Here is a 55,212-nt window from a genome sequence, read left to right on the forward strand (position 1 = left end):
TCCGGGTCCTGCGGCAGCGGCAGGGGCGACATCTCGACACCGGGCCGGCCCAACTGCTGCACGAACCACTGCATGCGCTGGTCCTCCGGGACGTCGGAGAACCGCTCGACCGGGAGCGACCCCCGGTCGGCATCGCTGAAGTCCGTGCCCGGCTCGTTGAGCGCCAGGCTGGCGACCCGGTCCGGATGACGGGCGGCGTAGGCCAGGGCGATCGCGGCGCCGATCGAGTGACCGACGAGGTGGAACCGGTCGAACCCGTGGTCCGTCGCGAAACGATCGAGTCCGTCGACCTCCAGGTGGAGCCCGTAGTGCTGCGGTGGCCGGTCAGCGGCGTAGACCTCCAGTTCCTTGGTCACGACCGGCGAGGAGTGCGCGAGCTCCGCCATCAGCGGCGGGTAGTCGATGCGCGCGGGGGCTCCGATCCCGGGAAGGAGGATCACTGCGGTCATCGCTGCTCCTCGCGGCGGTCGCCGCCCCTGCTGCCCTTCTCGAGCTCCGCGGCACGGGTCGACACGGCTCACCTCGCTCCGTCGGGCTCGAGCGTGCGTGCAGGTCGTCGAGCGTCCGGAGCGAGCCGACGCGGAAGTGTGACGCAGGACACTGCGTGCGTCAACGTGCGCCCCTGACCGGACGCCCGCCCCGGCCCACGGGACAGCTGCCGGCGGCACCGAGAACGTCCCGCTCGGCACCCGGCTCGCCGACGCGTTCGCCGTCGTCCACGACCGGCGGCGGGGGCGCGGCGACAGCGGGGACGTCGCGCCGGACGCGGTGCAGCGCGGGGTCGAGGACCTGGCGGCCGTCGTCGGCAGCAACCCCGGTCCGACGTCCACGACGACGGTCACGTCGGTCGGTTCGACGCTGGGGACGTCGGCAGGCTGAGGGTGAAGCGTGCTCCTCGTCCGGGGGCGCCGTCCGCGGTGACGGTGCCGTGGTGGTTGTGGGCGATCTCGCGAACCAGTGCGAGACCGAGTCCGAACCGCCGTGCCGTGCCGTGGTCGCCGTGCCGGGAGCGATCGAACAGCTCGTCGGCCCGCCCGGGGTCGATCCCGATCCCGTCGTCGGCGACGGTCAGCGCGACGGACCCCGCGGTCGCGGTGACGGTGATCCGGACGTGGCCGCCGTCGGGGGTGTGGCCGATCGCGTTGTCGACGAGGGCGAGGATCGCACGGCGCAGAGCGACGGCGTGCCCGTTCACCGGGTGCGGCCCGCCGGGGTCGGGTTCGTGGGTGAGGGTGATGCCGCGGGACGCGGCGTGGGCGGAGGTGCCGGCGACGACGGCGTCGGCGAGGTCGTCGAGGTCGACGACGTGGTCGCGGTCGGGCCGGCGGTCGAGCTCGGCGGCGACGAGGAGGTCGTCGACGACCTCGCCCAGCGCCCGGGTGTCGGTCACGAGGCCGTGCAGACCCGCGGCCAGGTCGGGATCGGCCGACGCCGCGGGACGGGCGGCGAGCATCTGGGCGCGGGTGTAGAGCACGGTGAGCGGTGCGCGCAGCTCGTGGGAGGCGTCGGCGACGAACCGGCGCTGCAGCTCCAGCGCCTCGGCCAGGGGCCGGACGGATCGCCGGGAGAGCAGCGCCGCGGCGGCGAGGGCGGCGGCGAGTCCGGTGGCCTCGGCGAGCAGGACGGCCTGCAGGATCCGGCGCTGGTCGGTGCGCAGGGCGGCGAGGTCGTTCGCGATCACCCATCGGCCGGTCCGGCGGTCACTGGTCCCCAGCCGGAAGGTGCCCTCCGGGGTGTCGACGTCGCGGCGGTCGACGGTGCCGTTCGCAGCGGCGGTGAGTACGGCGACGACACCGGGTGGGGCAGCCGGGGTCACCTCGACGGTCCCGTCGGGCCCGGCGCGGGCGAGGTAGGACCCCGGCGGCGGGTCGGCGACGTCGTCGGCCCGGGCCAGGACCGCGGCGAGCTGGGCGTCGAGGTTCTCGGACTGGTGGTCGTTGACCAGCAGCAGCGCGACCCCGCCGGTCAGCAGCAGCACGGCCGTGGTGCCCGCGGCGATCTGCACCACGCTGCGCCACCACGCCCGGCGCAGCACGGCCCGGTCGTCGCGGGTCACGTCGAGCCCAGCCGGTACCCGAGCCCGTGCACCGTGCTGATCGCCTCGCGGCCCAGCTTGCGCCGCAGGTAGCTGACGTAGGTGTCGACGGCGCCCGGCGTCTCGGCGTCGAACACCCGGTCCAGCAGCTCGTCGCGGGTGAACACCCGTCCCGGACGCGCGGCGAGGACCTCCAGCAGGGCGCACTCCCGCGCGGTCAGCTCGACGGGGTCCGCGGGCCCGTCGTCGTCGAGGACGCGGCGGGCGGCGACATCGAGCCGCCGACGCCCGAGTGGCAGCGAGTCGGCCCGGTCGGCGTGGCGGCGCAGCAGGGCCCGCACCCGGGCGAGCAGCTCGGGCACCTCGAACGGCTTGACCAGGTAGTCCTCGGCACCCGCGTCGAGCCCCTCCACCCGGTCGCGCAGCGTCCCCCGCGCGGTGAGCACCAGCACCGGGACCCCCACCCCGCGCGACCGCAGCCGGCCCACCAGGTCGACGCCCTCGATCCCGGGCAGCCCGCGATCGATCACCAGCACGTCGAAGCGGCGGGTGAGCGCCGCGTGCAGCCCGGCCTGCCCGTCGTGGGCCAGCTCGACGGCGAACCCCTGGGCCGTCAGCAGCTGGTCGAGCAGACCCGCCAGCGTGCGGTCGTCCTCGACGAGGAGAACCCGCGGTGTCGTGTCCACGGCACCAGTCTCCACCGCCACTCCCAGAACCCTCACAGAACCGGTCGACAGGCTCGGTCACGACGAGGGGCCCGGTCCGGGCCCCTGCTCCCGACCGGAAGAGGAACCCCGTGAACCGTCCTGCCACCACCGACCGCCCGCGCACCGCATCGACCCTCACCGCGGTCGCGGGGGCGGCGCTCGCCCTCGCCGTCACCGTCGTCCACGTGCTCGACCAGGGCGGGCCGACCGCGCTGAAGGACCCCGCGTACCTCGGCTACGGCTACTGGCTCCTCGAGCTCGCCGGCCTCGCCTGCGCGGTCCTGATCCTGGCCCGCTCCCGGGCGGGGTGGCTGCTCGCGATCGGCGTCGCCGCCGGTCCGCTGCTCGGCATCGTCGTCAGCCGCAGCGTCGGCCTGCCCGACGCCACCGACGACATCGGCAACTGGGCCGAGCCCCTCGGCGTGCTCTCCATGCTGGTCGAGGCGGCGCTGCTCGTCCTCGCCGTCGCGGTCCTGAGCCGGGCACCGCACCGTCGCCGAGCCCACTCGGGCTCGACCCGGACGACCCCGTGATCACCGCGTTCACCGCGAACCCCGTGGACCCACCCCGTCAGCCGGACATGCCCGGGCGTGCGAGGGGTGCTTGACTCGCCCCCATGAGGATCTTCTTCACCGGCGGCAGCGGCAAGGCCGGGCACCACGTCGCGCCCTACCTCGCCTCCCACGGCCACCAGGTCACCAACGCCGACCTCACCCCGCTCGGTCACGGCGACGTCACCGACCTGCGGGTGGACCTCACCGACGCGGGCGAGGTCTACTCGGCGCTGGCCGGCGTCCCGACCCAGGACGACTTCGACGACCCCCGCCCCGAGCCCTACGGCGGATCGGCCTACGACGCGGTCGTCCACTTCGCCGCGGTCCCCCGCCCGCTGCTGACCTCCGACCAGGCCACCTACGCCACCAACGTCCTCGCGCACTACAACGTCCTGGAGGCCGCCACCGCCCTGGGCGTCCGCAAGATCGTGTTCGCCTCCTCGGAGACCACCTACGGCGTCTGCTTCGGGCGCGGCGACCGCAAGCCCCTCTACGTCCCGGTCGACGAGGAGCACCCGGTCGTCCCCGAGGACTCCTACGCCATGTCGAAGGTCGCGGGCGAGGTGACCGCGCGGTCCTTCCACGCCCGCACCGGCGCCGACGTCTACGGCCTGCGCATCAACAACGTCATCGAGCCCCACGAGTACACCGAGCTCTTCCCGGCCTTCCTCGACGACCCCGCGCTGCGCAGGCGCAACCTGTTCGCCTACATCGACACCCGCGACCTGGGGCAGCTGACGCTGCGCTGCCTGGAGACCGACGGGCTCGGCTACGAGGTCTTCAACGTCGCGAACGCCGACATGTCGGTCGCCGCCACCACCGGAGAGATCATCGAGCGCTTCTACGACGGGGTCGAGGTGCGCCGCCCGATGGGCCGCGACGAGACCTTCTACTCCATCGACAAGGCCCGCCGGCTGCTCGGCTACGAGCCGCAGCACTCCTGGCGCGACGTGCTGCCCGACCCGGGAGCCTGACGGCACCCACGGTCCCGGGTCAGCCCGTCCGGCCCGCACCGGGGTCGGTGTCGGTCGCCGACTCCGCCGTGACCATCCACAGGTGCCCGTCGGGATCGGCGAACACGGCCGCGTACCCCCACGCCTGCGCCGCCGGGGCGGTGACGACCGCCGCACCGGCCCGCTGTGCGGCACCGACCAGCTCGTCGACGCCCGCCTCGGTCGCGGCGCTCAGGGAGAGCAGGCACTCACCGCCCCCCTCGTGGACCGCCCGACCACCGATGACCCAGCCGAACCCGCCCGTCGGGACGAGCATGAGCCGCAGTCCCTCGTTGAGGACGAACTGGAGCGGCTCCGGTACGCCGTCGTCGGCCGGCTCCCCGACGGGCTCGAGACCCAGGCCGTGCCGGTAGAAGTCGAACGACCGCCGTCGGTCGGCGGTCGGGAGAGCCACGACGACGGAGGAGGTGACGGGCATGGGGTGCCCCTTTCGACGGAGGACCGGACCCCCGTAGGACGTCCGCCGGGCTGCGGAGTGATCGGTACCGGCGGGGCCGCCCGGGATCAGACGGCGGCGAGCCGGTGCACCAGCAGGTCGACCCTGCGCCCGGCGTCTCCCGGCAGCAACCGCCCCGCCCGGGTCAGGGTGGCCAGCCCGTGCAGGGACGCCCAGAACACCTCGGTGAACAGTCCGGGTGGGACGCCGTCCCCCGCCACTCCCCCCAGGCCGTCCAGCAGCACCGCGAAGGCGTTCTTCAGCGGCTCCGGGGAGTCGTCGTCCGCGAACGTCAGGCCACCGTCGAGGTGGAACATGGCGTCGTAGACCGCCGGGTTGCGCTCGGCGAAGTCGAGGTAGGTGCGGGCGAGGGCGGCGACCCGGGCGCGGGGGTCGTCCACGGCCGAGGTCGCGGCCCGCAGCGCCGCGGCCATCTCCGTCGCCCCCTCCAGGGCGACCGCGCCGATGATCTCGCGCTTGCCGCGGAAGTGGCTGTAGAGGACGGGCTGGCTGTACTCGATGCGCTCGGCCAGCCGTCGCGTGGTGACCGCGTCCCAGCCCTGCTGCTCGGCGAGCTCACGAGCCGTCGCCACGATGAGGCGCTCGCGGTCCGCCTGCTCGCGCTGCTTGCGCTCCTGCACCGACACGCCCCGACTCTAGCACTGCTAGACAACCGGTCAGCACTAGAGCTAGCGTTGGCACGTCACCTAGCAGTGCTAGTTCCTGGAGGTAGCCGTGCTCGACGCGCTCGAGGTCGTCACCGTCGTGGTCGTCGGCCTGATGGTGGGAGTGGAGCTCTCCGTCGCCGTCGTCGTCAACCCGATCCTCGACGGACTCCCCGACGACAGCGCCCAGCTCGGGCGCGCCCACGGGGGCCGGATGCTCGGCGCCCTCATGCCGTTCTGGTACGTCGGCTCGCTCGTCCTGAGCACCGCGTGGGCCGTCGCCGCGTGGCAGGTGCCCGGCACCCACCTCGTCGTGGTGGCCGTCGCACTGCTGATCGTGAGCGTGATCATGTCGCTCGTGCTGCTGGTCCCGATCAACGACCGGGGCCGGACGTGGACGGCCGAGACCCGGCCGGCGGACTGGAAGGAGCAGATGAACCGCTGGGACCGCTACCACCACGTCCGCGTCGGTGTCATCACGGCCGCCTTCGCCCTGCTGGCCACCGCCCTCGCCTGACGCCGTCGACGACATCACGCCGGGTGCATCCAGGACGGGTCGACGGGCGGTAGTCCCGTGTGCAAGCTCCCCTCCGCCGATCCAGAGGACCATCCATGCGCAAGCTCACGCTCGCCGCCTGCGGGGTCGCCGCCGCCGTGGCGACGACCCTGGCCGTGGCTCCCGCCGCGTCCGCCCAGGACACCGGCACCGTCTACGTCGTCCACGGCATCCCGGACACGCCCGTGGACGTCTACGTCGACGGCACCCGCGCCCTCGACGACTTCCAGCCCGGCACGAACGCCGGCCCGGTGGACCTGCCCGCGGGCAGCCGCGAGGTGGCGGTCTTCCCGGCCGACGCCGCCGACGGCTCCGGCGAGCCGCTGCTGTCGGCGACCGCGGACCTGCCCGCAGGCGGGAACGTCACGCTCGTCGCCCACCTGTCCGAGAGCGGCGACCCGACCGTCACCCCGTTCGTCAACGACGTCTCCTCGGTGCCCGCCGGGCAGGCCCGCCTGGTCGTGCGGCACACCGCCGCCGCGCCCGCCGTGGACGTGCTCGCCGGCGGCTCGCCGGTCGTGTCCGGGCTCACCAACCCGGACCAGGAGGCGCTGGAGGTCCCCGCGGGCACCGTGTCCGCCGCGGTGGCCGCCGCCGGGACCACCGACCCCGTGATCGGCCCGGCCGATCTCGACCTCGCCGAGGGCACCGCGACCTTCGTGCACGCCATCGGCTCGCTGGAGGCCGGGAACCTCGACCTCGTCGTGTTCACCGTCGACGGGCTGCACAGCGCGCCGTCCGGCGTGCCGTCCGGTGCGCCGTCGGGCGCCCCGTCCGGGTCCGGCCTGCCCGCGTGGGCGCTGCTGCTGGGCATCGGCGGCGCGGCCGTCGTGGGCGTGGGCGCCCGCGTCGCCGCGGCACGGCGCTGACCCCGCCCGATCCGCGCCGCGGTCGCGGCCCGCGGCGACCGGCGCTGCTGCCGGTCGTCGCGGTCGTGCTGGCCCTGGCCGGGTGCGGCGGCGCGCCCGGCCCCGTCGCGACCCCGGTCGCGGACCGGCCGCCCCCGTCGTCGGCGGTGGCGTCCGAGCCCGGTGATCGTGTCGCGGGCCCGTCCCGGGTGCGGTTGGCTTCCCTCGACGTGGACGCCGAGGTCGTCGACGTCGGCGTGGACGACCGGGGCGAGATGGAGGTGCCGCAGGACGTGTCGACCGTCGGCTGGTACCGCTTCGGGCCGGGACCGGGTGCGTCGTCCGGCTCCGCCGTGCTGTCCGGGCACGTCGACGACCGGGTTCAGGGCCGGGGGGCGTTCTACCGCCTCGGCGAGCTCTCCCCCGGCGACCCCGTGCAGGTCGAGCTGACCGACGGCACCGTCACCGCGTACGTCGTCGACCGGGTCCGGCGCATCGCCAAGGAGGAGCTGCCCGTCGAGGAGCTGTTCGCCCGCGACGGCGCGCCGGTGCTCACGCTGGTGACCTGCGGCGGCGACTTCGACCGCGAGGCCCGCTCGTACCGCGAGAACGTGGTGGTCACCGCGACACCCTCGGGTGACGGCGCGGCATGACCGACGAGCCCGACCGGGCCCTGGCCAGGAGGTTCCTGGCCGGGGACCCGGCCGCGCTCCGCGAACTGTGGGACCTCCACGGCCGCACGGTGTACGGCTTCGCGCTGCGCTGCCTGCGCAGCCACCACGACGCCGAGGACGTCACCCAGCAGGTGTTCGTCCGCGCCTGGCGCAGCCGCAGCACCTACGATCCGGGGCTGGGCCGACCGGGTGCCTGGCTGATGGGCATCACCCGCCGCCAGGTGGCCGACCGGCTCACGGCCCGGACCCGCGACCACGAGGTCATGAACCGGGCCGCCAGGGCCGGCGTCGACCTCGCCGGCTCCCACGGACACCCCCGGGGTGTTCCGGACCGGGTGGTGGAGGCGGTGGTGGTGGCCGACGAACTGAACCGGTTGCCCCCGAAGCAGCGAACGGTGGTGCGACTGGCCTTCTTCGACGACCTGACGCACCAGCAGATCGCGACGCTGACCGGGCTCCCGCTCGGCACGGTCAAGAGCCATCTCCGGCGCGGGCTGGAACGGTTGCGACAACGGTGGGAGGTCGACGGTGTGGCACCCCGATCCTGACCAGCTCGCGCTCGCCGCGCTGCCCGCCGAGCCCCGTGACGACGCCGTCGAGCAGCACCTCGACGCGTGCTCGCTGTGCCGCGGCCACGTGGAGTCGCTGCGCCGCACCGTCGACCTCGCCGTGGCGGGCGCCGCCGACGGCAGCGAGTACGGCGACCCGCCCGAGCACGTCTGGGCCGCGATCACCGGCGAGCTGCACGTCCCCGCCGGCCCGGTCCCGGCGCCGCCGCGCGTGCCGTTCCTGCGCCGGGCGGCCCTGCCCGCCGCCGCCGCGCTGGTGGCACTGGTCGTGGGCCTCGGCCTGGGCTGGACGACCGGGTCCGCACCGCCGCAGCCGGCGCGGCTCGCCGCGCTCGGCCCCGTGGACGCGGCCGAGCCGGGGGCCGCCGGCACGGTCGGCATCGCCGACGACCGCGGGCTGCGCGTGGTCGTCGTCCGCGTCGAGGACACCGCGCTCCCGGCGGGGAGCGACTACCTCGAGGCCTGGCTGATGGACGCCTCGGGCGGCGGGCTGGTGTCGCTGGGGGCCCTGTCCCCCGACGGCGCCGGCTTCCGCGGGGAGTTCAGCGTCCCGCCGGACCTGCCGACCGCCGCGTTCTCGACGGTCGACGTGTCCGCGGAGCGATGGGACGGCGACGAGCGGCACTCCCGGGTCAGCCTGCTGCGCGGCGAGCTGGGCTGAGCTCGGGCGCGCCCCAGCGCGTGCCCGAGCAGACGGATCAGGAGTGCAGCGCCCCGCGCCGGGCCAGCGCGCCGATCACCGCCGCACCGACGAGCGGGACGGCGGCCAGCACGAGCCAGGCCGTCACCGCGGGGGCGACCGCGTCGTCGAGGAGGGTGCCGACCGCCGTGCTGCCGACGAGCACGGCGAGCCCGCCCGCCGACGACAGCACCCCGAAGTACGCCCCGAGCCGCCGCTCGGCCGCGAGGACCGGCACCAGCGCCTGGGCGACGGGACCGGCCAGCATCTGCCCGGCGGTCAGCAGCACGACGAACCCGACGGCCGGCCACGGCCCGGCCGGCGCGGCCGGCAGAGCGGCCGCGACGAGCAGGAAGGCGGCCGACATCAGGCCGAAGCCGAGCAGGATCGGCGTCCCGACGCGGCGGCGGCGGGCCCACCGGGTGGTGGGCACCTGTCCGAGGATCACCATCACCGCGGCCAGCGCGAAGAGCCACCCCAGCGCGCCCTGCCCGCCGGTGCCCCGCTCCAGCTCGACCGGCAGGGCCAGGTAGAGCTGGTTGTAGCAGAGCAGGTAGGCCGAGTAGCCGGCCGCGAAGACGAGGAAGCGCCGGTTGCGCACCACCTCCGCCCATCCGGCGAACACCGGCTCGTCGGCGTGCGCGGCGGGGCGGGGCGGCAGCCACCGCAGGTGGGCGAGCCCGATCAGCACGAACGCCGCGGCGGCCACCGCGCAGGCCAGCCCGAAGTCGACGAGGAGCAGGCCGGCGCCCACCAGCGGCCCGACGACCGTGCCGACCTGACCGCTGACGGCGAACATCGCGAACACGTCGGCCCGCGTCGGGCCGCCGGGCGGCAGCTCCCCGGCCTCCCGCGCCAGCGCGGACTCCACGGCCGGGGAGAACAGCGCCGCGGCGAAGCCGGTGAGCAGCGCTCCGGCCAGCACCCCCGGCAGGGAGGTCGCCACGCCGAGCAGCACGAACCCGACCACCCGCAGCGCGCACCCGGCGAGGATCACCGGCTTCGCCCCCCACCTGTCGGCCAGGGTCCCGCCGACCACGAACAGGCCCTGCTGGCTGAAGGTGCGCAGCCCGAGGACGAGCCCGACCAGCCCGCCGGCGAGCGCGAGGTCGGTCGCGAGGTGCACCGCGAGGTAGGGCACCACCATGAAGAAGCCGACGTTGAACGCCAGCTGCGTGCCCACCAGCAGGCGCATCACGGGCGGCAGCGCACCGAACGCCGTCCCCGGACGGTCTCCCTCGCCGACCACAGTCACCACTCATTCGCATCTACGCATCTCTGCGACAACCTGTCGTGTGCTGGTGCAGAGTAGGTCGCACAAGCGTTGACACCCGGTCCGGCGTGATCACACAATCCGCCGACCCCGATCCGCCGCACCCGACGGCATCCGCGAGAGGCAGGCCCCGTGCACCCCGCACCGACCCGATCCCGGGCAGTCGTACTGGCCCTCCTGGCCTGCCTGGTGACCGCCTGCGGAGCCGGGACGGCCCCGCAGGCGGGCGTTGCCGTCCCGGACGGCGTGGTGACGATCGGCCTGCAGTTCGCGCCGCGCTCCGGTTTCGCCGTCGACACCGACGACGCGTTCGTCCTCACCCAGCTCGGCGCCGTCGAGACGCTCGTGGCCGTCGACGGCGAGCGCCGCCCGCAGCCCGGTCTCGCGACGGAGTGGACCCAGGTCGAGCCCACCACCTGGCGCTTCACGCTGCGGCCGGGGGTGACCTTCCACGACGGGACCCCGCTGACCGCGGACGCCGTGGTGGGCGCGCTGCGCTACGTCGCCGGGGTCGCCGCGCCGCCGCGGGCGATCGCGGGCGCGGCGCTGACCGCCGAGGCCGACGGCGACGCCGTGCTGGTGCGGACCGCGGCCCCCGACCCGATCCTGCCGCTGCGGCTGAGCGCACCGGGCACCGCGATCCTCGCGCCGTCCGCCTACGCGGGCGACGGGCCGCCCTCGGTCGTCGGCACGGGCACCGGGCTGCTGCGGATCACCGAGGCGGACGCGGCGCAGGGCGTCACCCTCGAGCGCTTCGACGGGTACTGGGGCGAGCGGGCCGGGGTGGCCTCGGTCGTCGCGCGCTTCCTCCCCGACCCGACGGCCCGGGCGCTGGCGTTCCGCGCCGGCGACGTCGACGTCGTGCTCGGCCTCCCCGAGCCCGCCGTGCTGGAGCTGCAGTCCACCCCGGACGTCGAGGTGCAGACGGTCCCGACCCCGCGGACCGCGAGCCTGTACCTCAACGCGTCCGCGCCGCCGTTCGCCGACGTCCGCGTCCGGCGGGCCGTGGCGCTCGCCGTCGACCGCACCGCGCTCGCCGAGCAGGCGCTCGCCGGGTCCGGGCTGCCCGCCTCGGAGGTGTTCGGTCCGGCGGTGCCGTGGGGCGGCACCGGCCCGGTCCCGGCCGCCGACCCGGCCGCGGCCGCCGACCTCCTCGCCCAGGCCGGCTACGGACCGGACAACCCGCTGACGGTGCGGCTGTGGACCTACGCGAACCGGCCGGAGCTCCCGACGCTGGCCACGGCCGTGCAGGCGATGCTGGCCGGGGCCGGGATCACCGCGGAGATCCGGATCGGCGAGTACGCGGCCCAGGAACCCGAGCTGCTGGCCGGCCGCTACGACATGATGGTGCTGTCCCGCAACCTGCTCACCGACCTGCCGGACGCCGCGGGCGTGCTGACCAGCGACTACACGTGCTCGGGCTCCTACAACCTCAACCGGTACTGCTCCCCGGAGTTCGACGCGCTGGTCGCCGGTCTGGTGGACCTGCCCGATCCCGCGGCCCGTCAGGACGTGTTCGCCCGGGCGGCGCAGCTGCTCGAGGCCGACACGGCCGGCGTCCCGCTGGTCCACACCGTGGACACCTCGGCGACCCGGGGGGTCACCGGGTTCGTGCCCGACCCGGCCAACCGGGTGCTGGTCACCTCGGAGCTGGCCCGAACGGGCTGAGGATGCCGGGAACGCTCGGCAGGCGACTGCTCCCGCTGCCCCTGGTCCTCCTGGGCGCGTCGGCTCTGGTGTTCCTGCTGCCGCGCGCCTCCGGGCTCGACACCACCCGCACCGTCCTGCGCTCACGGATCGCCGACTCGGCCCCCGACCCGGCCGCCGCGGAGCGAGTGAGCAGGGAGCTCGGCCTCGACGGCCCGCTGTGGCAGCAGTACCTGCTCTGGCTGGGCTCCGCCCTGCGCGGGGACCTCGGCCTGTCCTTCTCCACCCGCACCGCCGTGGTCCCGCAGCTCGTCGCGGCGCTGGGCGTGTCGACCCTGCTCACGGCGTCCGCCCTGCTCCTGGCCGGCCTCGTCGGCATCCCGGCCGGTGTCACCGCGGCCCGGCGGCCGGGGGGCCCGGTCGACCGGGCCGTGACCACGCTCTCGGTGCTCGGTGCGGCGGTGCCCGAGTTCATCCTCGCCCCGCTGCTGGTGCTGGTGTTCGCCGTCGCGCTCCCGCTCCTGCCCGCCGCGGGGTGGGGCGGCCCGGCGGCGGCGGTGCTCCCCGTCGTCACGCTCGCGCTGTTCCCCGCGGCGCTGGCCGCCCAGCTGACCCGCGCCGAGACCGCCGACGTGCTGGGCACCCTGCACATCGCCGCGGCCCGGGCCAGGGGCCTGTCCGAGCGGCGGCTGCTCTGGGTGCACGCCGCCCGCCGCTCCCTGACCTCGGTGACGGCGCTGTCGGGCATGTTCTTCGCCGGCCTGCTCGGGGGGTCGGTCGTCGTGGAGGTGGTCTTCGCGGTGCCCGGGCTCGGCCGGCTGCTCTACGACGCCGTGCTCGCCCAGGACCTGCCGGTGGTGCAGGGCGGGCTGCTCGCGCTGGTCACGATCGCGGTCCTCACGACGGTCGGCGCCGAGGTCGTCCAGTTCGCGCTCGACCCCCTCGCCCGCCGGGCCGCCCGGTGACCCGCGACCGCCTGCCCGCGGTGGCGCTGGGGACCCTCGCCGTCGTGCTGCTGGTGGCGGCGCTGCTGCCGCTCGACGCGGTGGGCAACGACCTCGCGAACCGGTTCGCCCCGCCGTCGCCCGCCCACCCGCTGGGCACCGACCAGCTCGGCCGCGACGTGCTGGCCCGGCTGGCCGCAGGCACCCGCCTGTCCGTGGGGTTCACCGTGGTGGCCGTGGCGCTGTGCGCCGGGATCGGCACGGCGCTCGGCATGCTGGCCGGGTTCCGCGGCGGCATCGCGGCGCAGACGCTGACCCGCGTCGTCGACGTGCTGGTCGCCGTGCCGTCGATCCTGCTCGCACTCGTGCTCACCGCGCTGCTCTCCCCCGGCACGACGACCCTGCTGATCGCCGTCACGCTGACCGGCTGGACCCCGTTCGCCAGGCTCGCGCTCGGCCTCACCGTCCGCGAGGCGGGCACCGACTACGTGCGCAGCGCGACCGCGCTGGGCGCCGGGTCCGGGCGCATCGTGTTCCGGCACATCCTGCCGAACGCCGTGCGGCCCCTCGCCGCGCACGCGTTCCTGCGGTTCGCCGCGACCCTGCTGACCGTCGCGGGCCTGTCGTTCCTCGGGCTGGGGCCGCAGCCGCCGACGGCGGAGTGGGGGGCGATGCTCGACGACGCCCGCCCCTACCTGTTCGTGCGGCCGGGCCTGGTCCTGGCCCCCGCCGCGGCGATCGTGGGCGTCGCGTTCGTCGTCACGCTGGCCGGCCGGGCCCTCGAGCGCCGCTGGGGCGAACCGGACGTCTTCCGTCGGCCCCGCAACTCCCCATAGTCTGCATGTGCAGATGATGGGCAACAACGCGATGGAGGCGTCATGGCGACGACCGACGAGCAGGGCCGCAGGCGCGGCACCGTCCGACCCGAGCTCAAGGAGCTGCTGGCCCCGCTCGGCGTGACCCCGGCCCGGGTCGACGACGCCGACGCCCGCGCCGTGCTCGAGCGGGACGGGGCCGTCGTCCTCCGCGATCGCGGGAGCGACCCGGAGGAGCTGGTCACCGCAGCCGCCCGGCTGCTCGGCGGCCGGCTGCGGGAGCTGTTCGGGATCCGGCGGCAGCACGGCGTCGACTCCCCCGCGCTGACGCTGCACAGCGACGGGGCCACCGTCACCGTCGACGTCCACGGCCGTGCGGTCCGGCTGCGCGACCCCGACGAGGACTACCTGCTCATGCTCTGCACCCGCCCTGCCCCGCGGGGCGGCGACTCCGTGCTCATCGACGGCTACGCGCTGGTCGACGTGCTGCGCGAGGCCCGGCCGGAGCTGCACGAGTTCCTCACCACCTGCGACGTCGACTTCTTCGGCGGCTGGACGGACCGGCCGCACTCCGTGCCGCTCACCCCGCTGGTCCGCGGCCTGGTGGAGCACACCCGGCGCGGCAGGCGCGCGGTCCGGGCAGGCGACTTCGCCCTGCCCGTCCCGCGCGAGCCGCGGTGGGACGCCCACCTCGCCCACCTCGACGAGTACGCCGACGTGCTCGCCACCGCGCAGGAGTGCGCCGCGCGGTTCCGGCTCGAGGCGGGCGAGCTGCTCGTGCTGGACAACTACCGCTTCGTGCACGGCCGCGACGCGTTCGCGGGCGAGCGCACGATGCACGTCATGACGGTCCGGACCACCGGCGCCTTCTGAACCGGTCACCGGTAGCGCCGCGGGACCGTCCACGGGCGGCCGAACTCCTCGTCGAACGACTCGGGGTCGAACGGGCTGTCACCCCCGGCGGGGAAGCTGGTCAGCTCGCCGAAGACCACCCGACCGTCGACGTCGTAGAGGTCCACGCGCACGAAGTCGGTGCCCGCGCCGAGCCGCTCGGCCACCTCGATCATCTCGGTCAGGCAGGCGGGCTCCGCGGGTTCCGCCCGGGGCGGCCCGCCGCTCAGCGGCAGGTGCCGCCAGTCGGGCCGGAAGAAGTCCTGGGTGCGGCGGCCGAACCGCCCGGCGTCGACCTGCACGAACGCGCACCGGCCGTGGAAGACGAAGAACTTGCAGTCGTCGGGGATCGCCCCGTCCGCGCGGGCGAGCAGCTCCTCGACGATGATCCGCCGCGGCACCCGGCCGTAGACCCACTCGTGGTTGGGCCCCCGCCCGTAGAGCTGGGCCACCCAGCCCCGCGCGATCCGGACGACCTCCTCGCGCGGCGCGGCCCCGGGCCGGACGTGCCGGTAGACCCAGCTGCCCTCCTCCGTCGGCAGGCGCGCGTCGGCGGGTGCGCGGTCGGACACGACGATCGCCGCACCGCTGCCGTGCGTCGGCTTGACGACGTGGGCGTCCGGCAGGTCCAGGTCGCGCAGCTCCGCGGGGTCGTCGACGATCGCGTACGCGCGCGGCAGGTACCGCTCCCCCACCACCGCGGCGACGTGGTCGCGGACCGCGGCCTTGTCGGCGAAGGTCACGACGAGCTCGCGGTGGTCGCGCAGCATCTTGTAGCGCACCTTCTCGCGGAACGTGCGGGGGCGGCGCGTGCGCCACAGGCGCACCGCCCGCACGAGCCTGCTCCGCACGCGCAGGCGGACGCGTACCGCCGGCACCCGCGGCCCCCTCAGCGCACGAGGTCGGCGAGCGCCACCATCTCCGCCTCCGGATCGACGACGGGCTGGATGACGATCTCGTCGATCCCGGCCGCCTCCATGCCCGCGATCCGCGCGAGCAGCTCCTCGCGCGTGCCGATCAGGCCCAGCTTGTCGACCAGCGACGGCACGACGAGCTCGCGGTCGTCGGCGTCGATGCGCCCGAGGTAGTTGCGGTAGAGGACGGCGTGGCGGTCGGGCGCGGTGGAGGTGGTGCCGCGCTTGGCCAGCAGCCGCTGCACGGCGGCCGCCTCGTCGGGTTCGAGCGTGTCGAGGAAGCCCTTGTTGTCGGCGGCGAAGGTGAGCAGCGCCATCGCGATGTGGCCCATGGTGTCGCGGGCGAGGTCGCCGTGGCGGTCCTCGCCGTCGTCCAGCACGCGCAGCGAGGTCATCACGTAGGAGTCGACGTCGTCGGCCACGCCCGCCTCCTGCGCGGCCGCGCGGCGGGCCCCGTCGAACGCCGTCCACGCACCGGGATCGAGCAGGCCGAACGAGATCACCCCGGCCCCGAGCCGGCCAGCGATGGCGGCGGCCTTGAGACCGAACGCGGCGACCACGAACTCCACCGGGGACGTCGTGTCCACGTAGGGGCCGACGTGCAGGAACCGCACCGGGCGGACCCGGTCGCCCTCGCGGTAGTCGGTAGACCGACCCGCGGTGAGGTCCTGCACGGCCGCGGTGAACGACTCGAGCTCGGCCATCGTCGTCGGCAGCATGCCGAGGGTCCGCCGGGCGGTGTTGCCGGTGCCGACGCCGCAGATGATCCGCCCGGGCGCGATCGCGTTGAGGCTGGCGACCGCCGCGGCCGCCGCGGGCGCGGAGCGCAGTGCCGGTGAGGTGACCCCGATGCCCAGCTTGATCCGGTCTGTGGCCTTCGCGCAGAGCGCCAGCGAGACGAACGGGTCCCCGTTCACCATCGGCGTGTCGTACACCCAGAAGCTGTGGAACCCGAGCTCCTCGGCCCGTACGGCCAGGTCCTCGACCCCGGGTCGGGCCGTCATCACGATCCCCGTGCGCATGCGGTGGTCCCCTCGTCGTCGAGTGCGACCGGCCCATGGTCACACGCCGCGCCGGTGCGGGACACCGCCTCCGGTGCGGTCAGCGGCGCGCCAGGTAGACCGTGTTCGACGACCGCCCTCCGGTGAGCGGGTTGGGGAAGTCGACGACCTCGGCCCGGTCCTCGGAGAAGACCTCGCCCAGCACCGCGCCGAAGGCGTCGAGCGGCGGGCGGTCCGACCACAGGCCCAGCACGCCGCCCTCGCGCAGCGACGGCAGGAGCCTGCGCAGGCCCGCCGCGGCGTAGAACTCCGCGTGGGCGGGGGCGAGCACGTGGTCCGGGGCGTGGTCGATGTCGACGAGCACGGCGTCGTAGCGGGCCCCGGGCGCCTCGGGGTCGAGGCCGTCGCCGCCCGCCACCCGCGCGAAGAAGTCGGCGCAGCGCAGCACGACCCGGGGGTCGCCGGTCAGCCGTCCCGACACCGGCAGCAGGCCGTCGCGGTGCCAGGCGATCACCTCGGGCAGGGCCTCCACCACGGTCACCGAGCGCACCCGCGGGTCGTCGAGCACGGCGACGGCGGTGTAGCCCAGACCCAGCCCGCCGACGACGACGTCGAGCGCGTCGCCCCCGACGGCGGCGAGGCCGCGGCGCGCGAGCTCGATCTCCGCGACGGTGAACAGGCTGGACATGAGGAACTCGTCGCCGAGCTTCGCCTCGAACACCTCGACGTCGGCGACGGGATCGTGCCTGCGGCGCAGGCTGATCTCGCCGATGGCGGTGTCGGCCCGGTCGAGCACGAGGAGACGCGCACCGGCACCGGTCCCCCGGCGCGCCGAACGCCGACCGGGCCGGACGGGGCCGTCCTCGGGCACGGACACGGTCACGGGCGCGGTCCTCCGATCGCCGGGCACCGGGAGCGGGGCCGTCGGCGTCGCGATCGTGTCACACGGGGTCGCGCGGTGACCTGCTCAGTCCCAGACGGCGATGACCCGGACCTCGATGCTCTCCCGCGGCGGGGAGTCCGGGATCAACGTGACGAGCCCGACCGGCGTCCGCGAGATCGACGCCTTCGCCGGCACCCGGATGTCCGACAGCGTCATCGCCTGGGGTCGAGCGGCGCAGCCGCGGGGGGGCGCCTAGCGGTCAGTCGGCGTCGAGGCCGAACGGGTCGGGGCCGGGGCGCCCGGTCAGCCGCTCCAGGATCGCGCTGAACCCGTTGCGCAGGTGCAGCTCGGTGGCCGCCGCGACCCGGTCGACGTCACCGTCCTCGACCGCCGCGAGGATCTCCAGGTGCTCGCGGTGCGACTGCTCGGCCCGCGGCGCCGCGTCGAGCATCAGGTCCCAGGGGAACGCCTGCCACATGACCGCGATCCGCTCGGTGAGCGCGGGCATGCCGCAGCGCTCGTAGAACAGGAAGTGGAACTCGCGGTTGCGCTCACGCGTGCCGGTCCCGCCGGGTCCGGCGCCGTCGTCGAGGAGCCTGCGCGCCTGGGCGAGGTCGCGGCGCGACAGGCGCAGCGTCGCCCGGCGCATCGCGTAGGTCTCGGTGAGCCGCCGCACCACGTAGGTGGCGGTGACCTGGTCGAGGTCCACCCCCGCGACCCGGACGCCGCGGTGCGGCTCGGAGACGACCAGCCCCTCGGCCTCGAGCTGGCGCATCGCCTCCCGGACCGGCGTGATGCTCGCGCCGAACTGGCGGGCCAGGTCGTCCTGCGGCATCCGCTCACCGCGGGCGAGCTCGCCGGAGAGGATCCGGCGTCGCAGCTCGTCGACGATCTGGTCGCGCTTGGTCGGTTGGACTGCGGTCATCACCACTCCCCGCGCTTCGTGGATCCGGCACGATCCTAGGCCACGGTGCATCCCGGGACCGGGGACCTCGGTCAGCCCTCCTCCAGCCCCCTGCGGATGCGGTCGGTGTCGGCGCCCACGGCCGGGATCGCGCCCATCCGCGGCTCCCGCCCGTCGTACCCGATCGGGGGCAGGAGCGCCCGGATCGGCCCCGCGGGCGAGTCGACCGTCCGCCACCGGTCGCGGGCGGCCAGCTGGGGGTGCTCCAGCACCTCGCCGAGCTCCCGGCGGCGGGCGTGCGCGATGCGGTGCTCGGCGAGGCGGGCCTCGAGCCCGTCACCGGTCACGTCGAGGAGGACCTTGTCGATCTCGGCGTGCAGCTCGGGGCGGTGCGCCACCCGGCGGCTGCCGGTGTCGAACCGCGGATCGACGGCCAGCTCGGGGCGCTGCAGCACGCCGTCGCAGAAGCGCACCCACTCCCGCTCGTTCTGGATCGCGAGCACGACCTCGACCCCGTCGCCCGCGGCGAAGCAGCCGTAGGGCGCGATCGCGGCGTGGCTGGTTCCGGCGCGCACGGGCGGGGTGCCGTAGCCCGCGTAGTAGAGGGGGTAGCCCATCCACTCGGTGAGCGCGTCGAACAGGCTCACCTCCAGCGCGGCGCCCCGGCCCGTGCGCTCCCGCTCGTAGAGCGCCGCGAGGATCCCGCTGAAGGCGTACATCCCCGCGCCGATGTCGGCCGCCGGGATGCCGCTCTTGGCCGGCTGCTCCGGCGTCCCGGTGACCGACAGCAGCCCGGCCTCGGCCTGGATCAGCAGGTCGTAGGCCCGGGCGTCCCGGTACGGGCCGCTGTCGCCGTACCCGGAGATCGAGCAGGTCACCAGGCGGGGGAACCGCGCGCGCAGCTCCTGCGCCCCGAGCCCGAGCCGCTCGGCCGCGCCGGGGGCGAAGTTCTGGACGAACACGTCGGCGTCGGTCAGCAGGCGCCGGAGCACGTCGATCCCGGCCGGGTCCTTCAGGTCCAGCGCGATCGACTCCTTGGACCGGTTGAGCCAGACGAAGTGGCTGGAGAGCCCCTCGACGGTCTCGTCGTAGTCGCGGGCGAAGTCGCCGGACCCCGGCCGCTCGACCTTGATCACCCGGGCCCCGAGGTCGGCCAGGTGCCGGGTGGCCAGCGGCGCGGCGACGGCCTGCTCGCAGGAGACGACGGTGATCCCGTCCAGCGGGAGCGCGGTCATGCCAGCCCCACGACGACGGCCTTGGTCCGCGTGTAGCCGAGCAGCCCCTCGACACCCTTCTCCCGGCCGTACCCGGACCGCTTCGTGCCGCCCAGCGGCAGCTCGATGCCGCCGCCCGCGCCGTAGGTGTTGACGAAGACCTGGCCGGCGTCGAGCTCGGCGGCCAGGCGGTGGGCCCGGCCGACCGACCCCGTCCACAGCGCGGCGACCAGCCCGTACTCGGTGGCGTTGGCCAGCTCGACGGCCTCGTCGTCGGTGCGGAACGTCGTGACGGCCAGCACCGGCCCGAACACCTCCTGCTGCCCGATCTCCGAGCCGACCGGCACGTGGTCGAACAGGGTGGGCGGGAAGAAGAACCCGGCGCCGCCGGGGGCCTCCCCGCCGGTGACGAGCTCGGCGTCGGCCCGAGCGCGCCCGACCATCGCGGCCACCCGGTCGCGCTGCGTCGCGTTGGTCAGCGGCCCGAGGTCGGGGTCGTCCGGCCCGGGACCCGTGCGGACCGCCTCGAACCGCTCCCGGACCCGGGCCACCACCTCGTCGTGCACGGACTGGTGCACCAGCACGCGCGAGCCCGCCGTGCAGGTCTGCCCGGCGTTCTGCACGATCGAGTTGACGATCAGCGGGACCGCCCGGTCGAGGTCGGCGTCGGCGAAGACGATGTTCGGGGACTTGCCTCCCAGCTCCAGCACCACGGGCACGACGTTCGCCGCGGCGGCGGTGGCGACCGCCGTGCCCACCGGGCGCGAGCCGGTGAAGGAGAGGTGGTCGATGCCCGGGTGGGCGGCCAGCGCGGCGCCCGCCTCGACCCCGACGCCCGTGACGACGTTGAACGCGCCGTCGGCGAAGCCCGCCTCGGCGGCCAGGCGGGCGAGCTCGACCGCGGTGACGGGGCTGTCCTCGGCCGGCTTGAGCACGCAGCAGTTGCCCGCGGCCAGCAGCCACGGCCAGGGCCACGAGACGGCGTTCGCACAGCTCGCGTCCGCGGTGCTGCAGGTCCCGATGGAGAAGATCCGGCTGGTGCAGTCCGACACCGCGCTGGTGCCCCGCGGCTCGGGACCATGGGGTCGCGGTCGCTGCAGACCGGCGGCAGCGCGATCCACGGTTCCAGCACCGAGCTGGTCGTGCGCGCCCGCGAGATCGCCGCCCACCTGCTGGAGGCGTCGGCGGAGGACGTGGAGCTGTCCGCGGCCGGATTCGGGGTCAGGGGCGTCACGGGGCCGGTCGTGACCTGGGCCCAGGCAGCGGCGGCCGCCGAGGACGGCACCGGCCGCCCGGACGGCGCGGCCGCCGCCCTGCGCGAGGAGCTGGACTTCGCCCAGGGCCAGTCCAGCTTCCCGTTCGGCTCGCACATCGCCGTCGTCGAGGTCGACCTGGACACCGGCCGGGTCACCCCGCTGCGGCACGTGGCCGTCGACGACTGCGGGCGGATCCTCAACCCGCTGCTGGTCGAGGGCCAGCAGCACGGCGGCATCGCCCAGGGCGTCTCGCAGGCGCTCTACGAGCTGGTCGACTACGACGCCGACGGCAACCCGACCACCGCCAACCTGGTGTCCTACACGATCCCCAGCGCCGCGGACCTGTGCGCGTTCGAGGCGTCCACCACCGAGACCCCGACGCACCTGAACCCGCTGGGCGCCAAGGGCATCGGGGAGTCGGGGACGATCGGCTCCACCCCGGCCGTGCACAACGCCGTGATCGACGCGCTCTCGCACCTCGGGGTGCGCCACATCGACATGCCGCTCACCCCCGAGAAGGTGTGGCGGGCGATCCGGGGAGCGGCCGGGCCGGGCGCGGCGGGCTGACGGCGGGGCGGGCCACCGCACGCCAGCGGTTACCCTCGGGCGAGCCGGAGAACCCCCGGACGGTCACCCGGAGGAGAGCCCGACCATGCCCCCTGTCCCTCGCGGTGGCTCCACCGTCGTCGCGGCGACGTGGGCGGTCGCCGGTGTCGTCCACCTCCTGATCGCGCTCCGCGGCGACGGCGCGGGCGCCGTGCTCGGGTTCGCCCTCGCCGCGGTGGCCCTGGTCGGGGCGGCCGCGCTGCTCGTGGACCCCCGGCCCGAGCTGCTGGTCGTGGCCGCGGTGGCCGGCGTCGTGGGGGTGGCCGCGTTCGCGCTGCCGCTGATCCTGCCGCTGCTGGGGATCGGGGGTCCGGCCACCGATCCCCTCGACGCGTGGCGGATCGGCGCCTTCGTGGTGGACGCGCTGACGGTCCGGCTCGCCGCGTTCACCCTGCGGCGCGCCGGCCGGGCGCGGGCCTGAGCGTCACCGGGACGGCTGGAGACTTCGCGGTCAGCCGCTCGTCGGGCATCCGCACATCGTGCCCTGCCGGACTCGCGCGGGGTCCGTCGAACGGTGGATCTCCACCCGCCCGATCGTCGGACGACCGGGCGGGCCGGCGTGCCTAGCGTCGCTGTCATGACCGCGACCACCGCCACCACCGCACCGCCCCGGCTGCACGGCCTCGACGCGCTGCGGGCCGCCGCGCTCGGGCTGGGGATCGTCCTGCACTCGCTCATCCCGTTCGCCCCGGGGGCGCTGTGGCTGGTCACCGACTCGGTGACCAGCGACGCCGTGAACGTCCCGCTGGTCCTCATCCACCTGTTCCGGATGGTGCTGTTCATGATGCTGGCCGGCTACTTCGGCCGGATGGTGCTGCACCGCCGGGGCACGGGCGCCTACCTGCGGGACCGCGCGCTGCGGATCCTGCTCCCGCTCGTCGCGTTCTGGCCGGTCGCGGTGCTCTCGCTGGGGATCCTCGTCGGGGTGAACGTCGCGCTGCGCGGCGTCGAGCCCCCGCCGACGCCCGCCGCGGACGCCTCCCCGCTGCTCGCCTTCACGCCGGGCCAGCTCTGGTTCCTGCTGGTCCTGATGGAGTGCGTGCTGATCACCGTGGTGGTCCGGGCGGTGGCGCGGCGCCTGGCGGGCCCGGACCGCGTCGCGCGCCTGTCCGGGCGGGCCGGGGCCCTGCTCGCGTCGCCGTGGGGCGTCGGCCTGGCGGCGGTCCCGTACCTGGTCGGGCTGCTGGTCCAGGGCCACACGGCGGGCGGGATCGTCGAACCGTTCACGGTCCTGCCCGAGGTCGCCCCGCTCGTCACCTACCTGGGCGCGTTCGGTGTCGGCTGGTTCCTGCAGGCCCGCCCCGACGCGCTGACCCGCCTCGCCGCGACGTGGCCGGTGCACCTGGGCGCCGCCGTGGTGCTCAGCGCGGTGGTGCTGCTGGGGGCGGCCGCGCTGCCGCTGTGGGCCGCGGCGGCGATCACCGCGCTGGCCGGGTGGACCTGGACCTACGGCCTGGTGGGGGTGTGCAGCCGGTACCTCACCCGCGAGCGACCGGTCGTGCGCTACCTGGCCGACGCCTCGTACTGGATGTACCTGCTGCACCTGCCGCTGCTCGTCGGCATCGAGATCCTGCTCGCCGACCTGGCCTGGCCGATCCCCGTCAAGCTCGTGCTCACCTGGGCGGTCACCGCGGTCGTCCTCCTCCTCGGCTACGACCTGCTGGTGCGCGGCACCTGGCTCGGTGCGTGGCTCAACGGCAGGCGGCGGCCGCGGGCCCTGCGGCGGCGCCGGACCGTCGCGGCCGGCTGAGCGGCCCCGGGTTCAGCGCGCCGGCGCCCCGTCCGCGACGAGCGGGCGGGCGCCGGACCGCGCCGCGCCGGCGCCGGCGGCCACCACGAACCCGATCCCGGCGACGCGGATCGCGCACCGCGCCGGCCGCCTCGACCTGGTCCAGGACGTGCTGCTGCGGGCGTTCGCGGTCGTCGGGCGGGGCCGGGCCGCGCGGCCCCCGCTCGCCCTCGTCGCGGGCCGGCTCACCCGGTGAGGCCTGCGCCGGGACGACCGGGGGTGGCCGACGCGGTCGCCGCTCGGCCCGCGGCGATCCGGTCGAGCCACTCCCCCAGCACGTGCCGCTCGCCCTCGGTGAGCGCGGTGATCCCGTCGAGCCCGGCCCGCAGCGTCGTCGCGGCGGTGACCGGACCGGGTTCCCGCCGGGGCGGAGCGCCGGTCGCGATCGCGGCGAGCACGGTGTCCCGCGCGAGGTCCGACAGCGCCGGGTCCCGGTCGTCGGCGGGGGTCGCGAGCAGCGTGAGGACCGTGCCGCAGGCCGCGGCGTGCACCAGGTCGGCCGCGGTGCGCTCGTCGACGGTCAGCCGGCCCGCCGCGGCGATCGCCCGGACGTGCCGACGCAGGACGGCCCACGACCGCTCCGCGGCGGGGGACGTCCGGCCCGAGGTCGGGTCGCCGTACATGAGCAGGTAGAGCGCGGGGTGGGCGAGCCCGAAGCCGACGTGCACGGCCCACCCCGCGCGCAGGTCCTCGACCGGGTCGTCACCGGGCGGGTCGAGGACCTTCGTCCGTAGGTACGCGGCGAACCCGTGCTCGGCGACGGCGTCGAGCAGGCCGTCCTTGTCGCCGAACAGGCGGTAGAGCGCGGGCGCCTGGGTGCCCGCCGCCGCGGCGACCGCGCGCGTCGACACGGCGTCGCGGCCGCCCTCGGCGAGCAGCCGCGCGGCGGCCTCCACGACGTGGTCGCGCACCTCGCGCCGGGCGTCCATGCATCCGACGCTACCTGATCCGTGGTATCACTGGAAACGCCACTGATCACACGATTCCGGTATCAGTGATAACCGAGGGAGCTGACCATGATCATCGTCACGGGCGCGACGGGGCGGCTGGGCCGCGCCGTCGTGGAGCGGCTGCTGGAGCGCGGCGGCCCCGACGGGCTGGGGGTCAGCGTCCGCGACCCGGGCGCGGCCCGGGACCTCGCCGACCGCGGCGTCCGCGTCCGGCGCGGCGACTTCGACGACCCCGCCGCGCTGGCGCACGCCGTCGAGGGCGCGGACCGGGTCCTGATCGTCTCCGGACCCGCCGACGCGGCCGCCCACCGGCGCGCGGTCGACGCGGCGGCGGCCGCGGGCGCGCGGCGGATCCTCTACACCAGCCACATGGGAGCGCGGCGCGACTCCCCGTTCGCCCCGATGCCCGCCCACGCCGAGACCGAGGACGACCTGCGGCGCAGCGGCGTCGCCTGCACCGCCCTGCGCAACGGGTTCTACGCGGCCACCGCGGTGCAGCTCATGGGGCAGGCGCTCACGACCGGGCAGCTCGTGGCCCCCGAGGACGGACCGGTGTCCTGGACGGCGCACGCCGACCTCGCCGACGCCGCCGCGCTCGCCCTGGACGGGGCCCTCGACGGCGTGACCGCCCCGCTCACCGGACCGCAGGCCCTCGACTTCGGCGACATCGCCGCCCTCGCCTCGGAGCTGACGGGCCGCGACATCACCCGCGTGACCGTCGCCGACGACGAGTGGACCGCGGGGATGGTGGCGCGCGGCGTGCCGGAGGGCGGTGCCCGGATGCTGCTCGGGATGTTCCTCGCGAGCCGCCGGGGGGACTTCGCCGCCGTCGACCCCGCGCTCGGGGAGCTCCTCGGCCGCCCGGCGACGACGTTCGCCGAGGTGCTCGCCGCGTCGACCGGGGGCTGAGGCTCAGCCGGGAGGGTCCAGGTCCCGCCACACCGCGACGTCGCCGACGAACTCCGGCTCCGCCCCGACGAGCGCGGTGGTCTGCTGCACCAGCGCGTCGACGTTGCGGGACGGGCCGAGCACCGCCGAGCACGCCCCCCAGCGGGCGACGTCGGCGCGGAACCGGGCGCGCACCTCGGGGGTGACCTCGCGGACGGCGCCGTCGACGTGCACGTCGTGCAGCAGGCGGCCGGTGTGCGTCGGCTGCCCCCCGACGTACGCGCGGCCGTCGGCGGCCGGTCCGATGAAGTAGCCGCCCGGGATCGCGAAGGACAGCCCGGCGGCCTGCTGCCAGGCCATCGCGTCGACGTCGGGCGCGGCCGGGAAGGGCAGCAGCAGCACGCTGCCGCCGGGGCAGTCCAGGGCCGGGTCCCCCGACGTCAGGAACGCGGGGACCGCCGGCGCGTCCTGCGCCGGGAGGGGGCCGGGCACCAGCGGCAGCAGGGCGACGACCACGGCGAACGCCACCGCGCCGCGCACCGCGACCGCCTCGGCCCGCACCCGCTCCAGGGCCAGCGCGAGTGCCGCCGCCGCGAGGAACGCCGTGAACAGCGGCAGCCGCGTGGCGATGACGTGCTCGAACCCGGGCAGCCCCGCGAGCAGGGCCCAGGGCAGCGGCACGCCCGTCCGCACCCCGTCGACGACGAGCTCCGGGCCCAGCGCCAGCACCGCCGTCGCCGCGGCGACCAGGAGCGCGGTGCGCAGGCGGGCGTCGCGGCGGTAGCGGACCAGCCCGGCGAGGAGCACGACCAGCAGCGGGAACCCGAGCAGGGCCGTGCGCTCCTCGATCCCGCCGGCGAACACCGCGGAGCGCTCGGCCGCGGCGGAGGTGGTGAGCACCTGCAGCGGGGTGCCGACGACGAGGCCGGCGAGGTCGGTCGAGTAGTACGCCGTGGCGAACGGGCTGCCCTCCTGCGGCAGCGGCCCGAGCAGCTGGAACGCCAGGCCCGGCCCGCCCACCAGCGCGAACACGCCCAGGGCGAGCAGGGCCCGGCCCGTGACCCGGCCCGCGCGGCCCCGCACCTCCCGCGGGTGCGACGCCACGAGCACCACCAGCAGCAGGGCGACGACGAGGCCGGAGAGGAACAGGATCTCCTCGCCCACGTACACCTGCAGCCCCGCGGCCAGGCCGAGCAGCACGGCGGTGGAGCGCGCCGGCCGGGCGTCGGTGAGCAGCCGCACCGACATCAGCAGCAGGACGGGCACCGCCGGGTTCAGCACCAGGTTCGGGTGCCCGCCCGCGGCCTGCGCGACCATCGCCGGGGAGAACCCGGCGAGCAGCCCGCCCACGGCCGCGGGCCCGGTCCCGACGCCCAGCGGCCGGGCCAGCAGGCACCAGAACGTCGCCGACGCCGTCGCGGCCAGGCCCAGGGTGGTCAGCACGGTGACGGTGCCGATCCCGCCGAACGCCGCGGTGACCGGCGCGAGCAGCAGCCCGGGCAGCACCATCCCGTTGTTCCACATCAGGTTGATGCCGTCGGGGTGGTTGAGGGCGTCGGAGTACAGCGGGAGGCGGCCCTGCGCCAGCGCCCGCGGGGTCCAGGTGAGCAGCCAGCCGAACAGCACGGAGTCGGGCTCGTTGACCGAGGTGACCCGTCGCCCGAGCGGGGTCCACCACGGCCCGGTGACCACCAGGGCCAGCACCAGGTAGCCGAGCGGGACCCCCGCGGCCGCGACGGTGCGCGACCGCGGCCGGGGCCGGGACGCCTGCACGGTCAGCACGCCGGTGATCCTTCCACGGCGATCGCGTCCCCCCGCCTGCGCGACACCCCCGACAAGTCCTACTCTCAGGTAACCGGGCACCCGCCCGTCTCGAAGGGAAGGCAGAACCCGATGCGCTTGCAGCTGTCCCCGGAGGACGAGAGCTTCCGGGAGGAGATGCGGACGTTCTTCACGACCGCCATCCCCCAGTCGATGCGCGACACCGTCGCGGCCCGCGGCGAGCTCTCCCGCGAGCAGTGGATCGAGAGCCACCGCATCCTGCACGCGGCGGGCCTCGCCGTGCCGGACTGGCCGGTGGAGTGGGGCGGCCGGGACTGGACCCCGCTGCAGCGCCACATCTGGCGCTCGGAGATGCAGCTCGCGGGCGTCCCCGAGCCGCTCGCGTTCAACGCCAGCATGATCGGGCCGGTCATCGCGGCGTTCGGCACGCAGGAGCAGAAGGAGCGGTTCCTGCCCGCCACCGCCAACCTCGACATCTGGTGGTGCCAGGGCTTCTCCGAGCCCGACGCCGGCTCCGACCTCGCGAGCCTGCGCACCACCGCCGTCCGCGACGGCGACGACTGGGTCGTCAACGGCCAGAAGACCTGGACCACGCTCGGCCAGCACGCCGACTGGATCTTCTGCCTCGTGCGGACCGACCCGTCGGTGAAGAAGCAGCGCGGCATCTCGATGATCGTGTTCCCGATGGACTCCCCCGGGGTGAGCCTGCGCCCGATCGAGCTCGTCGACGGCAGCGTCGAGGTCAACGAGGTCTTCTTCTCCGACGTCCGGGTGCCCGCGGAGAACCTGATCGGCGAGGAGAACAAGGGCTGGGACTACGCCAAGTTCCTGCTCGGCAACGAGCGCGTCGGCATCGCCCGCGTCGGCTCCACCAAGCGGCTGCTGGCCAACGCCCGCCGCTACGCCCACGAGATCACCGCCGACGGCCGCCCGCTCATCGAGGACGCGCGGATCGCCGCGCGCCTCGCGGAGCTGGAGAACGAGATGGTGGCCCTGGAGCTGACGGCCCTGCGGGTCGTCGCGCACTCGGCGGGCGGGCGCCCGCACCCGGCGTCCTCGGTGCTCAAGCTGCGCGGGTCGCAGCTGGAGCAGGACGCCACCGCGCTGGTCATGGACATCGCCGGGCCGCTGTCGATCGCCGCGGCGCCCGACCCGGAGTCCGACGTCCCCGAGTGGGCCCGCATCTCCGCGCCGGGCTACCTCAACGACCGCAAGGTCTCCATCTACGGAGGCTCGAACGAAGTGCAGCGGACCATCATCGCCGGCACGATCCTGGGGCTCTGACCATCATGGACTTCACCTTCGACACCGAGCAGAACGACCTGCGCGACGCCGTCCGCAGCATCCTCGAGCGCGCCTACGGCGCGATCGACCAGCGCCGGAAGGCCGTCGCCCAGGACCCCGGCTTCGACGAGCGGCTCTGGGCGCAGCTCGCCGAGATGGGCCTGCTGGGCCTGCCCTTCGACGAGAGCGTCGGCGGCACCGGGGCGGGGCCGGTCGAGGTCGCGATCGTGGCCGAGGAGATCGGGCGCGTCATCGCCCCCGAGCCGTTCGTCGAGGCCGTGGTCCTCGCGGGCGGCCTCGTCGACGCCGCGGGCACCGACGCGCAGCGCGCCGAGGTGCTGGGCGGGATCGCCGACGGCAGCGTCCTGGCCGCGTTCGCGCACACCGAGCCGGGCAGCCGGTGGAGCACCACCGCCGCCGCGGTCACCGCGACGGAGGCCGACGGCGGATGGCGGCTCACCGGCGTCAAGGAGCCGGTGCCCAACGGCGCCCGCGCCGACGTGCTGGTGGTCAGCGCGGTCGCCGACGGCGCCACCCGGCTGTTCCTCGTGCGCGGCGACGCCGAGGGCCTGGCCCGGCACGGCTACCGCACCCACGACGGCGGCCGCGCGGCCAAGGTCCGCTTCGACGGGGCCCCCGCCGAGCTGCTCGGGGAGGGCACCGGCGACCGCCGCGCCGACATCGAGCGCGCCCTCGCGGTGGCCCGGATCGCCTACGCGCACGAGTCGGTCGGCGCGATGAGCACGGCCCTGACCACCACGACCGAGTACCTGAAGACCCGCAAGCAGTTCGGGGTCACCCTGAACACGTTCCAGGCGCTCACGTTCCGGGCCGCCGACATGTACGTGTCGCTGGAGCTGGCCCGCAGCATCGCGCTGTGGGCGACGCTGGTCGTCGACGCGGGCGGCGACGTCGTCACCGCGGCGGCCCGCGCCCGGCTGCAGGCGGCGAAGGCGGGGCGGCACGTCGGCCAGGAGGCCATCCAGCTGCACGGCGGGATCGGCATGACGGCGGAGTACTCGGTGGGCCACTACACGAGCCGGCTCACGGCGATCGACCACCTGCACGGCGACGGGGACTGGGCGCTGGGCCGGCTCACCGCCGACGTCGGCGAGCGGGAGGTCGTCGACCCGCTCGGCGCGCCGTACACCGGCTGAGCCCCTCCCTCCTCGGCACCCGGGCCCCGGATACGGTGTCCGGGTGCCGATGACCGCCAAGTACGCCACCACCTGCGGCGTCTGCTCGAACCGCGTCTCCCCCGGCGAGGAGATCGCCCGCGCCGGCACCGGCTGGGGCCATGTGGCCTGCGCCGATGCCGCTCCGGCCGCGGGGAGGCCCGCGGCGACGGCACCCGCGCGGGCGAAGAAGCCCGCCCGTCCCGACATGCCCGCCCCCGACGGCGCGCTCGAGGTGTGGACCGACGGCGCCTGCTCGGGCAACCCCGGCCCCGGCGGCTGGGCGTGGGCCACGCAGGACGGCCGTCGCGGCGCGGGCGGGGAGTCCCCCACCACCAACCAGCGCATGGAGATCCGGGCCGCGCTGGAGGCCGTCCGGTCCCTGGACGGGCCGCTCGTCGTCGTCAGCGACTCGACCTACGTCGTCAACTGCTTCCGCGACCGCTGGTGGAAGGGCTGGATCGACCGCGGCTGGGTCACCAGCGCGAAGAAGCCCGTCGTCAGCCGCGACCTGTGGGAGCCGCTGATCACGCTGGTCAACGAGCGCGGCGACGTGTCCTTCCGCTGGGTCAAGGGCCACTCCGGCGACGCGATGAACGACCTCGTCGACGCGCTCGCGGTGGAGCAGGCCCAGGCCGTCGCCTGAGGGCTACCCGAGCTCGGCCCGCAGCAGCGCCGCCGCGCCGGACATCGCCCGCATCTTGCCCTCGGCGCTGTCCCGCGGCAGGTACTTCATGCCGCAGTCGGTGCTGATGACGAGGTTCTCCGGCGCGGTGTGGGCGAACGCGCGGCGCACCCGGCCCGCCACGACCTCCGCGGTCTCGACGGCCGGGTCGGACAGGTCGATCACGCCCAGGATGATCGTCTTCCCGGCCAGGTCGGCGAGCACGCCGAGGTCCAGCCCGGACTGCGCGGTCTCGATCGACACCTGGTCCACCGGGCAGCCGGCCAGCTCGGGCAGGAACGAGTAGCCCTCGGGGCGCTCGTGGATGATCGCGGCGTAGCCGAAGCAGATGTGCACCGCGGTGGTGCCGGTGACGCCGTCGAGCGCCGCGTTCAGGGCCGCGAGGCCGTAGGCGCGGGCGGCGTCCGGGCGGGCCTGCATGTACGGCTCGTCGATCTGCACGACGTCGGCGCCCGCCTCGTGCAGCGCGCGGATCTCGGCGTTGACGGCGACGGCGTAGTCCATGGCCGCGGCCTCGGCGTCGGGGTAGTGGTCGTTCTGCGCCTGCTGGCTCATCGTGAACGGGCCGGGCACCGTCATCTTGACGGTGCGGTCGGTGTGCGCCCGCAGGAACCGCACGTCGTCGACCTCGACCGGGCGGGTGCGCCGGATCGGGCCGGTGATCCGCGGGACCGGGTTGGGGTGCCCGCTGCGGTCGAGCGCGGTGCCGGGGTTGTCGACGTCGACGCCGTCCAGTGCCGTCGCGAAGTGGTTGGAGTAGGACTCGCGGCGGATCTCCCCGTCGGTGACGACGTCGAGCCCGGCGTCCTCCTGCGCGCGGATCGCGAGCAGGGTGGCGTCGTCCTGGGCCTGGGCGAGGAACTCCGGCGCGACCCGCCACAGCTCCTTCGCGCGCACGCGCGGGGGGAAGCGGCCGGCGAGCTTCGCGCGGTCGATGATCCAGTCGGGCTGGGCGTAGGACCCGACCAGCGAGGTCGGGAGCAGGGGCAGGGACACGGAGACCTCCATCAGGGAACGAGCACGATCCGGCCGCGGGCGGTCCCGTCGCACTGGCGGGTCCAGGCGTCGGTGGCGTCGGCGAGCGGCACCCGCTCGTGCCCGACGGTCAGCCGGTGCTCCGCGGCGAAGCGGCACACCGCCAGCACGGCCTCGCCGCGGGTGGCCGCGTCGAGCGAGGCGTTGGTGTAGCCCAGCACGTCGAGCGAGCGGCTGCGCAGCGTCGCCGAGGAGACGGGGCTGGACTCGGCCGCCGACCCGCCGAGGTTCACCAGCCGGCCGCCGGGGCGCAGCGTCGACAGCGCGGCCGCGGCCGGGTCGCCGGAGAGCGGGTCGATCACCAGGTCCGCCCCGCCGGAGGCGTCGGCGAGGCGGGCGGCGAGGTCGTCGCCTCCGTCGAGCAGGACCGTGGCGTCGGCCCCGCGCGAGCGGGCCAGCTCCAGCGCCGACGCCGACCGCGCGCAGGCCACGACCCGGCCCGCCCCGGCCAGGCGGGCCAGCTGCACCGCGGCCTGCCCGACGATCCCGCCTGCCCCGAGCACGATCACCGTCTCGCCGGCGGCGAGCCGCCCGCGGCGGGTCAGGCACATCCACGCGGCCACCGCGGACAGGCCCAGCGCGGCGGCGAGCACCGGGTCCACGCCCGGGGGCAGCGCGACGACGTCGTCGGCGCCCACCGCGGCCCGCTGCGCCATGCTGCCGTCGCCCGGGGCCGTGCCCGCGGTCGTCGCGAACCAGACGGCGGTACCCGCGGCGAGGTCGCCGAGCGGCCCCGCGAGCGTGCCGACCCCCTGCACCCCCGGCACGTACGGCGTGGCGGGGGTGCCGAAGTACGACGTGCCCGACGCGCAGAGCACGTCGAGCGGGGTGATCGGGGCGGCCAGCACGTCGACCAGCCCCTCCCCCGCCGGTTCCGGGCCCTCGCCGACCTCGGGGGCCCGCCCCGGGACGACGATCCGGGCGGCGATCACGCGGGCTGCAGCACGACGTCGAACCGGGCGTCGAGCCACGCGACGTCGGAGCGGCCGCCGTCCGGGGTCGGGCCGGGCCCGCGCTCGGTGAACGCGACGACCAGCTCCGGCTTGGTCCCGAACACGACGTCGCTGTCGAGGTACTCCGCGCCCTCCCGGAACAGGTGCGTGACCAGCGGGTGGAACCCCGGGACGTCGACGAGGACGTGCACGTGGGCGGGCCGGTAGTGGCTGATCGCCGTCTGGGCGATGAGCTCGCCGACCGGGCCGTCCATCGGGATCGCGTAGCCCTTCGGTGCGATGGTCCGCACGCAGTACGAGCCGTCGGGCCGGGTGGTGTACTTCGCGCGCAGCCGGGCCTCGTCGACGGGGAGCTGGGCCTCGTAGGCGCCGTCCTCGTCGGCCTGCCACACGTCGAGCACCGCCCCGCCGACGGGCGTGCCGTCCAGCGCGCGGACCGTGCCGGACAGGTAGAGCGGCGCCCCGGGCAGGCCCTGGCTCATGTCCTCGCCGAACCCCAGCTCGGGCGAGCCGTCGATGTGGAACGGGCCGAGCACCGTCGCGGGGGTCGCGCCCGGGTCGAGGTCGTGGTTGAGCTGCACGACGAGCATGCTCAGCCCGAGCACGTCGGAGGCGAGGATGAACTCCTCGCGCTTGTCGTCGCTGATCTGCCCGGTCCGCGTCAGCCACTGCACGGCCGCCATCCACTCGGCCTCGGTGAGCCGGACCTCACGGGCGAAGTCGTGCAGGTGCCGGATCAGCGCCGTGAGCACCTCACCGGTGCGCGGGTCGTGCGCGGTGCCCCAGCGCTGCACGGCGAGGTCGGTGACGGTGTCCTCGGTGACGGCGTCCATCGCTTCCCCTTCAGTCCTTCAGTACGGGTCGGGGTCGACGGACCGGTTGTTGAGGTCCACCGACAGGAAGATGTCGTTGCCGACGGGGTGGCGCAGCTCCTCGGCGAGCTGCCCGATCAGGCCCGCGGTGCGGGCGAGCAGCGCGAACCCGCGCAGCAGCTCCAGCGGGAGCCCGAGGTCGGCGAGCGCGGCGCCGCAGACGCCTGCGCCGTTGAGGGGCAGCGTCTTTCCGAGGACCTGCGGGTGCACCCGCCCGATCGCGGCGAACAGCGACAGGTGGGGCCCGTACAGGCCCTCCTCGGCGGCGATGGCGAACAGCCGCGGGGTGCGGGGGTCGCCGTCCTTGTGCACGTGATGGCCCAGGCCGGGGACGAACCGCTGCGCCTCGCGCTGGGCGCGCACCACCTCGAGCGCGACGGCGTCCCAGCCGGCGTCGTCGGTCGGCAGGTCGGCGGGCAGGTGCGCGTGCAGGAAGCGTCCGCAGTCCTCGGTGACGCCCAGGAACCGCGACCCGCCACCGAGCAGGCCCGCGGCGAGCGCGCCCTGCACGGAGTCGGGCGCGGAGAGGTAGGTGAGCCGGGTGACGATCGCGGTCGGGGTGAAGCCGTGGTCGGCGAGCGCGGCGAGCACGGCCTCGAACACGCGCGTCTCGCCGGAGGTGGGCCGGCGCTGGGTGGCCAGCCAGAACGCCAGCTCGCCGAACCCGACCTTCCCCATGACGTCGCCGGCGAGGTCGTGGCCGAGGAGGGTGATCGTCTCGCGGCTGGAGGCGCCCAGCGCGGTCGGGTACTCAGGCATCCGGCTCTCCCAGCCACTTCCGCAGTTCGGCCCCGTGCTCGTCGAGCTCCGGCGGGGGGAGCCGGTAGGACGCTGGGGTCGCCGAGAACCGGATCGGGTGCCGGGTCGTCGGCACGGCGCGGTCACCCTCCCCCACCTCGACGACCGGGTCGAGGCCGAACCGCTCGGCCATCGCGAACCCGCCGTCGATGCTCTGGATCGGCCCGCACGGCACGCCGACGGCGGTGAGCGCCTCGAACCACTCGACGGCCCCGCGGGTGGCGAGCCGCTCCTCCAGCAGGGGACGCAGCTCCTCCCGGTTCGCCGTCCGGTCGGCGTTGCGCGCGAAGCGCGGGTCGTCGGCGACCCCGGGGATCCCCAGCACGTCGCACAGCCGCCGGAACTGGCCGTCGTTGGCCGCGGCGACGATGAGGTCGTCGTCGGCGGTGGGCAGCGGCTCGTAGGGGAAGACGCTGGGGTGTGCGTTGCCCATGCGGGTCGGCACCACCCCGCCCGCGACGTAGGCCGAGCTGTGGTTGACCAGCCCGGTCAGCGCCGAGGACAGCAGGTTGACCTCGACGTGCTGGCCCTCGCCGGTCGCGTCGCGGTGGCGCAGGGCGGCGAGGATGCCGATGACGGCGTGGTTGCCCGCCATCACGTCGAACACCGAGATGCCCGCGCGGTACGGCGGCCCGTCCGGGGAGCCGGTGAGGCTCATCAGGCCGGAGATCGCCTGCACCATGAGGTCGTAGCCGGGCACGTGCGCGCCCGTGCCGGACCCGAAGCCGCTGATCGAGGCGTAGACGGTGCGGGGGTCCGCGGCGCGGACGGACTCGTAGTCCAGGCCGTACTTCGCGAGCCCGCCCGGCTTGAAGTTCTCGATCACGACGTCGGCGCGGCGGGCCAGCTCGCGGGCCACGGCGGCGTCGGCGTCGTCGCGCAGGTCGAGCGCGATCGACCGCTTCCCGCGGTTGACCCCCAGGTAGTACGTGGAGGTCTCCTCGCGGACGGGCGGCATCCAGGTGCGCGTCTCGTCGCCCTGGGGGCTCTCGACCTTCACGACCTCGGCGCCCAGGTCCGCCAGCAGCATCGTGGCGTACGGCCCGGCGAGGACGCGGGAGAGGTCGGCGACCAGCACCCCCGACAGCGGTCCCGTCATGCACCCTCCTCGTCCGTCGAGCGGACACCTGTCCGCCCGGACGCGAGTCTGCGCCCGGCCCCCGCGGAGGTCAAGTCGGGTCAGGACACCGCGACGTGCGGCACGTCCTGCACCCGCGCGAAGTCGGCGCTGATCTCGCCTGCGGCCTGCAGCAGCAGCGGGAGGTGGTGCCCCAGCAGGTGGTCGACCGTGGTCTCGGCGGCGTGGCAGTTGACGTTGAGCCCGGCGATGACCCGCCCGGACCCGTCGCGCAGCGGGGCCGCGACCGACCGGATGCCGAGCGTCAGCTGCTCGTCGGTCAGCGCCCAGCCCCGCGCCCTGACCTCGCGCAGCGCGGCGTCGCGCTCGGCGCGGTCGGGCCGCCAGCGGGCCGTCAGCCCGGAGCGGGTGGGCTGGGCCAGCACCGCCTCCAGCTCGTCGACGGGCAGCGCGGCGAGCTGGACCTTGCCCAGCGACGTCGGCAGGGCCGGGAACCGGGTCCCGATCTGCACCGCCAGCGACACGATCTTGGGGACCGACACCCGGGCGACGTAGACGATGTCGGAGCCGTCGAGCTGCGCGATGGAGACCGACTCGTTCGTGCGCGCGCCCAGCTTCTCCATGTGCGGCCGGGCGACCTCCCACAGCCCCTGCGACCGGACGTAGGCGACGCCGAGGTCGAGCACCCGCGGCGTGAGCGCGTAGCCGCGGCCCTCGCTGCGGACGTAGCCGAGCTCGTCGAGCGTGATGAGGATCCGCCGGGCCGTGGGGCGCGCGAGGCCGGTGGCCGCGGCGACCTCGGCGAGCGACATCGACGGCCGGTCGGGCCCGAAGGCCGCGATCACCTCCAGGCCACGGGCCAGCGCCTCGATGAAGTCGGGACCCGCGCCTTCGCGTGGCATCGCACGGTCCCCTCTCGACGCGGCCGGTCCTGCGCAGGGTAACCGACCGGATTGACAGCGACGCCGACCTGCGCGACAGTCAGCCCGAACCCACTTGTCCGTCAGACGGACGAGTGTACGCAGATGGAGGAGAGACCGCGATGAGCGAGCGTCCGGTGGTCCTGCGGGGCGGCACCGTCCTGACCGTCGACGCCGGGCGCACCGTGCTGCCCGGGCACGACGTGCTGGTCGTCGGCGACGTCATCGCCGCGATCGGCCCGGACCTGGAGGTGCCCGCGGGCACCGAGGAGATCGACGCGACCGGCGGCGTCGTCATGCCCGGCATGATCGACACCCACCGGCACATGTGGCAGACGGCCATGCGCGGCTACGGCGCCGACTGGACGCTCACCCAGTACTTCGTCTGGTACTACCTGGAGTGGGGCAAGATCTTCCGCCCGGAGGACGTGCACGCGGGCAACCTGCTCGGGGCCTGGGAGGCGCTCGACGCGGGCGTCACCACCACCGTCGACTGGTCGCACGGGCTGCAGACCACCGACCACGCCGACGCCGCCGTCGACGCGCTGGAGGCGGTGCCCGCCCGGTTCGTCCTCGCCTACGGCAACATCCAGGACGCCCCCGCGAACTGGACGGCCACCCCGGAGTTCCGCGACTTCGTGTCCCGCCGCGGCTCGGGCTCGGACCTGCTCGGCTTCCAGCTCGCCTTCGACGTCACCGGCGACCCGACGTTCCCGGAGAAGCCCGCGTTCGAGGTCGCCCGCGAGCTCGGCGTGCCCGTCAGCACGCACGCCGGGGTCTGGGGCGCCACCAACGACGACGGCATCAAGCTGATGCACGACCACGGGTTCATGACCCCGGAGACGGTGTACGTGCACGCGGCCACGCTGTCGGCCGACTCCTACCACCGCATCGCGGCCACCGGCGGCTCCGTGTCGGTGTCGACCGAGAGCGAGCAGAGCGCGGGCCAGGGCTACCCGCCCACGTGGGCGCTGCGCGCGCACGGCATCCCGGTGTCGCTGTCGATGGACACCAGCGTGTGGTGGAGCGGTGACCTGTTCTCCGCGATGCGCAGCACGCTGGGCGCCGACCGCTCGCGCGAGCACCTGGAGGCGCACGCGGCGGGCGACACCGTCACGCACTCGTCGCTGCGCGCCGACCAGGTCGTGGAGTGGGCCACCCGCGGCGGGGCGGCGGCGCTGGGCCGCGAGTCGGAGCTGGGCAGCGTCGAGGTGGGCAAGAAGGCCGACCTCGTGCTGATCAGGAACGAGCACTCCCCCGTGTCGTTCCCGCTGCTCAACCCGCACGGGCACGTCGCGTTCCAGGCGCAGCGCGCCGACGTGCACACGGTGCTGGTGAACGGCCGCGTCGTGAAGCGCGACGGCCGGCTCGTCGACGTCGACCTGTCCGCGGTGCGGCGCACCGTCGAGCGGACGGTGGAGCACCTGCGCTCCACGATGGGCGAGGACGCCTGGCAGCAGGGCATGAACCCCGACATCCCGGAGACGAAGGTGCTGGACAACCCCTACACCTACACCGACTACCGGAGCGCCGGGACCCACGGGCAGTAGCGCTACAGGCGGTTCTGCTTGCGGCCGGTGACGCGGTTGTAGACCACCAGCACGATCACCGCACCGATGATCGAGCCGATCCAGCCGGCGGGCTGGAAGCCGCGGAAGCCGCCCGTGAGCAGGCCGAAGACGATCCCGCCGAGGATCGAGCCGACCACGCCGACCGCGATCGTGCGCGCGATGCCGATGTGGTCCTTCCCGGGCACGATCGCACGGGCGATGAAGCCGGCGATCAGGCCGAAGACGATCCACCCGATGATGGTTCCGATGACTCCCACTGCCCGGCTCCTCGGTCGTGACGACGGCACGCGTGATCACGTGCCGCCTCCGTTGTACCGCTGAACCCGGCCCGGCGCACACACCCGACCCGGACGTGCGACGGCCCCGGGGTCACCGGTGACCCCGGGGCCGTGCGGGTGGCGCGTCCGCTCCCCAGCGACGCGCGAAGCTGCCGACGGTGGAGTCGTCCGCCGTTGCCCGGGCGTTACGGCGGCGTCCAGACTGGACCCATGGCCGACCCGATCCCCGTCCTGTCGCTCGCCGGATCCCGCGGACCCGACGGCCGGTTCGCCCCCGGCTTCCTCGACGAGCTGCGCCGCGCGCTGCACGAGGTCGGGTTCCTGCAGCTCACCGGCTACGGGGCCGCACCGGGTCAGGTCGACGCGCTCGCCGCGGCGTGCGACCGGTTCTTCGCCCTGCCGCTCGCCGACCGGCTCGCGCTGGACAACCGGCGCTCGCCGCACTTCCGCGGCTACACCCGCCTGGGCCACGAGATCACCGCGGGCCACCCGGACGCGCGCGAGCAGCTCGACTTCGCCCCCGAGCAGCCGGTGCGCCCGGCCGGGTCGTGGGACGCGCCGTTCCGGCTGCTGGAGGGCCCCAACCAGTGGCCGGACGCGCTGCCGGAGCTGCGGCCCGCGGTGCTCGCGTGGACCGACCTGCTCAGCGGCGTCGGCGCCGAGCTGACCCGCGCGCTCGCCGCGTCCCTCGGGCTGGCCGAGGACCACTTCGACGCGCTGTTCGCCGGTGACCCGCACTGGTTCGGCAAGGTCATCCGCTACGTCGGCGGGGCCGGGGACGCCCAGGGCGTCGGCCCGCACGCCGACTGGGGCTTCCTCACGCTGCTGCTCCAGGACGGCACGGGCGGGCTGCAGGCGCGCCTGCCGCGGACGCGGGAGTGGGTGGACGTGCCGCCGCTGCCCGGCGCGCTCGTCGTCAACGTCGGGGAGATGCTGGAGGTCGCCACGCACGGCTACCTCGCCGCCACCGTGCACCGGGTGCTGCCGTGCGCGCCGGGCGGTACGCGTCAGTCGGTCGGGTTCTTCTGGTCCCCGCGCCTGGACGCCGTGCTGGAGCCGGTCCCCCTGCCGCCCGCGCTCGCGGCCGAGGCGCCGGGCGTCACCGAGACCGAGCACAACGCCCTGCTCCCCCGGTTCGGCGACAACGCCCTGAAGGGCTGGTTCCGCTCCCACCCCGAGGTGGCGGCGCGGCACCACCCGGACCTGGTGGGGGCGCTGGGACGCTGACCGGCCCGCGGGCCGCCCGGCCGGGTCAGCCCAGCGCCTCCCGCAGCCGCGCGTCGCGCGCCCGGCGCTCGGCGCGCAGGGCGAGGGCGCCGTCGAGGTCGACCTCCACGAACCGGGTGCGGGTGCCGGGGGCCGACTGCGCCACCACGTCGAGGTCGCCGGACAGGACCGTCGCCACCATCATGTAGCCGCCGCCGGACACCGCGTCGCGGTGCAGCACGATCGGCTCGACGCTGCCCGGCACCTGGATCGAGCCGATCGGGTACGGGGCGTCGACGATGTTGGACGGGTCCTGCCCCGCCCCGAACGGCGGCTCCCGGTCGACGGTCTCCAGCTCGGCGCCGGAGTAGCGGAAGCCGATGCGGTCGGCGACCGGCGTGAGCTTCCAGGTGGTGTCCAGGAACGTCGCGCGACCGCCCGCGGTGAGGCGGTGGTCGTAGAGGCCCATCATCACGCGGACCTCGACGTCCTTGGAGTACGTCGTCCGCAGGTCCTCGGGCACCGAGCGCCCGGCCGACCCGGACCCGGAGCCGACGGGGAGCACATCGCCCGCGGCCAGCGGACGGCCGGAGAACCCGCCCAGCGCGCCGAGCCCGTAGGTGGAGCGGCTGCCCAGCACCACCGGCACGTCGACGCCGCCGGAGACCGCGACGTAGGCCCGCGCGCCGCCGGTGAGGTAGGCGAAGGACAGCACGTCCCCGGCGTCGACGGCGAAGGACTCCCACTGCGGGCGCTCCTCCCCGTTGACCTTCGGCACCATCGCCGCGCCCGTCACGGCGACGACCGCGGCCTCGGAGAACACCAGCTCCGGGCCCATGTAGACGCACTCGAGCACGGCGTCGCCCTCGGCGTTGCCGACGAGCAGGTTGGCCGCGCGCAGCGAGTACTGGTCGAGCGCGCCCGACGGCGGGATGCCCAGGTCGTAGTAGCCGGTGCGGCCGGCGTCCTGCACCGTGGTCGACAGACCGGGCTTGCGCACCTCGATCGTCATGCGAGCACCTCCAGCAGGCGGGCGTTGTAGCCGTCGGGGTCGTCGAGGAACGGGGCCAGCGCGAACTCCACCGGCGCCTGCCGGATGCGGAACGTGCCCGCCTCCACCTCGGCCAGCCGGGCGTCGTACTCGTCGCGGTCGATCGGCCGGAACTTCACGATGTCGCCGGGGCGGAAGAACACCATGAAGTCGGTGAAGTCCGGGAGCGACTGCGTGGGGTCGTAGATCGGCGCGGGGGTGATGCCGAACATCTGGTACCCGCCGGCACCGCGGACGGAGTAGATGCAGGAGAAGCAGCCGCCGTAGCCGACGGTCTGCTTCGGGGTGTCGGTGCGCGGGCGCAGGTACTTCGGCACGACGATCTGCCGGTCCCGGGGCACCATCTGGTACTTGAACGGCAGGCCCGCGACGAAGCCGACCATCGAGGTGAACCACGGCGACCCGGAGTGCGCGGCGATGAACTCGTCCTCGGAGGCGTAGCCGTTGATGCGCGCGGCGTAGGAGATGTCGGTGCCGTCGGGGTCCTGGTGGCGGTCGCGGAACCGCATGAGGGTCTCGGTGGTCCACGGGTCGCGGTAGAGCACCGGGATCTCCAGGACGCGGGTGGGCAGCGCGACGTCGGACGCGTCGCCCACCTGCTCCTCCAGCGCCTGGAGCTGCGCCATCAGGGTGTGCGGGTCGAGCACGTCGGGGTCGTAGCGCACCTGGTAGGAGGCGTTGGCCGGACAGATGTCGACCAGCCCGTCGGGGCGCTGCTCGCGCAGGGCGTTCGTGATCGCCATCGCCCGGAAGTTGGCTTGCAGGCTCATCTCCTCGGCGAGCTCGACGAAGACGAACTCGTCGCCGCCCCAGCTGTAGCGCGCGCTCATAGCCACTCCTCCAGCGTTCCGGTGTGGAACTCCCCCGCGGCGAACCACGGCTCGTCCAGCAGTGCGCGGTGCATCGACGTCGTCGTCGGCACCCCCTCGACCTCCAGCTCGGCCAGCGCGCGGCGCGAGCGGCGGATCGCCTCGTCGCGGTCGGCGCCCCACACGATGACCTTGGCCAGCAGCGAGTCGTAGTACGGCGAGACGGCCGAGTCGGGCTCCAGCCAGGTGTCGCTGCGCACCCACGGCCCGGCCGGGAGGTGCACCCGCCCGACCTTCCCGGGCTGCGGCAGGAACCCCTTGTCGGGGTCCTCGGCGCAGATCCGGAACTCGATCGCGTGCCCGCGCGCCGCGATGTCGTCCTGGGCGAGCCGCAGCGGCTCCCCCGCGGCGATCCGCAGCTGCTCGGCCACCAGGTCGACGCCCGTGACGAGCTCGGTCGTCGGGTGCTCCACCTGGATGCGGGTGTTCATCTCGATGAAGAAGTACTCGCCGGTCTCGTCGTCGACGAGGAACTCGACGGTGCCCGCGCTGCGGTAGCCGCACTCGGTGGCCAGCCGCACCGCGGCCTCGGTCATCGCCGCGCGCACGTCGTCACCGATCCCGGGGGCGGTGGCCTCCTCCACGACCTTCTGCCTGCGGCGCTGCAGCGAGCACTCGCGCTCGAACAGGTGCACCGCCGACTCCCCGTCGCCGAGGACCTGCACCTCGACGTGCCGGGCCCGGCGGACGAACCGCTCCAGGTACATGCGGCCGTCGCCGAACGCGGTGGACGCCTCGCGCGACGCCTGCGGGAACCCCTTCCGGAGCCCCGCCTCGTCCTCGACGACCCGGATGCCGCGCCCGCCGCCGCCCGCGGCGGCCTTGAGCATCACCGGGTAGCCGACCTCGTCCGCGGCGGCCACCGCGGCGTCGACGTCCTCCACCCCGCCCGGTGTGCCCGGCACGGTCGGCACGCCCGCGTCGCGCGCGACCTCCCGCGCCGCGACCTTGTCGCCCATCCGCTCGATCGTCGCGGCGTCGGGGCCGACGAACGTCAGCCCGGCGTCGACGACGGCCGCGGCGAACGACGCCCGCTCGGAGAGGAACCCGTAGCCGGGGTGCACCGCGTCGGCGCCGGACTCCTTCGCCGCCTCGATCAGGCCGTCGACGACGAGGTAGCTCTTCGCCGCCTGCGCCGGGCCGATGCGCACGGCCCGGTCGGCGAGGCGCACGTGCGGCGCGTCGACGTCGGCGTCGCTGTGCACCGCCACGGTCTCGATGCCGAGGTCGCGGGCGGCGCGGACGATCCGGACGGCGATCTCGCCGCGGTTGGCGACGAGCAGCCGCCTCACGCCTCGATCACCGCCACGGCCTGCCCCGCGTCGACCTCGGACTCGTTCTCGACCAGGAACTCCACCACGGTGCCCGCCGCGCCGGCCGGCACCTCGTGGAAGGACTTCATGACCTCGACCAGGCCGACCGGGTCGTCGGCGCCGACGGTCTCCCCGGCGTCGGTGAACAGCGGGCTGTCCGGGTCGGGGCGGCGGTAGAACACACCGGGGATGGGCGAGACGACCTCGTGGCGGGCCATGGGGATCTCCTACAGGTGGGGGGCGAGTGCGGAGCGGACGGCGGTGGCCAGCTCGACCGCGTTGGGGGTGTCGGAGTGCACGCAGACGCAGTCGGCGCGGACCGGGATCTCCGAGCCGTCGACGGCGGTGGCGACGCCGTCGGTGACCGCCCGCACCGCGCGCTCCGCCGACCGCTCCGGGTCGAACGCGGCGTGCGTGCGGGTGATGATCAGCGAGCCGTCGGGGCGGTAGTCGAGGTCGGCGTAGTACTCGGAGATGAACCCCGCGTCGCGGGAGCCCCAGACCTGCTCGTGCACGGTGCCGGCCATGCCCATCAGCGGCACGCCGAACACGTCGGCGGCGTCGGCGATCGCGCCGGCCACCTCCTCGTCGCGGGCGGCCATGCCGTAGAGCGAGCCGTGCGCCTTGACGTGGTTGAGCTCCATGCCCTCCGCGCGCAGGAACGCCGCCAGCGCCCCCACCTGGTAGAGCACGGCCGCGGTGAGCTCGGAGCGGTCCATCTTCATCTCGCGGCGGCCGAAGCCCTCGCGGTCGGGCAGCGACGGGTGCGCCCCGACCCGCACCCCGTTGGCCTTGGCCAGCTTCACCGTCGACGCCATCACCGACGGGTCCGAGGCGTGGAACCCGCACGCCACGTTGGCCAGCGTGATCAGCGGCATCAGCCCCTCGTCGTCGCCGCAGCGGTAGATCGAGAACGCCTCGCCCATGTCGCAGTTGATGTCGACCATGACTTATCCCCGCGCCTCCTGGATGGCCCGCCACACCCGCTGCGGCGTGGTGGGCATGTCGATGTGCGTCACCCCGAGGTGGGCCACCGCGTCGATCACGGCGTTCACCACGGCGGGCGACGAGCCGATCGCCCCCGACTCCCCGATGCCCTTGACGCCCATCGGGTTCGTCGGCGACGGCGTGACCGTACTGCCGAGCTCGATGTGCGGCAGGTCCGAGGCCGCGGCGAACTGGTAGTCGGCGAGGGTGGCCGTGGTCGGGTTGCCGTCGGCGTCGAACGTGGCCTCCTCGAACATGGCCTGCCCGATCCCCTGCGCGATGCCGCCGTGCAGCTGGCCTGCCACGATCTCCGGGTTGACGACGTGCCCGCAGTCGTCGACCGCGACGAACCGGCGGATCTTCGAGAACCCGGTCTCGGTGTCGACCTCCATCACGCAGATGTGCGTGCCGAAGGGCCATGTGAAGTTGGGCGGGTCGAACGCGTTCTCCGCGGTGAGCAGCGGCTCCATGCCCTCGGGCAGGTTGTCGGCCAGGTAGGCGGCCATCGCCACCTCCTGGATCGTGATGCCCGCGTCGGTGCCGCCGACGGCGAACCGCCCGTTCTCGAACGACAGGTCGTCCTCGGAGGCCTCCAGCAGGTGCGCGGCGATCGTCTTCGCCTTGTCGACGACCTTGTGCGCGGCCAGGTGCACCGACACCCCGCCGACGGGGAGGCTGCGCGAGCCGTAGGTGTCGCGGCCGAACGGGGCGATGGCGGTGTCGGAGTGCAGCACCTCGACGTCGTCGGGGTGCACGCCGAGGGCGTCGGCCGCGATCTGCGACCACGCCGTCTCGTGGCCCTGCCCGTGCGGCGAGGTGCCCGTGACGACCTCGACCTTGCCGCTGACCAGCATCCGGACCGTCGCGGCCTCCCAGCCGCCGCTCTGCAGCCGTACGCCCGCCGCCACCTTCGACGGCGAGAGCCCGCCGCTCTCGGTGAAGTTGCCGATGCCGATGCCGATCTGCACCGGGTCGCCGGACGCCCGGCGCTGCTCCTGCTCGGCGCGGACGGCGTCGTAGTCGACCAGGCGCATGGCCTCGCGCATGCACGGCTCGTAGTCGCCCGAGTCGTACAGGACGCCGGAGGGGACGGTGCGCGGCTCGAGGAACTTCGGGTGCAGGTTGATCAGCCGCACCTCGGCCGCGTCCATGCCCAGCTCGCGCGCCAGGTCGTCCATGATCCGCTCGTGGGCGTAGGCCGCCTCGGACCGCCCGGCGCCGCGGTAGGCGTCGGTCGGGGTGAGGTTGGTGAACACGCCCTTGCAGTCGAAGGAGTAGGACCCGAAGTCGTAGAGCCCGCAGTAGGTGAACGCCCCGAACACCGCGATGCCCGGGGTGAGCAGCTGCAGGTAGGCGCCCATGTCGGCGAGCAGCTCCACCTTCATCCCGAGGATCTTGCCCTCGCGGGTGGCCGCCACCGCCATCTTCTGCACCTGGCCGCGGCCGTGGGTGGTGGCGATGTGGTGGTCCGAGCGGGTCTCGTTCCACCGCACCGGCTTCTTGAGCCGCCGAGCGAGCGCGAGGGCCAGCGCCTCCTCGGCGTAGACGTTGAGCTTGGCCCCGAACCCGCCGCCGACGTCGGGGGCGATCACCCGCAGCTTCGAGTCGGGCATGCCGACGACCATCGCGCCGATGTCGCGGAGGAAGTGCGGCACCTGCGTGGAGGAGTAGATCGTGAACCCGCCGCCGACCGGGTCGGGGCTGACGAGGACCGCGCGCGGCTCCATCGGCGAGGGCAGCACGCGCTGCTGCAGGTAGCGGCCCTCGACGACGACGTCGGCCTCGGCGAACGCCGCGTCGACGTCACCGGTGGCCAGAGGCCACGTGTAGCAGTGGTTGGTGCCCAGCGCCTCGTGGACGAGCGGGGCGCCCGGCTCCAGCGCGGCCTCCACGTCGAACACGGCCGGCAGCGCCTCGTAGTCGACCTCGACCAGGCCGAGCGCGTCCTCCGCGGTCGCCGCGTCCGTGGCGAGCACGACCGCCACGCCGTCGCCGACGTGGTTGACCTCGTCGACGGCCAGCGGCGGGTGCTCGGGGATCTTGATGTCCTCGGTGACCGGCCAGCCGCAGGGCAGCCCGATCGCGAACTCCGAGGCCAGGTCGGCGCCGGTGAACGCGGCGACGACGCCGGGGAGGGCGAGCGCGGCGGTGAGGTCGATCGAGGTGATCCGGGCGTGGGCGAGCGGGCTGCGCAGGACGGCCAGGTGCAGGGCACCGGGCATCGCGATGCCGTCGGTGAACGTGCCCTGCCCCGTGATCAGCGCGGCGTCCTCGCGCCGCAGGATGCTCTGACCGACGAACTTCTCGGTGGACTTCTCGGTGGTCGCGGTCACGTGTGCGGCTCCCTCGGCGAGGCTGCTGACGGGTGGGGCGCGGTGGCGGTTCGGGTGGTCCCCGACGCTAGCGGCCCGGGGGGATGTCCGGAATAGTCCGATCACCCGGAAGATCACCGGCCGGATCGTGGGACGGAACCGTGCCCGCGGCGCGGATCGTCGTGGCACCACGCCGCTGCGGACGCTAGCCTCGGACGGCATGGCGCAGGTGCGGGACGGGGACCGTCCGTACGAATCGGCGGTCGACCGGGCGATCCGGGAGGCCGCGGAGCGCGGGGCGTTCGACGACCTGCCCGGCAAGGGCAAGCCCCTCCCGCACCTCGACGACCCGTCCGAGGACTGGTGGCTGCGCCGCTACCTCGACCGCGAGGGGATCTCCCGGGATCTGCTGCTGCCGCCGTCGGTGCAGCTGCGCAAGGAGCTCGACCGGCTGCCCGCGACGCTCGCGGCGCTGCGCACCGAGGCCGCCGTCCGCGAGCACGTCCGCGAGGTCAACCGGCGGGTCGCGGAGCACCTGCGCTACCCCAGCGGCCCCCGCGTCCCGGTGCACAAGGTCGACGTCGACGCGGCCGTCGCGCGGTGGGCGGCCGACCGGACGGCACCCCCGGCCCCGGCGACCCCACCGCCCGCAGCACCGAAGAGCAGGTGGTGGCGGCGGGGCGGGTGACAGGCTCCCCCGATTGCAGCATGGCCACCCTCACGCCATCCCGTTGCGTGAAGGTGGCCATGCTGCGATCAGACCGGCTCCGCCAGCGCCGCCGGCCGCGCGGTGTTCGTCAGCGCGACCCCGGCGAGGATCAGCGCCCCGCCCAGCGCCTGCACGGGCGTGAGCAGCTGACCGAGCAGCAGCCAGGACGCGACCGCGGAGACCAGCACCTCCAGCAGCGCGACGAGCGAGCCGCGCGTCGCCCCGATCCGGCGCAGCGCGGCCACCCCGGTCAGGTAGGCGATCACCGTCGAGACGACGACGAGCAGCCCCGCCGCCACCGGCCACCCGACGTCGACCCCGGCCAGGACCACCCCCGTGACCGACGGGTCGACGAGCACCGGCAGCACCCCGACCAGGCCGAGCAGCCCGATCAGGACGGCGCCGACCGTCATGCCGACGCCCGCGAGCACGAGCGGCGGGGTGGCGCTGCTCGCGCGGTCGGCGACGAGGAAGTACGCGGCCTGGCACACGGCGGCCACCAGGCCCCAGACCAGCCCCTCGACGCGCAGGGCCGCACCCGACCAGACCTGGACGACCAGCGCGAGGCCGACGACCGCGATCCCCGCCCCCAGCACCGTCCGCGGCCCCGGCGGCGACCGGCGGACCAGCCACACCCAGCCGATGACCAGGACCGGGCCGAGGTACTCCAGCAGCAGCGCGATCGCCACGGGCAGGTACTGCAGCGCGCTGAAGAACGCCAGCTGCACCCCGGCCATGGCGAGCACGCCGTAGAGCAGCAGGGCGGGGCCGTCGGCGCGGATCGCGGCGAGCACCCCGGGTCGGGTGACGGCGAGCAGGACCAGCAGGATCGCCGCCGCCCCGGCCAGGCGCACCAGCACCGCACCGGAGGCCGACCAGCCCGCGGACGTCAGCGCGCCGGCGAACGGGCCGGAGAGCCCGAAGGAGACCGCCGAGACCAGCGCGAGCCCGAGACCCGCGCCGGCCCTGCCCGGGAGGGTCAGTCCTCCGCCCCGGTGCGGCCCACCAGCCCGGCGGCCGCGATGCCGGCGAGCGCCGCGGCCTCGTCGTTGGCCGAGGCGTCGCCGGTGACGCCGACGGCGCCGAGCAGTGCCCCGCCGGCGTCGTGCACGAACACGCCCCCCGGCGCCGCCACGACCTTGCCGCCGGTCAGCGTCGCGAGGGTGGTGAAGAAGTCCGAGTCGTCGGCGACGCGGGCGGAGATCGCGCGGTTGGTCATGCCCAGTGCCAGCACCCCGGACGCCTTGGCCGTGGCCAGGTCGGGGCGCAGGAAGCCGGAGCCGTCCTGGCGGGCGAGCGCCACGAGCGCGCCGCCCGGGTCGAGCACCGCCACCGTCAGCGGCTTGAAGCCCGCCTCGGTGCCGTGCGCGAGCGCGGCGTCGACGATGGTGCGGGCCTGGTCGAGGGTGATCGTCACGCGGCGGAGTCTAGGCGGGCCAGGACGATCAGGGGGATCGTGCGGTCGGTCTTGCGCTCGTACTCGGCGAAGCCGGGGCTCTTGGCCTTGATCGCCTCCCAGACCGCGGCGCGCTCGTCGCCGACGATCTCGGTGGCCTCGACGGGGTAGGTCTCGGTGCCCACCTCGACCGCGAACCGCGGGTTGGCCTTGACGTTGTGGTACCAGTCGGGGTTGGTCGGCGCACCCGCCTTCGACGCGACGATGACCGTGCGGCCGTCACCCTGCGGGAAGTGCACGAGGGGCGACACGCGCTCGGTGCCGCTCTTCGCCCCGACGTGGTGCACGAGGATCATGTCCGCGCCCTCGAACGGGCCGCCGACGCGCCCCTCGTTGGCCCGGAACTCCTCGATGATCTTCGCGTTCCAGTCGTTCATGTCGCTCACGCCGCACCTCATCCCAGTAGCACCCATGCCGCGGTGATCACCGCCACGCCGGAGATCAACCAGAACAGGCCCGCCCACATTCCGCCCGCGACGCCCGTCAGCCGGGCCAGCATGTCGGCGTCGGAGGAGCCGCGGCGGCCGCGCCGACGGCCGCGCTGCAGCTCCCGCACCGCGCGCAGGCCGCCGAAGAGCAGGAACCAGCACAGCGCGGCGGCGAACCCGTCCTGCAGGCGCGGGCTGCCGGCGAAGGAGACGACCGCGACGAGGGCTCCGGTGGCGACCACCGAGAGCACCCCGAAGAGGTTGCGCACGTGCACGAGCGTGGCCGCGAGCAGCACCAGCGCGATCCACAGCGCCCACTCGGCGCGGTCGGCGGCCACCAGGACCGCCCCGCCCAGCCCGAGCAGCCCCGGCGCCGGGTAGCCGCCGAGGAAGGTGAACACCAGACCCGGCCCGGCCGGGGCGCCGGTGGACACGGTGAGGCCCGAGGTGTCGGGGTGCAGGCGGATGCCGGTGAGCCCGCGCCCGGCCAGCACGGCGGTGATGGCGTGCCCGCCCTCGTGCGCGATCGTCACCACCGTGCGGGTCCACCGCCACGAGGTCGACCACAGCACCGCGACCAGCGCGAGCACCAGTGCGAGGAGCACGGTCGGCCGCTCGTCGATCAGCCGCGTGACGACCGCGGTGGCCTCGTCGATCAGCTCCATGGCGCCATCCTGCCGAACCGGGTTGACCTTCCAGCGGGTGGAGGGTCCAGGCTCTCCCGCATGACGAAGCTGACCATCGGGCAGCTCGCCGCCCGGTCGGGCGTGCCGGTGCGCACGATCCGGTTCTGGTCCGACGAGGGCGTGCTGCCCGAGACCGACCGGTCCCGCGGCGGCTACCGCCGCTACGACAGCCGGGCCGTCGCCCGGCTCGACCTGGTCCGGACGCTGCGCGAGCTGGGCATGGGCCTCGACGAGGTGCGGCTGGTGCTCGACCGCCGCCGCAGCGTCGAGGACGTGGCCGCCGAGCACGTCCGCGCCATCGACGACCGCATCCGCGTCCTGCGGACCCAGCGCGCCGTGTGCACGCTGCTCGCCCGCGGGGCCCCCTCACCCCGGAAGGCCGCACTGATGAACGACCTCGCCCGACTCTCCGCGGCCGAGCGCCGCCGGATGATCGACGGGTTCGTCGACGCCGCGTTCGCCGGCACCGACCCCGGCTCCCCGGGCGCCGGGATCGCCGACGCCATGCGCACCCTGCCCGCCGAGCTGCCCGACGACCCGAGCACCGAGCAGGTGGAGGCCTGGGTGGAGCTGGCCGAGCTGGTCGGCGACCCCGCGTTCCTGGCCAGGGTGCGGGAGATGACCGTCGCGGGGTCCGCCGCGGAGCGACCGGAGGCCGTCGACCCGGCGCTGGTGGCCGAGCACGCGGGAGCCGCACTGGCCGCCGGGACCGCCCCGGACTCCCCCGACGCCCGTGCCGTCGTCGACCGGATCTCCCCGCCGGGCTCCGACCGGGCCGCGCAGGCCGCGGTGATCGACACCTTCGCCGACCGCCGCGTCGAGCGCTACTGGACCCTGCTCGGCGTCCTCAACGGCTGGGACCCGTTCCCGCCGCGGATCCCGGCGTTCGAGTGGCTGGCCGCCGCCCTGCGCGCCCACCCCTGACGCGGCCGGGGGTCAGTCCCTGCGGCCGCTGACCGCCAGGCCGACCCCCATCACGATCAGGGTCAGGCCGCCCGTCCCACCCAGGCGCCGCAGGCGGGCCGGAGAGGTGGCGAACCAGTCGCGGGCCGTGCCGGCGGCGAGGCCCCACAGCGAGTCGAGTCCGGCCGCGAGCACCGCGAACAGCAGCCCGAGCACCAGCATCTGCGTGGTGGCGTCGCCCGCGCGGACGTCGACGAACTGGGGCAGCACCGCGGCGAAGAAGATCAGCACCTTCGGGTTGGTGGCACCGACGACCACGCCCTGCCAGTACAACCGCCGGTCGACCGCGCCGGGCGCGCCGCCCAGCGCGGCGGCGAGGTCGCCGCGGTGCCGGAACGTCTGCACGCCGAGGTGGACCAGGTAGGCGGCACCGGCGAGCTTGAGGACGGTGAACACCGCGAGCGACTGCGCCGCCACCGCCCCGAACCCCAGCGCCACCACCACGACGACGAGCGCGGCACCCGTCGTGTTGCCGGCGACGCTGGTCAGGGCAGCCCGCCTGCCGTGGGCCAGCGCACGGCCGACGATGAACAGCACGCTGGGCCCGGGGATCACCACGAGCACGATCCCGGCCAGCGCGAACGTCACGAGGGTCTCGACCGACGGCACCCGCTCACCACCCGTAGAAGACGCGCTCGACCACCGCGCGCGTACGGCGGGTGACCCGGCGGTAGTCGTCGAGGAAGACCCCGGAGTCGCCCCCGGCCGGGTACCCGAGCGCGGCGGCCACGGCGGCCAGCTCGCGGCCGGAGCGCGGGAGCTGGTCGCCGGGCTTGCCGCGCACCAGCATCACCGCGTTGCGGGCCCGCGTGGCGGTGGTCCACCCGGCCGCCAGCTCGGCGACGTCCTCCGGGGTGAGCAGCCCGGCCTCCCCGGCCTCGCGCAGGCCCTCCAGGGTCGAGGTGGTGCGCAGCTCGGGCAGGTCGCCGGCGTGCTGGAGCTGCAGCAGCTGCACCGTCCACTCGACGTCGGCGAGCCCGCCGAGCCCGAGCTTGGTGTGCAGGCTGCGGTCGGCGCCGCGCGGCAGCCGCTCGGCGTCGACACGGGACTTGATCCGGCGGATCTCGGTGACCGCGGCGTCGGACAGCCCGTCGGCCGGGTACCGGATCGGGTCGATCAGCTCGACGAACCGGCGCCCCAGCCCCGCGTCGCCCGCGATCGGTCGGGCCCGCAGCAGCGCCTGCGCCTCCCACTGCTCCGACCAGCGCGCGTAGTACGCGGCGTAGGAGGCGAGCGTGCGCACCAGCGGCCCGGAGCGGCCCTCGGGGCGCAGGTCGGCGTCGACGACCAGCGCCGGGTCCGGGCTGGGCGCCCCGAGCCGGCGCCGCACGGTCTCCGCGACGGTCGTGGCGTACTTGACGGCCTCCTGGTCGCTCGCCCCGTCGACGGGCTCGCACACGAACAGCACGTCGGCGTCGCTGCCGTAGCCCAGCTCGGCCCCGCCGAGGCGGCCCATGCCGATCACGGCGATCCGGGCGGGACGGTCGGTCGGGCCCAGCGCCCGCTGCACCGACGCGAGCGTGGCCTCCAGCACCGCGACCCACACGCTCGACAGGGCGGCGCAGACCTGCTCGGTGTCGAGCTCGCCGAGCAGGTCGGCGCAGGCGACGCGGAGCATCTCGTGGCGGCGCGTCGAGCGGGCGGTGGCCGCGGCGGTGTCGGGGTCCTGCTGGCGCGCCACCGCGGTGCGCAGCGACGCCGCGACCTCGGCGGGGTCGCGGGTGAGCTCGTCGGCCCGGCCCGCCGAGGGAGCCGCGAGCAGCCGCAGCACCTCCGGGGCGCGCACCAGCAGGTCCGGGACCAGCGCCGAGGTGCCCAGCAGCTTCATCAACCGGGAGACGACGAGCCCTTCGTCGCGCAGCAGGCGCAGGTACCACGGGGTGGCGGCGAGCGCCTCGGAGACGCGGCGGTAGGCCAGCAGCCCGCGGTCGGGGTCGGGGCTCCCGGAGAGCTCCTCCAGCAGCACCGGCAGCAGCGTGTGCTGGATCGACGCGGCGCGCGAGACGCCCGCGGTGAGCGCCCGCAGGTGGCCCAGCGCCCCCTCCGGCGACGCCCAGCCCAGCGCCGCGAGGCGCGCCTTCGCCGCGGGCTCCGACAGCCGCGCGGTGTCGGCGGGCAGCCGCGACACCGCCGTCAGCAGCGGGCGGTAGAACAGCTTCTCGTGCAGCCGCCGCACCCGGCGGGCGTTGCGGGTCCACTCCGCGAGCAGCACCCCGACGACGTCGCGGCGGCCGTCCGGGCGCAGCCGCGCGGCGCGGGCCAGCCAGCGCAGGGCGTCGGTGTCGTCGGCGGCGGGCAGCAGGTGGGTGCGGCGCAGCTTCTGCAGCTGCAGCCGGTGCTCCAGCAGGCGCAGGAAGCGGTAGGACGCGGCGAGGTTGGCGCCGTCGTCGCGGGCGACGTACCCGCCGTCGGACAGGGCGGCCAGCGCCTCCAGCGTGCACGGCGAGCGCAGCGCCTCGTCGGTGCGCCCGTGCACGAGCTGGAGCAGCTGGACGGCGAACTCGACGTCGCGCAGCCCGCCCCGGCCCAGCTTCAGCTCGCGCTCGGCGATCTCGGGCTTGACGTGGTCCTCCACGCGTCGCCGCATGGCCTGCACGTCGGCGACGAAGTCGTCGCGCTCCGCGGCGCTCCACACCATCGGCGCGACGGCGTCGAGGTAGGCCGCGCCCAGCTCGGGGTCGCCCGCGATCGGGCGGGCCTTGAGCAGCGCCTGGAACTCCCAGGTCTTGGCCCAGCGGCGGTAGTAGGACACGTGCCCGTCGAGGGTGCGGACCAGCTCGCCGTTGCGGCCCTCCGGGCGCAGGTTGGCGTCGACCTCGAAGCACGCCTCCCCCGCCACCCGCATCATCCGGGCGGCGAGCTTCGACGCGCGCGCGTCAGCGGGCTCCGCGACGAACACCACGTCGACGTCGCTGACGTAGTTGAGCTCGTGGCCGCCGCACTTGCCCATCGCGATGACGGCCAGGCGCCCCTCGCCCGCGTCGCCGCTGTTCGGGAACGCCTCGGCCGCGGCGACGGCGATGGCCGCCTGCAGCGCGGCGGCGGCGAGGTCGGACAGGTGCGCGGCGACCTCGTCGACCTCCAGCACGGGGAGCTCGGGCTCCCCCACCGCGGCGAGGTCGGCCGCGGCGAGCACCAGCAGCTCGTCGCGGTAGGCGGTGCGCAGGGCCTCGATCGCGGCGGGGCCGGTCAGGGTCGCGCGGCCGCCGTCGGAGCAGCCCGCGGGCGGGGCGTCCGGGTCGGCCCCGACGGCGGTGAGCAGCGCGGCGCTGTACCCGGCCGGGTCGGGGCCGGTGCCGCCGACGAGCCGGTGCCAGCGGTCGGGGTGGGTGATGAGGTGGTCGCCGAGCGCGGTGGAGCTGCCGAGCAGCCCGAACAGCCGCCCGCGCAGGGCGGCGTCGGCGCGCAGGGCGGCGTCGAAGGCGGGGCGGTCGGTGAGCGCGGCCACGAGCCGCTCGGCCGAGCGCAGCGCGAGGTCCGGGTCGGGGCTGCGCGCCAGCGACCACATGACGGGCTCGGCCCCCGCCACCGGCCGGTCACCCGCCCACCATCCCAGCTCGCCGAGGGTGGCCTCGGCCCAGGCCTCGGTGAGCCCCAGCCGGGCGAGGGAGGTGCCGGTGCGCGTCACGGACCTGATCCTGCCTCACGGGGGTCCCTCGGCGCCCGGCCCGGATTGCAGCATGGCCACCTTCACGCCACCTCGTTGCGTGAAGGTGGCCATGCTGCACGTCAGGCCGGGCGGGTCCGACGCACCCCGACCACCGGCTCCCCCGCCTCCCAGCGGGCCAGCAGGTCCAGCGCCGGGCACCACCGCCGGGCCCACCGCTCCCGCAGCGCGGCGAGCCGGTCGAGGTCGGCCGGGCGACCCGCCAGCGCGCAGGCCGCGGCGTCGAGCAGCGCCCCGGTGCCGGCGTGCACGTCGTCGTCGGCCAGCCCGGCCCCCGCGACGTGCCGGTGGGCGTCGGCGTCGGGTGTGGTGCGCCGCCCGGGCAGGGAGTCGTCGAGCGCCAGACCGGTGAGCAGGCTGAGCAGCTCGCCGTAGAGCTCGGGGTCCGGGCAGGCGTCGAACGCCTTGAACTCGACGCGGCCCACCTCGGCAGGCAGGCGCGCCACCTGCGTCAACGACGGGTCGCTGGGCACGTGACCGACCTCGGAGGCGAGGAACACCAGCGCCGCGGGCCGGGCCCCGGTGCGCAGGTGCGTGCGCGCCGACAGCCCGCCCCACGGCCCGCCGTCGCGGAACGGCGAGGAGAACGACAGCGGCACCAGCCAGGGGCTGTAGTGGGTGAGCTTGCGGGCGTAGTCGACGGGATCGGCGATCTCGTCGCCGGACAGGTTGAGGTCGGGCCCGTAGGTGAGCATGTGCAGGTGCGCGGTGCGCTCCTCGGGCGAGCCCTGCCGGTGCTTCTCCTCCCACGGGTTGAGCGGCGGCTCGATCGCGTAGTCCGAGCGCACCGGGTTGAACGCGACGACGCAGGTGCGCAGGTCGCGGTCGGCCAGCGCGGCGTCGAGCAGCTGCTGGTCGGCCCGCAGGGCGGCGACGGTGTCCTCCACCGAGTCGTGGATGCGCGTGCGGATCTCCAGTCCCTTGGGGTCGCAGCGGACCAGCTCGCCGTCGTCGTCGAACCGCTCGTAGCCCTCGACGTACCACCGCTTGCGCTTGATCCCCTGGTCCCCGATCCGCAGGCCCGGGTAGTCGGCCGCGTCCTCGGGCAGCCCGTCGACGACGGACTGCACCTCGCCGAACACGACGTCGGTGAAGTCGGCGAAGCGACCGTCGGCGCGCAGCAGCGCGACCTCGTGCTCGATGCCGTAGCGGAACACGCGCGGACCTCCGGATCCTGGCGGACCCTCGTACCGCCGGAGGTGAGGGTACGCTCAGTGACGGGTCAGCTACCTGCGGCCGAGAAGGTGATGCGCCCGGTGGCGGGGTCCGCCTCGGTCAGCCGGACGGACGCCGTGACGCCCGCGGGCAGCGGCCCCTCGCAGCGCGCGAGCACCGGCGGGTCGACGAGGTAGACCTCGCCCGCGGCGTCCTCGGTCGAGGGCCGCAGCACGATCACCGCGAACTCCTCGCCGATCCGGCCGGCGAGCAGCGCGGCCTCGGTGCGGTCGACGCAGGCCCGGTCGACCGCGGCGGCCGTCGCGTCGGAGGCGCCCATCAGCTCGGGCAGCGTCGGCAGGGCCGCGCGCAGCGGGCCCGGCAGCTCCTCCCCCGCGGCCAGCGCCAGGCAGACCTCGGTGCCGAACCGGTCGACCAGGCGCCGCAGCGGCGCGGTGACGTGCGCGTACGGCGCCCCGATGCCGCCGTGCCCGGGGTCCTCCGGCGGCGCGACGCCGTCGCCGAAGGCGGTGTAGCCCGCCCCGCGCAGCAGCGTCGTCGCCGCGCGGCGCAGGGCCAGGGCGGGGGCGTCGTCGCGCGGGAGCCCGGCCAGCAGCGCCGCGACCGCGTGCACCGTCGGCTCGACGGTGAACCCCAGCCCGGCGGCGGTCCGCGCGAACGCCCCCAGCGCCCCCGCGTCGGGAGCGGGCAGCGTCCGGAGCAGGCCCGCGCCGCCCTCGAGCATCATCGCGCCCGCCGCCATGCCGGTGAGCAGGGAGATCTCGGCGTTCCAGTCCTCGACCTCGTCGCGGCGGCGCACCTGCACCGTCCAGCCCCCGTCGCCGTCGGGCAGCACCTCCTGCTCGGGCAGCTCCAGCTCGATCGCCCCGCGCGCGACGGCGAGGGCGCGCCGCAGCCGCCCCAGCTCCGGCAGCGCGGCGATGGCGGGGTGCACCCGTCCGGCGTCGACGTCGGCCTGCACGCCGGCGTAGTCCAGGCGCGCCGACGAGCGGACGACGGCCCGCCGCACGTCGACCGAGCCCACCTCGCCCGCGGCGTCGAGACCGATCGTCCACAGCACCGCGGCGCGCGGGCCGTCGGGCAGCAGGCTCGCGGCGTCCTCGGAGAGCACGGGCGGGTGCAGCGGCACCGACCCGTCGGGCAGGTACACCGTCTGGCCGCGCCGCAGCACCTCGCGGTCGAGCGCACCGCCCGGCTCCACGACGGCACCGAGGTCGGCGATCGCGTAGTGGACGCGGAAGCCGTCG

57 protein-coding genes and 1 pseudogene (2 of these 58 cut by a window edge) are annotated in these 55,212 nt (G+C 75.2%); 22 read left to right on the plus strand and 36 right to left on the minus strand.

Features of this window, described 5'->3' with window-relative positions; all coding sequences use genetic code 11:
* The 3 genes from H6H00_RS29360 to H6H00_RS29370 form a co-directional block, all read right to left on the minus strand.
* Positions 1-449: the 5' portion of an alpha/beta fold hydrolase gene (locus tag H6H00_RS29360; RefSeq protein WP_185718860.1), read on the minus strand. The gene continues 283 nt to the left of window position 1, outside the view; the window shows 449 of its 732 coding nt (coding positions 1-449); its start codon is at positions 447-449; its stop codon lies beyond the left edge, outside the window.
* A gap of 389 nt (positions 450-838) precedes the next feature.
* The gene (locus tag H6H00_RS32710; protein WP_185718861.1) at positions 839-2,056 is read right to left on the minus strand and encodes a sensor histidine kinase; all 1,218 of its coding nucleotides are present in this window, start codon (positions 2,054-2,056) and stop codon (positions 839-841) included.
* A complete protein-coding gene (locus H6H00_RS29370; protein ID WP_221775717.1) occupies positions 2,053-2,721 on the minus strand; it encodes a response regulator transcription factor in 669 nt (222 codons plus the stop codon). Before H6H00_RS29370 ends, H6H00_RS32710 begins: the two co-directional genes overlap by 4 nt.
* Before the next feature lie 110 nt (positions 2,722-2,831).
* On the opposite strand from H6H00_RS29370, the gene H6H00_RS29375 reads away from it, so the two are divergent.
* Together H6H00_RS29375 and H6H00_RS29380 are read left to right on the plus strand one after the other, a co-directional pair.
* Complete coding sequence (locus tag H6H00_RS29375) at positions 2,832-3,275, plus strand: hypothetical protein (RefSeq protein WP_185718862.1); 444 nt, start codon at positions 2,832-2,834, stop codon at positions 3,273-3,275.
* 83 nt (positions 3,276-3,358) lie between these two features.
* Positions 3,359-4,270: an NAD-dependent epimerase/dehydratase family protein gene (locus H6H00_RS29380; protein WP_185718863.1), complete on the plus strand. Its 912-nt coding sequence runs from the start codon at positions 3,359-3,361 to the stop codon at positions 4,268-4,270.
* Between the two features lie 19 nt (positions 4,271-4,289).
* Here the strand turns inward: H6H00_RS29380 and H6H00_RS29385 are convergent, their stop codons facing one another.
* Together H6H00_RS29385 and H6H00_RS29390 are read right to left on the minus strand one after the other, a co-directional pair.
* Entirely contained in the window at positions 4,290-4,727 is a 438-nt protein-coding gene (locus H6H00_RS29385; protein ID WP_185718864.1) for a VOC family protein, read from the minus strand.
* An 86-nt stretch (positions 4,728-4,813) separates the two neighbouring features.
* Entirely contained in the window at positions 4,814-5,392 is a 579-nt protein-coding gene (locus tag H6H00_RS29390) for a TetR/AcrR family transcriptional regulator (RefSeq protein WP_185718865.1), read from the minus strand.
* Positions 5,393-5,480: 88 nt separating this feature from the next.
* Between H6H00_RS29390 and H6H00_RS29395 the strand changes: the two genes are divergently transcribed.
* The 5 genes from H6H00_RS29395 (at position 5,481) to H6H00_RS29415 (ending at position 8,718) form a co-directional block, all read left to right on the plus strand.
* On the plus strand, positions 5,481-5,927 hold the full coding sequence (locus H6H00_RS29395) for an anthrone oxygenase family protein (protein WP_185718866.1): 447 nt from the start codon (positions 5,481-5,483) through the stop codon (positions 5,925-5,927).
* Positions 5,928-6,022: 95 nt separating this feature from the next.
* Positions 6,023-6,835: a DUF4397 domain-containing protein gene (locus H6H00_RS29400; RefSeq protein ID WP_185718867.1), complete on the plus strand. Its 813-nt coding sequence runs from the start codon at positions 6,023-6,025 to the stop codon at positions 6,833-6,835.
* A gap of 65 nt (positions 6,836-6,900) precedes the next feature.
* A complete protein-coding gene (locus tag H6H00_RS29405) occupies positions 6,901-7,467 on the plus strand; it encodes a class F sortase (RefSeq protein ID WP_185718868.1) in 567 nt (188 codons plus the stop codon).
* On the plus strand, positions 7,464-8,036 hold the full coding sequence (locus tag H6H00_RS29410) for an RNA polymerase sigma factor (protein ID WP_185718869.1): 573 nt from the start codon (positions 7,464-7,466) through the stop codon (positions 8,034-8,036). Before H6H00_RS29405 ends, H6H00_RS29410 begins: the two co-directional genes overlap by 4 nt.
* The gene (locus H6H00_RS29415) at positions 8,017-8,718 is read left to right on the plus strand and encodes an anti-sigma factor (RefSeq protein ID WP_185718870.1); all 702 of its coding nucleotides are present in this window, start codon (positions 8,017-8,019) and stop codon (positions 8,716-8,718) included. The genes H6H00_RS29410 and H6H00_RS29415 overlap by 20 nt, the downstream gene beginning before the upstream one ends.
* A 37-nt stretch (positions 8,719-8,755) precedes the next feature.
* Here the strand turns inward: H6H00_RS29415 and H6H00_RS29420 are convergent, their stop codons facing one another.
* A complete protein-coding gene (locus H6H00_RS29420; RefSeq protein WP_255425436.1) occupies positions 8,756-9,985 on the minus strand; it encodes an MFS transporter in 1,230 nt (409 codons plus the stop codon).
* A 156-nt stretch (positions 9,986-10,141) separates the two neighbouring features.
* On the opposite strand from H6H00_RS29420, the gene H6H00_RS29425 reads away from it, so the two are divergent.
* Genes H6H00_RS29425 through H6H00_RS29440 form a run of 4 tightly spaced genes read left to right on the plus strand, consistent with a single transcriptional unit; the run spans position 10,142 to position 14,288 of the window.
* A complete protein-coding gene (locus tag H6H00_RS29425; RefSeq protein ID WP_185718871.1) occupies positions 10,142-11,677 on the plus strand; it encodes an ABC transporter substrate-binding protein in 1,536 nt (511 codons plus the stop codon).
* Between the two features lie 2 nt (positions 11,678-11,679).
* A complete protein-coding gene (locus H6H00_RS29430; protein ID WP_185718872.1) occupies positions 11,680-12,621 on the plus strand; it encodes an ABC transporter permease in 942 nt (313 codons plus the stop codon).
* A complete protein-coding gene (locus H6H00_RS29435; protein WP_185718873.1) occupies positions 12,618-13,436 on the plus strand; it encodes an ABC transporter permease in 819 nt (272 codons plus the stop codon). Before H6H00_RS29430 ends, H6H00_RS29435 begins: the two co-directional genes overlap by 4 nt.
* A gap of 42 nt (positions 13,437-13,478) precedes the next feature.
* On the plus strand, positions 13,479-14,288 hold the full coding sequence (locus H6H00_RS29440; protein ID WP_185718874.1) for a TauD/TfdA family dioxygenase: 810 nt from the start codon (positions 13,479-13,481) through the stop codon (positions 14,286-14,288).
* A 5-nt stretch (positions 14,289-14,293) separates the two neighbouring features.
* Here H6H00_RS29440 and H6H00_RS29445 read toward each other — a convergent pair whose 3' ends face one another.
* The 7 genes from H6H00_RS29445 to H6H00_RS29470 all read right to left on the minus strand — a co-directional run bounded on the left by H6H00_RS29445 (position 14,294) and on the right by H6H00_RS29470 (position 20,274).
* Complete coding sequence (locus H6H00_RS29445) at positions 14,294-15,184, minus strand: ATP-grasp fold amidoligase family protein (protein ID WP_221775718.1); 891 nt, start codon at positions 15,182-15,184, stop codon at positions 14,294-14,296.
* An 11-nt stretch (positions 15,185-15,195) separates the two neighbouring features.
* The gene (locus H6H00_RS29450) at positions 15,196-16,242 is read right to left on the minus strand and encodes an LLM class flavin-dependent oxidoreductase (RefSeq protein ID WP_185718875.1); all 1,047 of its coding nucleotides are present in this window, start codon (positions 16,240-16,242) and stop codon (positions 15,196-15,198) included.
* A 79-nt stretch (positions 16,243-16,321) separates the two neighbouring features.
* The gene (locus H6H00_RS29455) at positions 16,322-17,104 is read right to left on the minus strand and encodes a polyamine aminopropyltransferase (RefSeq protein ID WP_255425437.1); all 783 of its coding nucleotides are present in this window, start codon (positions 17,102-17,104) and stop codon (positions 16,322-16,324) included.
* Positions 17,105-17,188: 84 nt separating this feature from the next.
* Positions 17,189-17,320: a hypothetical protein gene (locus tag H6H00_RS32600; protein WP_255425438.1), complete on the minus strand. Its 132-nt coding sequence runs from the start codon at positions 17,318-17,320 to the stop codon at positions 17,189-17,191.
* Between the two features lie 43 nt (positions 17,321-17,363).
* Positions 17,364-18,029 (minus strand): GntR family transcriptional regulator, encoded by a 666-nt coding sequence (locus tag H6H00_RS29460; protein WP_185718876.1) that lies wholly within the window; start codon positions 18,027-18,029, stop codon positions 17,364-17,366.
* Between the two features lie 71 nt (positions 18,030-18,100).
* Positions 18,101-19,243, minus strand: coding sequence for a CaiB/BaiF CoA transferase family protein (locus tag H6H00_RS29465; RefSeq protein WP_185718877.1), 1,143 nt, complete (start codon positions 19,241-19,243; stop codon positions 18,101-18,103).
* Positions 19,240-20,274: an aldehyde dehydrogenase family protein gene (locus H6H00_RS29470; RefSeq protein WP_255425439.1), complete on the minus strand. Its 1,035-nt coding sequence runs from the start codon at positions 20,272-20,274 to the stop codon at positions 19,240-19,242. The genes H6H00_RS29465 and H6H00_RS29470 overlap by 4 nt, the downstream gene beginning before the upstream one ends.
* On the opposite strand from H6H00_RS29470, the pseudogene H6H00_RS32605 reads away from it, so the two are divergent.
* From H6H00_RS32605 to H6H00_RS29485, 3 genes and pseudogenes are all read left to right on the plus strand, one after another.
* Positions 20,228-21,045 (plus strand): annotated as a pseudogene (locus tag H6H00_RS32605) (xanthine dehydrogenase family protein molybdopterin-binding subunit). The gene H6H00_RS29470 and the pseudogene H6H00_RS32605 overlap by 47 nt on opposite strands.
* An 85-nt stretch (positions 21,046-21,130) precedes the next feature.
* Positions 21,131-21,505, plus strand: coding sequence for a hypothetical protein (locus H6H00_RS29480; protein WP_185718880.1), 375 nt, complete (start codon positions 21,131-21,133; stop codon positions 21,503-21,505).
* Positions 21,506-21,661: 156 nt separating this feature from the next.
* A complete protein-coding gene (locus H6H00_RS29485) occupies positions 21,662-22,834 on the plus strand; it encodes an acyltransferase family protein (RefSeq protein WP_185718881.1) in 1,173 nt (390 codons plus the stop codon).
* Between the two features lie 224 nt (positions 22,835-23,058).
* Here H6H00_RS29485 and H6H00_RS29490 read toward each other — a convergent pair whose 3' ends face one another.
* Positions 23,059-23,802 carry a TetR/AcrR family transcriptional regulator gene (locus H6H00_RS29490; protein WP_185718882.1) on the minus strand — a complete coding sequence of 248 codons (744 nt, stop codon included), beginning with the start codon at positions 23,800-23,802 and terminating at the stop codon, positions 23,059-23,061.
* Between the two features lie 87 nt (positions 23,803-23,889).
* Here H6H00_RS29490 and H6H00_RS29495 point away from each other — a divergent pair, with 87 nt between their 5' ends.
* Positions 23,890-24,732, plus strand: coding sequence for an NAD(P)H-binding protein (locus H6H00_RS29495; protein ID WP_185718883.1), 843 nt, complete (start codon positions 23,890-23,892; stop codon positions 24,730-24,732).
* Positions 24,733-24,735: 3 nt separating this feature from the next.
* Here H6H00_RS29495 and H6H00_RS29500 read toward each other — a convergent pair whose 3' ends face one another.
* Positions 24,736-26,493, minus strand: a complete 1,758-nt coding sequence (locus H6H00_RS29500; RefSeq protein ID WP_185718884.1) for a hypothetical protein — start codon at positions 26,491-26,493, stop codon at positions 24,736-24,738.
* Between the two features lie 111 nt (positions 26,494-26,604).
* On the opposite strand from H6H00_RS29500, the gene H6H00_RS29505 reads away from it, so the two are divergent.
* The 3 genes from H6H00_RS29505 to H6H00_RS29515 are packed head-to-tail and all read left to right on the plus strand — an operon-like array spanning position 26,605 to position 29,598.
* Complete coding sequence (locus tag H6H00_RS29505) at positions 26,605-27,777, plus strand: acyl-CoA dehydrogenase family protein (protein WP_185718885.1); 1,173 nt, start codon at positions 26,605-26,607, stop codon at positions 27,775-27,777.
* A gap of 5 nt (positions 27,778-27,782) precedes the next feature.
* On the plus strand, positions 27,783-28,934 hold the full coding sequence (locus H6H00_RS29510; protein ID WP_185718886.1) for an acyl-CoA dehydrogenase family protein: 1,152 nt from the start codon (positions 27,783-27,785) through the stop codon (positions 28,932-28,934).
* 49 nt (positions 28,935-28,983) lie between these two features.
* A complete protein-coding gene (locus tag H6H00_RS29515; protein ID WP_185722875.1) occupies positions 28,984-29,598 on the plus strand; it encodes a ribonuclease H family protein in 615 nt (204 codons plus the stop codon).
* Between the two features lie 3 nt (positions 29,599-29,601).
* Here H6H00_RS29515 and H6H00_RS29520 read toward each other — a convergent pair whose 3' ends face one another.
* The 6 genes from H6H00_RS29520 to H6H00_RS29545 form a co-directional block, all read right to left on the minus strand.
* Entirely contained in the window at positions 29,602-30,633 is a 1,032-nt protein-coding gene (locus H6H00_RS29520; protein WP_255425440.1) for a uroporphyrinogen decarboxylase family protein, read from the minus strand.
* Positions 30,634-30,644: 11 nt separating this feature from the next.
* The gene (locus H6H00_RS29525; protein ID WP_185718888.1) at positions 30,645-31,604 is read right to left on the minus strand and encodes a quinone oxidoreductase family protein; all 960 of its coding nucleotides are present in this window, start codon (positions 31,602-31,604) and stop codon (positions 30,645-30,647) included.
* Positions 31,601-32,458 (minus strand): dioxygenase family protein, encoded by an 858-nt coding sequence (locus H6H00_RS29530; RefSeq protein ID WP_185718889.1) that lies wholly within the window; start codon positions 32,456-32,458, stop codon positions 31,601-31,603. Before H6H00_RS29530 ends, H6H00_RS29525 begins: the two co-directional genes overlap by 4 nt.
* A gap of 18 nt (positions 32,459-32,476) precedes the next feature.
* Positions 32,477-33,256: a citryl-CoA lyase gene (locus H6H00_RS29535; protein ID WP_185718890.1), complete on the minus strand. Its 780-nt coding sequence runs from the start codon at positions 33,254-33,256 to the stop codon at positions 32,477-32,479.
* A complete protein-coding gene (locus H6H00_RS29540) occupies positions 33,249-34,394 on the minus strand; it encodes a CaiB/BaiF CoA transferase family protein (RefSeq protein ID WP_185718891.1) in 1,146 nt (381 codons plus the stop codon). The genes H6H00_RS29535 and H6H00_RS29540 overlap by 8 nt, the downstream gene beginning before the upstream one ends.
* 80 nt (positions 34,395-34,474) lie before the next feature.
* Entirely contained in the window at positions 34,475-35,275 is an 801-nt protein-coding gene (locus tag H6H00_RS29545; protein ID WP_185718892.1) for an IclR family transcriptional regulator domain-containing protein, read from the minus strand.
* Positions 35,276-35,415: 140 nt separating this feature from the next.
* On the opposite strand from H6H00_RS29545, the gene H6H00_RS29550 reads away from it, so the two are divergent.
* Positions 35,416-36,843, plus strand: coding sequence for an amidohydrolase family protein (locus H6H00_RS29550; RefSeq protein WP_185718893.1), 1,428 nt, complete (start codon positions 35,416-35,418; stop codon positions 36,841-36,843).
* A gap of 2 nt (positions 36,844-36,845) precedes the next feature.
* Here the strand turns inward: H6H00_RS29550 and H6H00_RS29555 are convergent, their stop codons facing one another.
* Positions 36,846-37,121 carry a GlsB/YeaQ/YmgE family stress response membrane protein gene (locus tag H6H00_RS29555; RefSeq protein WP_185718894.1) on the minus strand — a complete coding sequence of 92 codons (276 nt, stop codon included), beginning with the start codon at positions 37,119-37,121 and terminating at the stop codon, positions 36,846-36,848.
* Positions 37,122-37,352: 231 nt separating this feature from the next.
* On the opposite strand from H6H00_RS29555, the gene H6H00_RS29560 reads away from it, so the two are divergent.
* Positions 37,353-38,369 carry an isopenicillin N synthase family dioxygenase gene (locus H6H00_RS29560; RefSeq protein ID WP_185718895.1) on the plus strand — a complete coding sequence of 339 codons (1,017 nt, stop codon included), beginning with the start codon at positions 37,353-37,355 and terminating at the stop codon, positions 38,367-38,369.
* A 25-nt stretch (positions 38,370-38,394) separates the two neighbouring features.
* Here the strand turns inward: H6H00_RS29560 and H6H00_RS29565 are convergent, their stop codons facing one another.
* From H6H00_RS29565 to H6H00_RS29590, 6 genes are read right to left on the minus strand one after another with little or no spacing between them, the layout of a single operon-like run.
* Entirely contained in the window at positions 38,395-39,360 is a 966-nt protein-coding gene (locus H6H00_RS29565; RefSeq protein ID WP_185718896.1) for a 5-oxoprolinase subunit C family protein, read from the minus strand.
* Complete coding sequence (locus H6H00_RS29570) at positions 39,357-40,229, minus strand: 5-oxoprolinase subunit B family protein (RefSeq protein WP_185718897.1); 873 nt, start codon at positions 40,227-40,229, stop codon at positions 39,357-39,359. Before H6H00_RS29570 ends, H6H00_RS29565 begins: the two co-directional genes overlap by 4 nt.
* Positions 40,226-41,560 (minus strand): acetyl-CoA carboxylase biotin carboxylase subunit, encoded by a 1,335-nt coding sequence (locus H6H00_RS29575; protein ID WP_185718898.1) that lies wholly within the window; start codon positions 41,558-41,560, stop codon positions 40,226-40,228. The genes H6H00_RS29570 and H6H00_RS29575 overlap by 4 nt, the downstream gene beginning before the upstream one ends.
* Positions 41,557-41,799, minus strand: a complete 243-nt coding sequence (locus H6H00_RS29580; RefSeq protein WP_185718899.1) for an acetyl-CoA carboxylase — start codon at positions 41,797-41,799, stop codon at positions 41,557-41,559. Before H6H00_RS29580 ends, H6H00_RS29575 begins: the two co-directional genes overlap by 4 nt.
* Positions 41,800-41,808: 9 nt before the next feature.
* Positions 41,809-42,528: a LamB/YcsF family protein gene (locus tag H6H00_RS29585; protein ID WP_185718900.1), complete on the minus strand. Its 720-nt coding sequence runs from the start codon at positions 42,526-42,528 to the stop codon at positions 41,809-41,811.
* A gap of 3 nt (positions 42,529-42,531) precedes the next feature.
* Positions 42,532-44,901, minus strand: a complete 2,370-nt coding sequence (locus tag H6H00_RS29590) for a xanthine dehydrogenase family protein molybdopterin-binding subunit (protein WP_255425441.1) — start codon at positions 44,899-44,901, stop codon at positions 42,532-42,534.
* Between the two features lie 199 nt (positions 44,902-45,100).
* Between H6H00_RS29590 and H6H00_RS29595 the strand changes: the two genes are divergently transcribed.
* Positions 45,101-45,568: a DnaJ family domain-containing protein gene (locus tag H6H00_RS29595; protein WP_185718902.1), complete on the plus strand. Its 468-nt coding sequence runs from the start codon at positions 45,101-45,103 to the stop codon at positions 45,566-45,568.
* A gap of 68 nt (positions 45,569-45,636) precedes the next feature.
* Here H6H00_RS29595 and H6H00_RS29600 read toward each other — a convergent pair whose 3' ends face one another.
* The 4 genes from H6H00_RS29600 to H6H00_RS29615 are packed head-to-tail and all read right to left on the minus strand — an operon-like array spanning position 45,637 to position 48,138.
* Positions 45,637-46,572, minus strand: a complete 936-nt coding sequence (locus H6H00_RS29600) for an EamA family transporter (RefSeq protein WP_185722876.1) — start codon at positions 46,570-46,572, stop codon at positions 45,637-45,639.
* Complete coding sequence (locus H6H00_RS29605; protein ID WP_185718903.1) at positions 46,569-47,006, minus strand: GlcG/HbpS family heme-binding protein; 438 nt, start codon at positions 47,004-47,006, stop codon at positions 46,569-46,571. The genes H6H00_RS29600 and H6H00_RS29605 overlap by 4 nt, the downstream gene beginning before the upstream one ends.
* Positions 47,003-47,422: a nitroreductase family deazaflavin-dependent oxidoreductase gene (locus H6H00_RS29610; RefSeq protein WP_185722877.1), complete on the minus strand. Its 420-nt coding sequence runs from the start codon at positions 47,420-47,422 to the stop codon at positions 47,003-47,005. Before H6H00_RS29610 ends, H6H00_RS29605 begins: the two co-directional genes overlap by 4 nt.
* A gap of 17 nt (positions 47,423-47,439) precedes the next feature.
* Positions 47,440-48,138, minus strand: a complete 699-nt coding sequence (locus tag H6H00_RS29615; RefSeq protein ID WP_185718904.1) for a M50 family metallopeptidase — start codon at positions 48,136-48,138, stop codon at positions 47,440-47,442.
* 60 nt (positions 48,139-48,198) lie between these two features.
* Between H6H00_RS29615 and H6H00_RS29620 the strand changes: the two genes are divergently transcribed.
* On the plus strand, positions 48,199-49,083 hold the full coding sequence (locus H6H00_RS29620; protein WP_185718905.1) for a helix-turn-helix domain-containing protein: 885 nt from the start codon (positions 48,199-48,201) through the stop codon (positions 49,081-49,083).
* A gap of 12 nt (positions 49,084-49,095) precedes the next feature.
* On the opposite strand, the gene H6H00_RS29625 is transcribed toward H6H00_RS29620, so the two are convergent.
* The 4 genes from H6H00_RS29625 to H6H00_RS29640 form a co-directional block, all read right to left on the minus strand.
* Positions 49,096-49,731, minus strand: a complete 636-nt coding sequence (locus H6H00_RS29625; protein WP_185718906.1) for a LysE family translocator — start codon at positions 49,729-49,731, stop codon at positions 49,096-49,098.
* Positions 49,732-49,735: 4 nt separating this feature from the next.
* Positions 49,736-52,759, minus strand: coding sequence for a bifunctional [glutamine synthetase] adenylyltransferase/[glutamine synthetase]-adenylyl-L-tyrosine phosphorylase (locus H6H00_RS29630; protein WP_185722878.1), 3,024 nt, complete (start codon positions 52,757-52,759; stop codon positions 49,736-49,738).
* 92 nt (positions 52,760-52,851) lie between these two features.
* Positions 52,852-53,946, minus strand: a complete 1,095-nt coding sequence (locus H6H00_RS29635) for a glutamate-cysteine ligase family protein (protein ID WP_185718907.1) — start codon at positions 53,944-53,946, stop codon at positions 52,852-52,854.
* Positions 53,947-54,011: 65 nt separating this feature from the next.
* Positions 54,012-55,212: the 3' portion of an RNB domain-containing ribonuclease gene (locus H6H00_RS29640; RefSeq protein WP_185718908.1), read on the minus strand. The gene runs 206 nt beyond the window's last position; the window shows 1,201 of its 1,407 coding nt (coding positions 207-1,407); its start codon lies off the right edge, out of view; it ends in the stop codon at positions 54,012-54,014.

The organism is Pseudonocardia petroleophila (assembly GCF_014235185.1).
Classification (GTDB): domain Bacteria; phylum Actinomycetota; class Actinomycetes; order Mycobacteriales; family Pseudonocardiaceae; genus Pseudonocardia; species Pseudonocardia petroleophila.

Excerpts from the sequence above, each read along its gene's own strand:
- H6H00_RS29610 (WP_185722877.1), bottom strand. The coding sequence starts at position 47,422 with ATGAACGACTGGAACGCGAAGATCATCGAGGAGTTCCGGGCCAACGAG.
- H6H00_RS29400 (WP_185718867.1), top strand. The coding sequence starts at position 6,023 with ATGCGCAAGCTCACGCTCGCCGCCTGCGGGGTCGCCGCCGCCGTGGCG.
- H6H00_RS29510 (WP_185718886.1), top strand. The coding sequence starts at position 27,783 with ATGGACTTCACCTTCGACACCGAGCAGAACGACCTGCGCGACGCCGTC.
- H6H00_RS29490 (WP_185718882.1), bottom strand. The coding sequence starts at position 23,802 with ATGGACGCCCGGCGCGAGGTGCGCGACCACGTCGTGGAGGCCGCCGCG.
- H6H00_RS29545 (WP_185718892.1), bottom strand. The coding sequence starts at position 35,275 with ATGCCACGCGAAGGCGCGGGTCCCGACTTCATCGAGGCGCTGGCCCGT.
- H6H00_RS29460 (WP_185718876.1), bottom strand. The coding sequence starts at position 18,029 with ATGACCGCAGTCCAACCGACCAAGCGCGACCAGATCGTCGACGAGCTG.
- H6H00_RS29560 (WP_185718895.1), top strand. The coding sequence starts at position 37,353 with ATGGCCGACCCGATCCCCGTCCTGTCGCTCGCCGGATCCCGCGGACCC.
- H6H00_RS29515 (WP_185722875.1), top strand. The coding sequence starts at position 28,984 with ATGACCGCCAAGTACGCCACCACCTGCGGCGTCTGCTCGAACCGCGTC.
- H6H00_RS29595 (WP_185718902.1), top strand. The coding sequence starts at position 45,101 with ATGGCGCAGGTGCGGGACGGGGACCGTCCGTACGAATCGGCGGTCGAC.
- H6H00_RS29530 (WP_185718889.1), bottom strand. The coding sequence starts at position 32,458 with ATGGACGCCGTCACCGAGGACACCGTCACCGACCTCGCCGTGCAGCGC.
- H6H00_RS29580 (WP_185718899.1), bottom strand. The coding sequence starts at position 41,799 with ATGGCCCGCCACGAGGTCGTCTCGCCCATCCCCGGTGTGTTCTACCGC.
- H6H00_RS29540 (WP_185718891.1), bottom strand. The coding sequence starts at position 34,394 with ATGACGGGACCGCTGTCGGGGGTGCTGGTCGCCGACCTCTCCCGCGTC.
- H6H00_RS29430 (WP_185718872.1), top strand. The coding sequence starts at position 11,680 with ATGCCGGGAACGCTCGGCAGGCGACTGCTCCCGCTGCCCCTGGTCCTC.
- H6H00_RS29450 (WP_185718875.1), bottom strand. The coding sequence starts at position 16,242 with ATGCGCACGGGGATCGTGATGACGGCCCGACCCGGGGTCGAGGACCTG.
- H6H00_RS29465 (WP_185718877.1), bottom strand. The coding sequence starts at position 19,243 with ATGACCGCGCTCCCGCTGGACGGGATCACCGTCGTCTCCTGCGAGCAG.
- H6H00_RS29505 (WP_185718885.1), top strand. The coding sequence starts at position 26,605 with ATGCGCTTGCAGCTGTCCCCGGAGGACGAGAGCTTCCGGGAGGAGATG.
- H6H00_RS29535 (WP_185718890.1), bottom strand. The coding sequence starts at position 33,256 with ATGCCTGAGTACCCGACCGCGCTGGGCGCCTCCAGCCGCGAGACGATC.
- H6H00_RS29585 (WP_185718900.1), bottom strand. The coding sequence starts at position 42,528 with ATGGTCGACATCAACTGCGACATGGGCGAGGCGTTCTCGATCTACCGC.
- H6H00_RS29380 (WP_185718863.1), top strand. The coding sequence starts at position 3,359 with ATGAGGATCTTCTTCACCGGCGGCAGCGGCAAGGCCGGGCACCACGTC.
- H6H00_RS29385 (WP_185718864.1), bottom strand. The coding sequence starts at position 4,727 with ATGCCCGTCACCTCCTCCGTCGTCGTGGCTCTCCCGACCGCCGACCGA.
- H6H00_RS32600 (WP_255425438.1), bottom strand. The coding sequence starts at position 17,320 with ATGACGCTGTCGGACATCCGGGTGCCGGCGAAGGCGTCGATCTCGCGG.
- H6H00_RS29550 (WP_185718893.1), top strand. The coding sequence starts at position 35,416 with ATGAGCGAGCGTCCGGTGGTCCTGCGGGGCGGCACCGTCCTGACCGTC.
- H6H00_RS29615 (WP_185718904.1), bottom strand. The coding sequence starts at position 48,138 with ATGGAGCTGATCGACGAGGCCACCGCGGTCGTCACGCGGCTGATCGAC.
- H6H00_RS29480 (WP_185718880.1), top strand. The coding sequence starts at position 21,131 with ATGCCCCCTGTCCCTCGCGGTGGCTCCACCGTCGTCGCGGCGACGTGG.
- H6H00_RS29495 (WP_185718883.1), top strand. The coding sequence starts at position 23,890 with ATGATCATCGTCACGGGCGCGACGGGGCGGCTGGGCCGCGCCGTCGTG.
- H6H00_RS29440 (WP_185718874.1), top strand. The coding sequence starts at position 13,479 with ATGGCGACGACCGACGAGCAGGGCCGCAGGCGCGGCACCGTCCGACCC.
- H6H00_RS29565 (WP_185718896.1), bottom strand. The coding sequence starts at position 39,360 with ATGACGATCGAGGTGCGCAAGCCCGGTCTGTCGACCACGGTGCAGGAC.
- H6H00_RS29570 (WP_185718897.1), bottom strand. The coding sequence starts at position 40,229 with ATGAGCGCGCGCTACAGCTGGGGCGGCGACGAGTTCGTCTTCGTCGAG.
- H6H00_RS29485 (WP_185718881.1), top strand. The coding sequence starts at position 21,662 with ATGACCGCGACCACCGCCACCACCGCACCGCCCCGGCTGCACGGCCTC.
- H6H00_RS29620 (WP_185718905.1), top strand. The coding sequence starts at position 48,199 with ATGACGAAGCTGACCATCGGGCAGCTCGCCGCCCGGTCGGGCGTGCCG.
- H6H00_RS29410 (WP_185718869.1), top strand. The coding sequence starts at position 7,464 with ATGACCGACGAGCCCGACCGGGCCCTGGCCAGGAGGTTCCTGGCCGGG.